Annotated in this window: 28 protein-coding genes; 10 read left to right on the top strand and 18 right to left on the bottom strand. The window is 39.8% G+C overall.

Features of this window, described 5'->3' with window-relative positions:
* Positions 1–419: 419 nt before the first annotated feature.
* The 6 genes from H5180_RS20895 to yegD all read left to right on the top strand — a co-directional run bounded on the left by H5180_RS20895 (position 420) and on the right by yegD (position 8,216).
* Positions 420–2,105: a mechanosensitive ion channel family protein gene (locus H5180_RS20895; protein ID WP_182759007.1), complete on the top strand. Its 1,686-nt coding sequence runs from the start codon at positions 420–422 to the stop codon at positions 2,103–2,105.
* Positions 2,106–2,485: 380 nt separating this feature from the next.
* Positions 2,486–4,768 carry a TonB-dependent receptor gene (locus H5180_RS20890; protein WP_182759005.1) on the top strand — a complete coding sequence of 761 codons (2,283 nt, stop codon included), beginning with the start codon at positions 2,486–2,488 and terminating at the stop codon, positions 4,766–4,768.
* Positions 4,769–4,883: 115 nt separating this feature from the next.
* Positions 4,884–5,183 carry a hypothetical protein gene (locus H5180_RS20885; protein WP_145237374.1) on the top strand — a complete coding sequence of 100 codons (300 nt, stop codon included), beginning with the start codon at positions 4,884–4,886 and terminating at the stop codon, positions 5,181–5,183.
* Between the two features lie 61 nt (positions 5,184–5,244).
* On the top strand, positions 5,245–5,901 hold the full coding sequence (locus tag H5180_RS20880; RefSeq protein ID WP_182759004.1) for an HAD family phosphatase: 657 nt from the start codon (positions 5,245–5,247) through the stop codon (positions 5,899–5,901).
* A gap of 34 nt (positions 5,902–5,935) precedes the next feature.
* Positions 5,936–6,784 carry a DNA ligase gene (locus tag H5180_RS20875; protein WP_182759002.1) on the top strand — a complete coding sequence of 283 codons (849 nt, stop codon included), beginning with the start codon at positions 5,936–5,938 and terminating at the stop codon, positions 6,782–6,784.
* A 64-nt stretch (positions 6,785–6,848) separates the two neighbouring features.
* Entirely contained in the window at positions 6,849–8,216 is a 1,368-nt protein-coding gene (gene yegD / locus H5180_RS20870; RefSeq protein WP_182759000.1) for a molecular chaperone, read from the top strand.
* Positions 8,217–8,223: 7 nt separating this feature from the next.
* On the opposite strand, the gene H5180_RS20865 is transcribed toward yegD, so the two are convergent.
* From H5180_RS20865 to H5180_RS20855, 3 genes are read right to left on the bottom strand one after another with little or no spacing between them, the layout of a single operon-like run.
* Positions 8,224–8,688: a methylglyoxal synthase gene (locus tag H5180_RS20865; protein WP_145237363.1), complete on the bottom strand. Its 465-nt coding sequence runs from the start codon at positions 8,686–8,688 to the stop codon at positions 8,224–8,226.
* A 17-nt stretch (positions 8,689–8,705) separates the two neighbouring features.
* Positions 8,706–9,341, bottom strand: a complete 636-nt coding sequence (locus H5180_RS20860) for a LysE family translocator (RefSeq protein ID WP_182758999.1) — start codon at positions 9,339–9,341, stop codon at positions 8,706–8,708.
* Between the two features lie 5 nt (positions 9,342–9,346).
* Complete coding sequence (locus tag H5180_RS20855; RefSeq protein ID WP_182717059.1) at positions 9,347–10,540, bottom strand: multidrug effflux MFS transporter; 1,194 nt, start codon at positions 10,538–10,540, stop codon at positions 9,347–9,349.
* A 153-nt stretch (positions 10,541–10,693) separates the two neighbouring features.
* On the opposite strand from H5180_RS20855, the gene H5180_RS20850 reads away from it, so the two are divergent.
* Positions 10,694–11,167 carry a hotdog fold domain-containing protein gene (locus tag H5180_RS20850; protein WP_182758998.1) on the top strand — a complete coding sequence of 158 codons (474 nt, stop codon included), beginning with the start codon at positions 10,694–10,696 and terminating at the stop codon, positions 11,165–11,167.
* Between the two features lie 10 nt (positions 11,168–11,177).
* On the opposite strand, the gene H5180_RS20845 is transcribed toward H5180_RS20850, so the two are convergent.
* The 13 genes from H5180_RS20845 to H5180_RS20785 form a co-directional block, all read right to left on the bottom strand.
* A complete protein-coding gene (locus tag H5180_RS20845) occupies positions 11,178–11,669 on the bottom strand; it encodes a polymer-forming cytoskeletal protein (protein ID WP_145237352.1) in 492 nt (163 codons plus the stop codon).
* A complete protein-coding gene (locus tag H5180_RS20840; protein ID WP_145237350.1) occupies positions 11,659–12,816 on the bottom strand; it encodes a M23 family metallopeptidase in 1,158 nt (385 codons plus the stop codon). The genes H5180_RS20845 and H5180_RS20840 overlap by 11 nt, the downstream gene beginning before the upstream one ends.
* 142 nt (positions 12,817–12,958) lie before the next feature.
* The gene (gene fahA, locus H5180_RS20835; RefSeq protein ID WP_145237348.1) at positions 12,959–14,272 is read right to left on the bottom strand and encodes a fumarylacetoacetase; all 1,314 of its coding nucleotides are present in this window, start codon (positions 14,270–14,272) and stop codon (positions 12,959–12,961) included.
* Between the two features lie 153 nt (positions 14,273–14,425).
* Complete coding sequence (gene hppD, locus H5180_RS20830; protein WP_145237345.1) at positions 14,426–15,472, bottom strand: 4-hydroxyphenylpyruvate dioxygenase; 1,047 nt, start codon at positions 15,470–15,472, stop codon at positions 14,426–14,428.
* Positions 15,473–16,096: 624 nt separating this feature from the next.
* On the bottom strand, positions 16,097–17,527 hold the full coding sequence (locus H5180_RS20825; protein ID WP_145237342.1) for a peptide MFS transporter: 1,431 nt from the start codon (positions 17,525–17,527) through the stop codon (positions 16,097–16,099).
* 417 nt (positions 17,528–17,944) lie between these two features.
* Entirely contained in the window at positions 17,945–19,159 is a 1,215-nt protein-coding gene (locus H5180_RS20820; protein WP_182731084.1) for a hemolysin-type calcium-binding protein, read from the bottom strand.
* Positions 19,160–19,472: 313 nt separating this feature from the next.
* Positions 19,473–23,585, bottom strand: a complete 4,113-nt coding sequence (locus H5180_RS20815) for a poly-gamma-glutamate synthase PgsB (protein WP_145237336.1) — start codon at positions 23,583–23,585, stop codon at positions 19,473–19,475.
* A gap of 1 nt (position 23,586) precedes the next feature.
* Positions 23,587–27,834 carry a hypothetical protein gene (locus tag H5180_RS20810; RefSeq protein ID WP_182758997.1) on the bottom strand — a complete coding sequence of 1,416 codons (4,248 nt, stop codon included), beginning with the start codon at positions 27,832–27,834 and terminating at the stop codon, positions 23,587–23,589.
* 77 nt (positions 27,835–27,911) lie between these two features.
* The gene (locus tag H5180_RS20805) at positions 27,912–28,682 is read right to left on the bottom strand and encodes a hypothetical protein (RefSeq protein WP_182758995.1); all 771 of its coding nucleotides are present in this window, start codon (positions 28,680–28,682) and stop codon (positions 27,912–27,914) included.
* A complete protein-coding gene (locus H5180_RS20800; RefSeq protein ID WP_182734420.1) occupies positions 28,666–30,939 on the bottom strand; it encodes a hypothetical protein in 2,274 nt (757 codons plus the stop codon). The genes H5180_RS20805 and H5180_RS20800 overlap by 17 nt, the downstream gene beginning before the upstream one ends.
* A complete protein-coding gene (locus H5180_RS20795) occupies positions 30,926–34,042 on the bottom strand; it encodes a poly-gamma-glutamate biosynthesis protein PgsC/CapC (RefSeq protein ID WP_182758994.1) in 3,117 nt (1,038 codons plus the stop codon). Before H5180_RS20795 ends, H5180_RS20800 begins: the two co-directional genes overlap by 14 nt.
* Positions 34,035–36,026 carry a hypothetical protein gene (locus H5180_RS20790; protein WP_182758992.1) on the bottom strand — a complete coding sequence of 664 codons (1,992 nt, stop codon included), beginning with the start codon at positions 36,024–36,026 and terminating at the stop codon, positions 34,035–34,037. The genes H5180_RS20795 and H5180_RS20790 overlap by 8 nt, the downstream gene beginning before the upstream one ends.
* A 25-nt stretch (positions 36,027–36,051) precedes the next feature.
* Positions 36,052–38,277: a CapA family protein gene (locus H5180_RS20785; protein ID WP_220493161.1), complete on the bottom strand. Its 2,226-nt coding sequence runs from the start codon at positions 38,275–38,277 to the stop codon at positions 36,052–36,054.
* A 252-nt stretch (positions 38,278–38,529) separates the two neighbouring features.
* Between H5180_RS20785 and tyrR the strand changes: the two genes are divergently transcribed.
* Positions 38,530–40,086, top strand: a complete 1,557-nt coding sequence (gene tyrR / locus H5180_RS20780) for a transcriptional regulator TyrR (protein ID WP_145237318.1) — start codon at positions 38,530–38,532, stop codon at positions 40,084–40,086.
* A 27-nt stretch (positions 40,087–40,113) separates the two neighbouring features.
* Here tyrR and H5180_RS20775 read toward each other — a convergent pair whose 3' ends face one another.
* Entirely contained in the window at positions 40,114–40,602 is a 489-nt protein-coding gene (locus tag H5180_RS20775) for a hypothetical protein (RefSeq protein ID WP_145237744.1), read from the bottom strand.
* 110 nt (positions 40,603–40,712) lie between these two features.
* Between H5180_RS20775 and H5180_RS20770 the strand changes: the two genes are divergently transcribed.
* Positions 40,713–41,249, top strand: a complete 537-nt coding sequence (locus H5180_RS20770) for a thioesterase family protein (protein WP_182731090.1) — start codon at positions 40,713–40,715, stop codon at positions 41,247–41,249.
* Positions 41,250–41,295: 46 nt separating this feature from the next.
* Here the strand turns inward: H5180_RS20770 and H5180_RS20765 are convergent, their stop codons facing one another.
* Positions 41,296–41,949, bottom strand: coding sequence for an OmpW family protein (locus H5180_RS20765; protein ID WP_145237312.1), 654 nt, complete (start codon positions 41,947–41,949; stop codon positions 41,296–41,298).
* Positions 41,950–42,186: 237 nt separating this feature from the next.
* On the opposite strand from H5180_RS20765, the gene H5180_RS20760 reads away from it, so the two are divergent.
* Positions 42,187–43,605 (top strand): MATE family efflux transporter, encoded by a 1,419-nt coding sequence (locus tag H5180_RS20760; protein ID WP_145237310.1) that lies wholly within the window; start codon positions 42,187–42,189, stop codon positions 43,603–43,605.
* Positions 43,606–43,726: the final 121 nt, after the last annotated feature.

Below are 43,726 nucleotides of genomic sequence, written 5' to 3'. Positions count from 1 at the left end.
CTTTACCCTGCTGGCGAGGGTCGGCAATTGATTCGAAATATTTAAATAGTTGAATATCAGGCATGGGGGCTCCTTAAAAAGGAGTATAAGATCATACTTTTAAGTCAAGGTAAAGTTCGTGATCTTGCCCTGCGTCTCTTGATGCTATTAGCTTTAAATTTGATATGCCACTTTCTTTTTGTTTTACGTCCTAATCACATGCAGCGTTATTGCTTACTTATGGGAAATAACCACACTATATAGCTTTGTCTTACCTAAAAACCAAATATATTGCTGTAATAGTAACCTAGAAAGATAAATACGCCCTAGAGCGAAGTTTCTAGTGAAGTATACTGTTTTTAACTTTTAAATAAGTGTTAACGCTTTTATAGTTAATAACAGGTAAGGTGCTAAATTAAAACAGCTCAAGGAATTGATTTATGGATAAGTACTTCATAACATTATTAAAACTAATTGGCTTGTCCATATTATTTTCTTTGAGTTTCAGTTTATTCGCACAGCCAGAGATAACGGTAAAATCTCTGTTTGATAATGAGAACAAAGAAGATAGTCAAAGTAACCCTAATTCAGAGGTCGAACAGTCATTACAAGCAACGGTAATTACTTCCGCGGAAACCGGCAAAGAAATTGATATTGATTCTTTGCCCTATGATGAATTCCACCGTATTACTCCTAGTACTACAATGCGGGCTTATTTACGTGCTGTAAACCAACGCGATTATGCCCTAGCAACAAATTATTTAGATTATCGAAATTTACCACCTGAAGTTAAAGCAATTGCACCAGAGTTACTGGCTGAGCAACTGTCACTGGTTTTTGATCGCACGCTATGGATTGATATCGATACATTAAGTAACAAACCTGAAGGAAATAAAAATGAACCAGTACCTAGTTATCGAGATTTAGTTGCTGAGATAACGACGTCGCGAGGGCCTGTACAAATATTATTACAACGTGTTCCTGATGAAAAAGGAAATAATAAAGTTTGGAAAATATCGAATGCAACAGTTAGTAATATCCCATTTTTAATTGATGAATTTGGTTATAACGTGCTTGGCGAGTGGCTTTATAATAATTTACCCAAAACACAGTTGTTGGGAGTAATGGTATGGCAGTGGGTTTATTTTATCGGGTCGTTTTTTGCGTTCTTTTTGCTTGCGATATTAATTACACGAATTTTTGCAGCGATCTTACATCGTTTTATAGTGCAAACACCTGACGATGTACTCGCGCTTATTAAAGGGCCTATCTGCTTATTGTTGGCTGTACTTTTATCGCGTTCACTTTATGATATTTCCAATGTTACTATTACAGTCGTTGCGCTTGCTCAAGGCGCAACAGTATTATTAGTTGCATGGACTTGGGTGTTTTTACGTTGCGTTGATATTATTAAACATCGCCTATCAGATCGCTTTATTGAGCAAAAAAAACCACAAGCTGTATTTTTGTTGCGTCCAGCAAGTAATGTGCTAAAAACTCTGGTCGTGGTTGTTGCCGTATTATTGTGGTTTGAAAATTTAGGTTTTAATGCCACCACCTTACTTGCAGGCTTAGGTATTGGTGGATTAGCCATTGCATTGGCAGCGCAAAAAACGGTAGAAAATATAATAGGGGCAATTACTTTATATATCTCTTCGCCAGTGAAAATAGGTAACTTATGTAAATTTGGTTCAAGTATAGGAACCATCGAAGAAATAGGCTTACGTGCTACCCGAATACGTACTTTAGATCGATCTGTTATATACGTCGCAAATGCAAAATTTGTTGATATGCAGTTAGAGAACATTTCAGAGCGAGAAAGAATTTCCTATCGCCCTAACTTAATGCTCAGTGCCAAAACTAAACAACATGATCTATTAGCTTTTATGGCCGCATGTAAAAACTTACTTGATAAGCACGAAAAGATTGATGACACGCCATGTCGAGTTCGTTTTAAAGGCTTTACGCCATGGGCATTACAAATTGATTTATTGAGTTATGTAGTAACAACTGATTTTTCCGAGTATATGGAAATAATCGAAGAGTTAAATTTAGCTATTCTAGGCTTACTCAATGAGCATAATTGTCAATTAGCGAATCCTGAATTTGCTCGAGTTAGCGGGTGAAATTGTTAGTTTGTGTAGTTGGTTTATAAAGACATATCTATAGATGATTACATACAGCCAATACAGTTTCACCATTGAAATTAACAGGACAAATGTCCGTATGAAATAAATATATTTGCATAATTTTTCTAAAATTATTCTATCATGTCGCCATATGTTGTAAAAAGTTTATATTTTTGTACATATTAATGCAGTAAAAGTGTCACACAGTGCTATAATCTTCAGCGTTCGTTCAGCCTCTTTACTTCGTTTTGCACTCTCGACAAAGAGGTCCGCGCAGCTTAACTTAAGGCGCGAAAAATTGGCCGAACCCGCCGAGTGAATTTGGCGCAACACATCAACCGTTGAATAAGAGTGCACTAAAAAGGTTAAACCCCGACATGAAAGCAATGAAAAGATCTACGTTAGCAACCCTAATCAATGCAACGTTGTTCTCTGCCGTAGCAGGTACTTCATTTATAACTCTTGCTGCTGATGAACAAGCTCCAGTTGCAAAAAGCAAACAATTAGAAGTTATTCAAATCACTGCACGTAAACGTGTAGAAAACGCACAGGAAGTACCTGTCGCTGCTTCTGCTTTACAAGGTGATAGCCTTGATGCTGCCAGTTCTGCCGGCATGGATATTCGTTTTTTAAATGCAAAAATTCCAAGCTTAACTGTAGAATCTTCATTTGGTCGCTCATTCCCACGCTTTTATGTTCGTGGTCTTGGTAATTCAGATTTCGATTTGAATTCATCACAACCAGTATCTCTAGTGGTTGATGAAATTGTTCAAGAAAGCCCTATTTTAAAAGGTTTTCCTATATTTGACACGGGCCGGGTAGAAGTTCTCCGTGGACCACAAGGCACCTTATTCGGTCGTAATACCCCAGCTGGTTTAGTTAAAATTGATTCAGCTCGCCCAAGTCAAGATTTTGAAGGTTATGCAGCCTTATCATATGGTTCGTTCAATTCAATTGACTTCGAAGGGGCTGTAAGTGGTGGCTTAACTGATAACTTATCAGCACGTGTTTCTCTATTACGTCAAGAGCGCGATGATTATATTGATAATCGCTTAGCAGGCAATGAGATTGATGACGTAACAGGAGGTTATCAAGAAACGGCCGCGCGTATCCAATTCTTATATGAGAAAGATGATTTCAGTGCATTATTGAATTACCACACTCGTGACTTAAATGGTAAGCCAATTGTATTTCATGCAAATGCAATTGAAACAGGCACAAATAACCCGCGCCCGGGCTTTGATCCTGAAGTGATATATCAAGATACTGTGCAATTTGCTACACAGAATGTAAATAGCCAAGGTGCTAGCTTAAAGCTAGAGTACAGTTTTGCTGATTACACGTTGACATCGATCACTGGCTGGGAAAGTGCAGAAATTTTCTCTCGTGCTGATGTAGATGGTGGTTTTGGTTGTGGTAATACTTTTGTTCCTGGTTGCCCAACACCAGAAATGGGACCTGGTTTTATTTTCTTAGCGTCTGAAACCGCTGATGCCCTTCCAGATCACAATCAATATACACAAGAACTACGTTTAGCAAGTGATTTTGCTGGTGACTTTAATTACCAAGTTGGTGCTTTTTATTATAATGAAGAGCAAGTCATTGAGACTTACGGTTACGATGGGTTAGGTGCAAACTTCTTAACTGGCTATGTTCGCCAAGATCAAGACACAACAGCATGGGCTGTATTTGCATCGAGTGAATATCAATTAACTGAGAAGTTAGAAATCACTGCTGGTTTACGTTACTCAGATGATAAACGTGACTTTACAGCGTCACGTTACGCATCTCCAGAGTCGGCAGTTGCTAATTTAACTAAGTCAGTTGCACCAGAAGATAGCCATGTATCATGGGATTTAGCTGCTGCGTATAAATATTCTGATGATATAAATTTATTCGTTCGTGCAGCCAATGGTTTCCGTGCACCGAGTGTGCAAGGTCGTATTTTATTTAGTGATGATGTAACGGTTGCTGATTCTGAAACAATTAACTCAATTGAAACAGGTATTAAATCAGACGTACTTGATGGTCGCGGACGTATCAATGCTACTGTTTTCTATTATCAAATGGATGATCAACAGTTAACAGCTGTTGGTGGTGACTCGGGAAATTCAGCGCGTTTATTGAATGCTGATAAAACTGTTGGCTACGGTTTTGAAGTTGATACTCAATGGGTATTGACTGATGAATTTGATGCAACTTTTAACTTCAGTTATAACAATACTGAGCTGCAAGATGATGATTTATATTCGCAAGGCTGTTTTGCTTGTACGATTACTGATCCGCATACAAACCAGGGTTATAGTTTAGACGGTAATAGCCTGCCACATGCGCCGGAGTGGATTGCTAACTTTACTCTACGCTATACTAAAGAGCTTGGCGATGGTGAGTTTTATGCGTTTACAGATTGGTCATACCGTAGTGAAATTGATTTCTTTTTGTATGAATCAGTGGAGTTTACTGGTGAAGCATTATTAGAAGGTGGCTTACGCGCGGGTTATAAGTGGTTTGATAATAACTACGAATACGAAGTTGCGGCATTTGCACGTAATATAACCAATGAGCAAGTATTCATCGGTGGTGTAGATTTTAGCAATAACTCTGCAATTGTTAATGAGCCTCGCTTTATTGGCGCTGAATTTAAAGTTAACTTTTTCTAAGTAGACTTTATAATTGCTAATATTAAAAGCCCGCACATGTTGCGGGCTTTTGTATTGTAAAACCTGATTTATAACTGCTAAAGTAGCGACAATTAAATTTAACAAGAGAAGAACAATGGCTGGATTTTGGAACTACCGAGTGATTTTTTGTGAAGCAACTAAAGATGAAGCGGCGCAATATCAAATACATGAGGTTGAATATAACCTAAATGGTAAAGTAACGAATTGGTCAGAAACGGGCGCAGCGCCTTTTGGCAACACCTTAGATGCGTTACGAGATGACGCAGAGCGTTTAAAAACAGCATTTGAAAAACCTGTACTAAAAGTTGTTAGAAAAGAACGTGGCTACGAGTTGGTAGATGTTGAAACGGGTGAAGAAGCATTTGCAGAGCCGCCAGCAGGTTTAACAGCATAAGTATTAAACCAAAAAGGTGCTATGAGCGCCTTTTTTGTTGCTGAAAAATAAAGGAATGAGGATGACATTAAAAGCAGTATTATTTGATATGGATGGCACTTTAGTTGATTCAGAAAGTGTCCACTTTAACTGTTGGAATGATGTTTTAGCACCGTTTGGCGTGCGCTATGAAGAAGATGATTTTTGCCAACGTTTTTCAGGTCGACCGACCTTAGATGCGGCAATTGAAGTGGTTGAGCAATATAACTTATCGGTTTCAGCGCAGTGGTTAGCGCAGGCTAAATATGATGCATTCGAGCAATTTGTTACCACTAATTTACCTCCTTTAATGCCTTTTGCCGAAGAGGTATTAGAGGCAGTGAAGCAAAGCGATCTTAAAATGGCATTAGTGACGGGTAGTTCACGCCATGAGGCGTTACCTATCTTAAAAGGCTATGGCTTTTATGAATGGTTTGACTGCGTAGTGACTAAAGACGACGTGCAAAATCCAAAACCTGCGGGAGACCCTTATTTACTTGCACTGACAACATTAGGGATTTCAGCAGAGCAAGCAATTGCTGTTGAAGATACACACACCGGCGTTACAGCAGCAACTAATGCAAACGTAGCTGTGGTTGCAATACCGAATAAACACACCCTAGGCCACGATTTAAGTTTAGCTGTTTCTCGCATGGATAATTTACAGCAGCTATGGCAATGGGTACAAACTAAGCTATAGTTTAGTCTGCTTGGTGATAAACAAGGAGACCGATATGCTTAAAGGACTAACAGTATTATGGTTGCTGATCAGTACTTTTACTTGCTTAGCAACTGATACACAGATCACCGCTGATGCCCAACTTGCCAAGGTTTACCCACAAGATAAAGCGCTTGCCATTGAAAACTATCTCGTTAGTGAGAAGTTTGATGGGGTCCGTGCGATTTGGACGGGAACACAGTTGATAACCCGTAATGGCAATGCCATTAATGCGCCAGGCTGGTTTATTGCTGATTTACCTAATTTGAGGTTAGACGGTGAGTTGTGGACCAAGCGCGGTGATTTTGCAGACCTCAGTGGTATTGTGCGCACTTTACAGCCGTTGGATAGTGACTGGCAAAAAGTCACCTATCAGATATTTGACATGCCAGATCAACATAATCCCTTTGCAGTACGCTATGAAAATTATCTACGTTTAGTAAAAACATTAAATAAGCCTCACATCCAAGCAGTACAGCAGTATCAATTTACCACAGAGCAGGCATTATCTGCGTACTTTGATAAAGTAACTCAGCAAGGTGGTGAAGGTGTAATGCTGCATTTAGCCTCGGCAATGCATAAAAATGGCCGTTCTGATGCGCTGTTAAAGTTAAAACCTTATTTTGATAGTGAAGCGGTCGTCATTGCTCATCTTCCAGGAAAAGGCAAATTTACTGGCATGCTAGGGGCGTTAAAAGTAGTTACACCACAAGGAAAAGAGTTTTCAATTGGTACTGGCTTTAGTAACGCACAGCGCCAAAATCCACCCGCAATAGGAGCGACGGTGACATACCGATACCATGGTTTTACTAAAAACGGTTTACCACGGTTTGCCAGTTTTTTACGTCAACGCGATCCTGATTAACATTTAAAAAAAGCCGTAAGTATGCTAAATTGCGCGGCCTTTTGATGTTAGTTGTGGTGAAGTAATGGTAGTTGGTTTTGATTATGGTAGTTCTAATTGCGCAATGGGTGTAATGAATGCTCAAAATACTGTTGAGCTGGTGCCCCTAGAGCAAGGTAAGTTTTACCTCCCTTCAACCTTATACACACATCACAGTGCTTTAGTTGTCGATTTTGTTGCTCAGCATCTAACAGGTACAAGTTATGAAACTGATTTTAAAACCCAGCGCCAAGCCCTGCTCAATAGTATGGTGCGGATCAAGTCTGACTTAGATCTAGCCCCTGGTGATGAAAGTCTTTTTATTGGCCGAGAAGCAATTAACGAATATGTGCAATTTCCTGAAGAAGGCTATTTTGTTAAATCCCCTAAATCGTTTTTTGGGGCTATAGGCTTAAAGCAAGGACAAATTAACTTCTTTGAAGATATTGCCACCGCAATGATTTTAAAAATCAAACAGCGTGCTGAAACATCACTACAAAAAGAGTTAACACAAACGGTTATTGGCCGCCCGGTAAATTTCCAAGCCGTGGGTGGAGAGCAATCAAACCAACAAGCAATTGGTATTTTAGAGCGTGCAGCAAAACGAGCTGGCTTTAAAGATGTGGCTTTTTTATATGAACCACTCGCAGCGGGAATTGATTATGAAAGTGACTTAAATCACGATCAAAAAGTATTGGTTATTGATATTGGTGGTGGTACCAGTGACTGCTCATTTGTGCAAATGGGACCTAGCTTTCGTGATAGTAGTGACCGTGATCATGACTTTTTAGCGCATACAGGTAAACGTGTTGGCGGTAATGATTTAGACATTGCTTTAAGCTATCACGCATTAATGCCATTGCTTGGTTTAGGCAGTCAGTTTAAATCAGGTTTACCACTGCCTAATCAAGCATTTTGGCAAGCATGTAAAATTAACGATGTGAACTTACAAAGCCAGTTTTATAGTCAAAGCCATCACCGAGAATTACTTACGCAGTTACGTGAAGTACAAGCACCTGAGTTATTTCAACGACTGATCGATTTGCAGCAAAATAAGCAAGGTCATCAGCTGGTACAGCAAGGGGAGGCGGCAAAAATTGCGCTTTCGTCAGTGACTGAGTATGACTGTGAATTAGGGTTTTTAGCGCCGCAATTACATAAAGTGCTATCACGAGCTGATTTAGCTGTAGCGGTTGATGATTCGATTATGCAAATAGTAAGTTTGGCAAAACAAGCGATTAAAGATGCAGGGACCGTTCCTGATGTGATTTACCTTACCGGTGGCAGCGCGCAATCGCCACTAATAAAAGCCGCATTAGTTGAGCACTTAGGTGATATTAAAATGGTAAACGGCGATCACTTTGGTAGTGTAACCGCCGGACTCACTAAATGGGCAAGTATGCTTTATAGTTAAAGGGTGCTTATAGTATGACTTGTCGGGTTGCGAGGTATTTCTCGTAATCTGGCAATGACCGTTCAAGCTCGTTATGCATCAAAGGCGAGCTTAAAATCATATCTGCGCTGACTTCATTACACGCCACTGGAATATTCCATACCGCAGCTAAGCGTAATAATGCTTTAACATCCGGATCATGAGGTTGAGATGCAAGGGGGTCCCAAAAGAAAATCAACACATGAATTTCATGCTCCGCAATTTTAGCGCCTAACTGCTGATCGCCCCCCATAGGGCCACTAAGTAGTTTGATAACTTCAAGTCCAGTATTTCGCTCAATTAAATGACCTGTGGTGCCTGTGCCATATAAAGTGTGCTTACTGAGGTTATCGCGATGTTTATTACACCAGGCTAGCAAGGCTGCTTTTTTACCATCGTGTGCAACTAAAGCAATATTTTTTTGCGCTGGAAGGGTTTGCTGTTTTTGTTCCATGTTGACTCTTTTTCTTTTTAGATGAGTAGATTAACCGCAAGAACTACAAATACTACACCTGTTATACGATCAATCCAAATTTGGCTTTGCGGGTGCTCTCGAAAGTAGCCTGCAATTTTATCGCCAAAGTAAATATACGTGCAGTCAATCGGAAACGCAAAAAGTGGATACAGTAAGCCAAAGAAAGCTAATTGAAATGTAGTTGATGATGACAGGGTTGGATCAACAAACTGCGGAATAAACGCAATAAAAAATAACGCTACTTTAGGGTTGAGCACTTCAGTCATCATAGCCTGAAAGATAACATTAGTTTTTTTCTTGGTGCTTACATGGGGTTTATCTTCGCTACTGCACTCTGACTGGATAAATGTGCTTTTAACCATCATTACACCTAAATAACATAAGTAGGCAGCACCAGCGTATTGTACGCTGGTATAAGCCACTTCTGAGGCTTTAAGGATGGCCGTAAGACCGACAACGGCAAATAAAGTATGCGCCACTCCGCCTAAAGCAAAACCAAATGCGCTTTGTAAGCCTGCTGCGCGGCCATTGGCAAAAGTTTGCGCCATTAAAAAAGCATTGGAAGGACCTGGTGCAACAGCGATTAAAAAACTCGCGGCTAAAAATGACAGTAAAAATTCAAAATTGATCATTGTTTTTATGTGTTTTTAGGGTGATAAGCATGTGCTTTATTACTGAGCAGTATAACCCACAGTGGCAGCAATAATAATAAGTGAAAAGCAATAAACTCGGGCGCATTGAAAGGGAGCACTTGGGTGAGCATAACCAATGCTCCAGCGCCGCTCATTTGCATTAAACCGATTAACGCAGATGCAGTACCTGCTTGTTTAGCAAAATGTGACAATGCCATTCCAGCCGCTGAGCCTAAGCTAAGTGCAAAGCCTAGCGCAGCAATCAACACTGGTAGCATAAAAGCAAAGGCACTTTTAAACTGGCCGAGAATTAAAATCAGTACACCAGAGAAAATTAATAAACTCATACCTATGCGTAACGCTTTTTGACTATGGCGTTTGATATACAATGGTGCAATAAAGCTAGCTACAATGCTAACAATGGCATTGAGAGTAAACCAAAAAGTAAAATCGCTGACCGATCCACCTAACTCGGTCATGATCCATCCCGGTGCTAATGTTACAAAAGCTAAAATAGCCGACATTGCCACCATACAAATTAGGCTATTAAAAAGAAAAATAGGCGTGCTAATGATTGGTATAAAACGACGTAAATCGAGTATGTGGCCCTCATAGTGGCTATCCGCAGGGCGTGTTTCTTTAAAATATATGGCAGTGATCATTAGTCCAACACAAGCAAACCCCGCCAAAAATAAAAAGTTTATCCGCCAGCCAAATTGCACAGTCAGCCAAGCGCCTAAAATAGGCGCTAACGCGGGAATAAAACACACAATACCATTTAGGTAAGTGATCATTTGGCCGCTTTTAGCACTGCCGTAGGTATCACGAACAATCGCAAATGCAACCACAAAAGTGGCACAAGCCCCAAAACCTTGCAGTGCACGTGCAAGCATCAGAATGCTAAAGCTAGGTGCTAAAAAAGCCAACATCCCAGCAAATCCATACAGTGTGATGCCAAATAGTGCGACTGGACGGCGGCCAAACTTGTCGGCTAAAGGACCTGCTATAAGCTGACCTAAGCCAACCGTCAGCATAAAAATAGCGACGGTAAGTTGCACTTGCTGCTCATCAATAGCCAATGCTTGCGCAATATCAGGAAATGCGGGTAAGTAAATATCAATCGCTAATGGGCAGAATATAACCAGAAGAGCGAGAATTAAAATAACACTAAGATGATTGCGGCGATCGGTTGTTGGCATGAGTGCTCCTTTTGCCGCGTATTTTAGGTCTGCAAAGATAAAAAAGAAAGGGTATATGACCCATCTATCAATAAGATTATAAGTATAAATGCACTTTTGCTAACTGGTCTGATGTGCTAATTTTGCAATAGCGACATTCAATGGAAAATAATAATGAGTAAAAAATCAGCAGTTTTAACAGCATGGCATAGTTTTAAGCGTCTACCATTTGGCAATTGGTTATTTACTAAAGTAGTGTGTTTTAAAGCTCCTTATTTTGGCTCCATGAAACCCACTGTTTTAGATTTACGTGACGGACATTGCAGCGCAATGGTTAAAAACCGACGGAGTGTGCACAATCATATTGGGACTATCCATGCTATTGCGCAGTGTAATTTAGCTGAGTTATGTGCCGGTGTGATGGTTGATGCTACCGTGCCGTATAAAACTCATCGCTGGATCCCTAAAGGAATGACGGTGCAGTACTTAGCGAAGGTTGATACTGATGTCACAGCTGTGGCAGAAATTGCAATGCCAAGACAATGGCTAGATAAAGAGGATTTAGTGGTGCCAGTGAAGCTTTACAATACTCGCAGTGAATTGGTCTTCACTGCTGATATTACGATGTACGTTACTAAGAAAAAGTAAAATAAAGCGATTATTTTTTCTCTGCGGCTTGTTTGTTGAAAAACGACAAGTCATTATCACCTTCACTGAGCGCAGATGTAAGCTCCGGCTTTGATTCTGCGTTATTGGTAATTAATTCAACCGTTTCAGCTTCATGGCGTTGTTTTAAGTTACCTTCAATAATTGCACCAGCATCAATACTTAAAGTATCTTGATAAACATCCCCGTGCACTTGCGCTGAACGTTCAATAACTACTTTGCTGGCGTTGAGCGAGCCGATTACTTTACCTTTTACAATCACGCTTTCAGCGACCACTGAGCCTTCAACACAACCGGTATTACCAATAACTAAATGGTTAACACGAACATCACCATCTATGCGACCATCAAGCTGTACTTCACCTTGACTCACTAAGCTGCCCGTTAAGCGAACATCTTCAGAAATGATCGAAGGAGTGTGGCTAGTTCTTTTTAGTTGAGAATTTGCAGAACTACTTACTGTTGATTTTTTTTTACCGAACACGAGAAAGCGCCTTTGTTATTTTGACTGGATTGACATGTTTGTCGTTAAGTAATACTTCATAGTGTAGGTGAGTGCCAGTACTTCTGCCAGTGCTGCCCATTAATCCGATAACATCATTTTTGGTTACCGTTTGGCCTTTTTTAACGTTGATTTTATTTAAGTGACCAAACCGAGTTACAAAGCCGTTTTTATGTTGCAGTTCGATAAAATTACCATAACCACCGTTGCGTCCTGCGCGTAATACAGTGCCATCAGCGGGGGCGAATATTTCGGTTTTATGCCAACCTGCTAAATCAACACCTTTATGATAAGCATGACGGTTATTCACTGGATCTTTACGCAGGCCAAAACTACTCGAAATATAGTAATTTGCTGCAGGCAGAGTTTGCGGTAACTCACTGAGTAAATTTTCAAGCTTATTCAACGCCAATAGTTTATCTGCGATGACTAAAAATTCAGCTGGGATCTTTGATTCATCAAATAAATCCAGCGGACCACCTTGCGCGGTTTCTGTCATATCACCATCTAGACGACGCGCCAAGGCGGTATCAAGTCCTGCACCTTTGAGCATCGCTAAAATATCGTGCTGGCGGCGTTCTATTTGTTGCTCTATTTGTAAAAAGCTGTGTTGGTATTGGCTATCGAGTAGTGCAAAACGTTGCTCGATATTAACAGATTCAGAGAGTGAAAGAGTGTGTGCGCTGTTAGGGTTTTCATCAACTAATGGTTCGTGGAACTCTTCTTGTTGTTCGCCGAGTTCACCTTCTGGCGGCGCTGCTGGCAGTGTGGGATTACTCATCGACTCAGGTAAAGAATCGATCATGCTCTGCAATAAAGCATGCTTTTGCTCTAGCACCGCAAGCTGGGCTAACTGTTTATCGTATTGTGCTTGTTGTTCTTTACTTTGTTGCTGCCACTGTTGTTGTTTTGATAATTGGCTTTGTTCGATATCGGAAATCTTGTTGGTTTGAGAGTATATTCGCAGGGTCGAAACAGCCAACCAAATTAAAGCAATTAAAATAATAGCTACGGCTGATATTTGTAACCAAGGTGCTAATATCACATGTTTAACCTCACCATTTTGGCGGATCAACAGCTGTCTAGCTGGGAATAATTTGTGATAAAAAGACTTAATAAATGCTGACATGGCTTATAAACACTGGCTATTAACCGAATTAAGATAGCAATCTGAGCTGAAAAAGCCAGTAAAAAATTGTAATTAATCTTAAAAAAGGAGGCGTTGGTCGCCTCCTTATAATAAATACATTTAATAAATGTTTACAACTTAGTTACTTAGCAGGAAGAACCGTTCCTTCTACGCAGCCAAAACCGATACGAGCAAAACCGGCTTTTTCACACCAACCACGCATAATAACGTTGTCGCCATCTTCTAAAAAGCTGCGTTGTTCACCGTTATTAAGGGTGATTTTTTCTTTACCACCACGAGACAGTTCAAGTAATGAACCGGCTTCTTCATGAGTCGGACCTGATTGCGTACCTGAGCCCAGCATATCACCTGGCATAAAGTTACAACCATTTACTGTGTGATGAGTCACCATTTGTGCCACTGTCCAGTATGAATGTTTGAAACTTGATTTAGATACTAATGAAGGTGCAGCACCTTGTTCACGCATTTTAGCGGTCTCAATTTGCACGTCCATTTTTATATCAAAGGCGCCAAGCTCACGGTTTTGGCTTGATTCTAAATAATCTAATGGTTGTGGGTCATTTTCATCACGAGTCCATGATGTTTTATAAGGTGCTAATGCTTCGGTGGTTACAATCCACGGTGATACAGTTGAAGCAAAGTTTTTCGCAAGGAATGGACCTAATGGTTGGTATTCCCATGCCTGTAAGTCACGTGCTGACCAGTCATTGAATACACAAAAACCAAATACATGGTTTTCAGCGTTTTCGATAGCAATGGCATCACCTAATTCATTACCTTTACCTAAATAAATGCCTAGCTCTAACTCATAATCTAAACGTTTACACGGACCAAGCGATGGTACTTCAGCGTCTGGCGCCTTAGTTTGACCATTTGGGCGATGAAAGGTTTGACCTGACACATCAATTGATGAAGAACGGCCATGGTAACCAATGGGTACCCATTTATAGTTAGGCAGTAACGGGTTGTCAGGACGGAATAAGCTACCGACTGCTGTTGCATGATAGATAGATGTGTAAAAGTCAGTGTAATCGCCAATACGACATGGCAATGCAAACTCAATGTCTGCTTGGGCAATTAATGCGTCGCTTAACTTAGCTTGTTCAGCGGCGCCTTCGCGTAATGCTTTAGATAATGCTAAACGTAGCGCTGACCAATATTGCTGACCAAGACCCATAAATTCATTTAATGTTGCTTGGCTTGCTGCTGCTATGGCTGTTTGTGCATCGCCTGAGAAAATAGCTAACTCGTTTACTTTGGCAAGGTCGATAACTTGGTCGCCAATGGCAACGGCACCACGAAAAGCTTCGTCAGAGTTCTTACGACGTACTTCTGCAAATGGTAGGTTTTGAATTGGGAAGTCACAATTTGCAACGTTCGCTGAGGCAACCCAGCTAGTTAAATTTATATCATGGGTTTCGTTAATTAAACTCATTACATTTCCTTTGGTTTAGTCAGTCGCGCTTTACAGTGGATATGGTGATGAATAGCGCGATTTAAACAGTGAAATTCAGATTGTCATTTATAATATTGATGAAACGACAAAAAGCAGCGAAGTACGCTGCTTTTTAAATTTACAATACGGTGCTTATAAAACGCCGCGGCGCTCTTGGTCGCGCTCGATTGATTCAAACAGTGCTTGGAAGTTACCTTCACCAAAACCGCCGTCATCAACACGTTGGATCATCTCGATAAAGATTGGGCCAAATAAGTTTTTCGAGAAAATTTGCAACAAGTAGCAATTTTCACTTTGGCTATCGACTAAGATCTGATGTTCACGGATCTTTTCTTTATCTTCTGCAACCCAAGGTACACGATCGAAAATTGTATCGTAGTACTCAGGAATAATATCAAGCGTGGCAATGGTTGATTTATCAAGCTTATCTAGTGAGCTTACTAGGTCATCTGTTAAGAATGCTAAATGCTGCACGCCTGGGCCATTGTATTCACCAAGGTATTCATCGATTTGGTTGTTATCGTTGCCTTTACCTTCATTGATTGGAATCGAGAAGGTGCCGCACGGTGATTTAAGTGCATAAGAGATCAAGGCTGTTTTTTGGCCTTTGATATCAAAGTAACGAACTTCAGTAAAACCAAATACGTCTTTATAAAAGTTAGCCCATGTTTCCATAGTGCCTTTATAAACGTTATTAGTTAAATGGTCGATGCGGATAAAGCCTTTATCATCAACAATGTTTTGTTCGCTTAAGTCTTCAAAGTCTTGCTCATAGATTGAACCTTTATCACCAAATTGCTCAATAAAATAAATTAAGCTGTCACCAATACCGTAAATTGCCGGGTATGGTAGGTCTTTATGAGTTGAATCAGTCGCTGGTTTTGCACCACGTGCTACTGCGGTGTCAAATGCCTGTTGAGCATTCTCTACACGCCAACCCATAGAACAAATTGCAGGACCATGACTTTTTGCAAATTCTGCAGAGAAACCATCACGTTCATTATTTAGTAAAAAGTGAATATCGTTTTGGTTGTAATAAACAATGTCTTTACCTTTAAATGTTTTGAGCTTTGAAAAACCAAAATCGGTAAATACTTTATCCATATAATCTGCATCAGGTGTAGCGTATTCAGTAAACTCGATACCTACCAAACCTAAAGGGTTAGTTACTTCACTCATTATAATTCTCCCGCAATAAACACTGCGTCTTGTTGTGTCTGATGCGCAGATAATTAACCATAATTGGCAGCAGGGGAAGAGCCGATAGCTATTTAGGCAAACGGCTCTTTGTAAATTAAATGGGACGATCATTTTAAAATGCATAAGCATTAATGCTTGGTTTTGAGATTTGTATTGAAAGGCCTTGTATTAAGTAACTTAAACTTTTATTAACTTATTGATAAATAGAATTAATTTATTCTTATTTAAGGGGGTAAATAATCAAATAAAGGAACTATTCACCCCTTATTAAATATACGTGGTGTAATAAATTGTTTACGCTAGAGCCGTATTTGTTAAAAAACTAACTCTTCTGCGCTTAGCTAAGGTTACTAGTAATGGCTGGGGCATTTTGCTAGCAGTGCTACAGCGTTTCGTTGAACGTGCGTGGTGGCCTATCAGATGTGTTTAATGAAGCTGTTGAAAAGTAATTTATAATCTTTTGTTACGCGCTTTGAAGTCAGCCTTATTAATATCGTAACTTAAATCGACGTTTGGTTGGCAGGAATTAATCATGGCGATATAAATAGAGCAACTAAAATCCCCACAAGCGGCATAGCTTGTGGGGAGATAATAAACACAACGTTACGGTTTTTCAGCAACTACTTCAAGCTCTTCAGCTAAAATGTGCTCTTGTGTTTGTGGCTCGTGTTGACCTTCAGCACCGTGCATCCATTTAACAAGCTTGTCGCTTAGTAAGTACATGATCACAGCAGAGAGAACAGCAGTAGCGCCTAAACCAATAAAAATGCCCAATGCGTTATCAAGCGCTTCTTCGCCTTCACCTAAGAATGAACCTACAAAACCAGCAATCTTATTCGCAACAGCAGTACATAGGAACCAAATTCCCATTAGCATTGATGCTAAACGCAGTGGTGCTAGTTTACTCACCATTGATAAGCCGATCGGCGATAAACATAATTCACCCAAGGTATGGAATAAGTAAAATAATACTAACCACATCATGCTGATCTGTAGTGGCTCACCTTGACCTTGGGTCATAAGTGCTAAAATCATAGTGATAAAGCCAAGCGCTAAGAATATCAACGCAATGGCAAATTTAACTGGAGAATTAGGCTCTCGTTTATCAAGTTTCAACCATACTATGGCAACCATAGGCGCAAAAATAATGATGAAGATTGAGTTTAATGATTGGAACCAAGACGCTGGAATTTCAAAGTTGAACAACATACGATCAGTGTAATCATTAGCGAATAAATTCATCAAGCCACCGGCTTGCTCAAAACCCATCCAAAATATGATACTAAATACACTCATAGTGAAAATAACTTTTATACGGTCAGTTTCCACTTTTGTGAGCGGCTCTTTGGTATTTGAAGTTGATTGTGATTGCGCTAATTTAGCGGCAGGAACAACACCAATATCACCTAAGTACTTATTACTAAGTACTACTTGCATCGCTACCGAAATTAGCATACCAATACCAGCAACAACGAAGCCATATTGCCAACCCATAGATGCAGCTGCGAAACCCGCAACAAGTGGCCCAAGCGCACCACCTAAGTTGATACCCATATAGAAGATTGTGAAGGCGCCATCACGACGTTGATCACCCTCTTTATACAAGTCGCCAACCATAGTTGAGATGTTAGGTTTAAATAAACCGTTACCCATACATAATAAAGCAAGACCGATATAAAATACGTTTTCCTGTTGGCCGGCTAACATATCGTGGGGGATACCCATAGTAAAATGGCCAGCAGCCATTAGTAGACCGCCGATGATAATAGCTTTTCGTTGACCAAGTACGTTATCAGCTAACCAACCACCAAATAATGGAGTGATATAAACCGCCATTGTGAACGTACCATAAAGGCTTAGTGCGTCTGCATTACTCCAACCAAAACCACCGTCTTGGACAATAGCAACAAGATAAAGTACTAAAATGGCACGCATGCCGTAATAACCAAATCGTTCCCACATTTCTGTGCCGAACAACAGAAATAATCCTTTAGGATGCCCTAAAAAATCACCTGCTTTAGGTAATGAACTCATATTTACTTCCTAACTCAACGTTAATTATTGCGGCCTTATATTTTTTGCTTTGGTCGTTCATGTGCTTTCAACACAAACAGAACGGGTGGCCATGAATATTATTTTTAATGCAGCTAAGGTAATGGTTTGCTCACTAAGATTGCTTAGTGGGTAAGAGTCACACCCTTATCCTAGCTACAATTGCGCCTAAGTATACATACACGGGCAGTGCAGGGGAAGTGCTTGCGATAGTTAGATTACTGATGGCTTTAAAGCGTCAGCGTAAGGCACTAAGGGGCTTTGCGGTAATAAGCGTAATGAAATGACACTTGCTCATTTTTTGTATAGCGGGTAAATAAGGTGGCATTGTGTAACAAATACTAAAGGCCGAGTAATAAATTACTCGGCCTTTAAATAAAGACTTATTAACAGTGTAAATTAGTTACAGTAGTTACTATCAACAAACGTTAAATCATTAACATGTGAAGGGCCATCCATAATGAATGTTGCCGCCGCAGTATTTTGATCTAATCGGTAAATTTTAGCGTTCTCGCCTTTTACACGTCCTGAAACATAAATTGTGCCATCTGCAGCAATTGCGATACCAGATGCTTGATCAACACCATGCTCACCAATTAAAGACAACTCCATTGAACCTTGGTCAATAGTATAAAGTGCTTTACCGGTAAGAACGTAAAGAACATTATTATCAGCTGAATAAGCAATATCACCATCAGCGAACGAATCACCAGGGAAAGTTAATTTACCAAGTACTGTTTTATCACCTGTAGCTAGGTCAAAATCGTACATGTATGTTTTGCTTGTGGTACGTAATGTTGTGCCATCAGCGTTCATTGCAGAGCGGTAAATCGGGTACGAAGTTGCAGATGTAACCAATGCCTGCTCATTCGTAGCAAGGTCAAGTGATAAAATTTGCGAGACTTTAGTCGAGCTATCTAATTGCTCCATGAAATATAAAACACCATTATGTGATGCAATATTTGATGCCGTGTTACTTAAACCCGTTACTTTAGAGTATGTGTTTGTGTCAGTATTGAAAAAGTAAACAAATCCTTCTTCATTCGTACCGAAGTTATTAATACCGTATAAGCCAGATGCACATTGGCTAGTTACTTTAACATCATCAATAAACGCACCTAATGAATCAGATTTACCTGCGCCGATAAATTTAAGTTCGGTTGCTGCTGAACTTGCTTTTACAGTGTACGTAAACTTTTGCCAGTCTTTGGTGGTTGAATTTAACGTATCGAGTAACTCACCATCCCAATATACTTCTGCTTTATTAGTATTTGCATCGCCACTTACACGTGCTGAATAATAAAAGCTTACTTCATAGTTATGATCAACATCAGTATTCAATGTTTGCGAAACGCTATAATTAGCTGTCGAATCTAACTCTAAATACTGGCTGCCATCTTGAGCTTTGATAAGGCCAAGCTTATTGGTTTGGATTTCAAACTTAGCATTGTTTGAACGTTGCCAACCTGAGACTTGATTTAATAATCCCCATGTTCCAGAAATTGTTGCAGTGTTTTCAAAAGAACCATTTGCTACTAGGTTCGTTGATGCTGCTGCAAAGCCTGAAGCGATCAATAAAGGTAATGTTGCAAGCTTAAACAATGAGTTTTTCATAGTACTTTTCCTACCAAGTAATTCATTTTGTTTTTGTTAACATTTTTATTAACAATTTATGGTACTATTTTGCTATAAATATTGGGTTCGGTCAAATGTTGAACATGAGCGTTTTCGCAATAATTCACTGCTTTATTTGTCTTTTTTAAATAATTCATTTGCAAACAGTGACTTGCTGAATGTAATTACTTTGAAAATATTTTACTTTTTTTATAACTAAAATTTTAGCTGAAAATTAAGTTAATACATTTGTTTAGGTCGGTATGCCTTAATTAGTAATTAAGGCTTTGTAGGTTTTTACGGTATGATTAACTTAGCTATTATCTTTATTTGAAAATGTTAACCAGCCGGGCTTTTGATTGCGATTTAGCTTTCCTAAGACCGTAATAGCTTTTTCAAGAGTAATACGCTGGGTTGCGATATCTTTATAAACTTGGTTGGCAATTTTTTTGCGTTTAACAGCAGCCCCAGCATCTAAAAATGATTCAGCCACTTGTATGGCAAATCTTTTTAATGGGCCTTGTTGCTGGCTGTCGGTTTTATTGTCTAGCTGTTGCTGATGTTTATTCAAACGTTCATTAATATGCACAAGCTCTGCTTGGCTGTATTCATTTTGCGCATGATGCATTTTTTTTATCTCTAATAACGCACTGCTTAAATAAGCATGCTCAAGCTGACTAAATGTACTGATCAGTGATAAGCGCGTTAAGGTTTTTTTAAACTGTTCAGCTGAGCAATTGTTATCTAAAAGCATACTTATGCTATCGTAAATCTTTTGCCATTGTTGCCAGCCATAAACATAGCCTAAGCCAGCTCCTTTAATGTTTTGCATACCAATGATGACTTGGTGACAGTGAGGCCTCGCAAGTGCAGTTAGCATGATCGTTAATTGATCGGGGGTGACCTTGGAGTTAGTAATTAATATGCATTTACTTTTGACTAATTCCAATAATATTGTTTGTAAATTATGTTGATTCTTTTTTAAATCACTCAACAAAGGCCGCATCTGTTGATAGCTTAAATAGTGATTAAAAACATCTTGCAAACTTATCCGCTGCTGTTCACTTAATGTTTGTGCCTGTCCATTGAGCCAATCAGTAAATTGCTCTGCATTATTCAAGGCGGTAAATTCTTTTGCCTGGTAGCTACCTTCAAGTGCTTTATTCATTATTTCGGCAACTGTATCTGCTTCTTTAATGCAGTGTAGCTGAGAGCACAACAATTCTAATTCCTGTAAATCATTATTACTAATTATTCGTTCAAAGCGCTCAGCAAAAGCGTGCAAGTAATAGCTATAAAAGCCATCAACATTGGTACCAATGACAACCATTTTATCAAACGGTAAATCTTCGACGAGCATCTGGGCAAACACTTTTGAACGTGCTACACGGTCATTTCGGTTGTTAATCAAGGCGATGGTTTGTTTACTTGGATCCTTGCTTAGGCCAAATAAATCTAAGCGTCGCCAGTTCTCTATGGTCGCTAAGCGTTCATTGGCTGACATACTATTAACGAATGACATGCTAAAATGTGTAAAAGGTACAGGGCTAAAGTGTTGTAAAACACCAATGTCAGGTACTATACGCTGTGCTGTTTCTTTAAATACAAAGTCTTTTTCCAGGCCAATGTAGGCTGCCATCTTACATACTAAAGCAATATTATCCGGGTGCTCTTCATATGGGTAAAGTGCTCTAATGTCGGGTGTGATTTGATAACCATCGCCCCAATGTGCCTGAATTAAGGTACTGCTTTTTTGTGTAGCGTCTTTATCTAAAATAGGGAACATGGTTTGTTCGCTAGTAAAAACCTGACTTTTGGGGGCGATAAAGTTTGCCATTTCTTTAGCCACATCAATACCTGTTGGTCCTAATATATCTTCATGATCAGGATAGGCATTGGTAATAGTTGAAAAGTTATCTTGCATCCACTGCCTGAGTATTTTGACGTAGCGAGGTGTTAAGCCCATGCACTCCCATAAAAAGACATCTGCTTTGACATTTTTAGCAAAATGTAAAACATCACTTTGCTCCCAAATACTGGCTTTATCAAATGGGCGGAATAAAGGCACTTCAAATTGTTCACCATTGGAGCGAGCATAAATAAGGGTTGCTTCGCAGCCCGTTGTTTTCGTTATTACTTTTAACGCAAGACTGCTGAACAGCGCGGCTTTTAAGCGTTCAGTGCCAGATTTACCTCGGGTGCCCCAACCACCAATACTGACTGGAATTGCTTGACGGTCGGTTTTTATACGTCGGCTTATGCGAATATGACGTCCCCAAAAATAAACCATAAAACCAACTACAAAAAAGATAAGCTGACCAATACTGTTTTGATAGATTGAGTAAAGATACTCTTTAAAATTCAGCCAAATATTTACCAGTAGTGGAGAAAAACTTAGCTTGTTATAAAGCTTACTAATATTTGGCTCTACATCAAACGTACAACCGAGTTGTTCACCATAGGCTTTAAATTCAAAACTAAAACCGTGCTTATTGAGTGCTGTCAGGTAATTGTTTTGCTCTATTTCGTTACCTTTACGTTGCGTATCTAAACTATCAATATTAATACTTAGCCAAATATAACTGCTAATTCGCTGAAATAATGACTTTGGCGGGGTAACTAATAAAATACCATCTGGCGTATAGGTTTTTGCTGGCTGTTTTAAATTGTCTTGGCTCAGTACCGAGAGTAAGAAGTCAGGTAACGGTAAATGTGGCCGCGCTGAGTATTCATCAGTATCAAATAACGGTTCGCCAGGAACATTGGTAGTGCTTATCTCCGCTACAGAGCAACTAGGAACATGCATAAAGGCAGATGGTTTTCGGGCTTTGCTATGATTAAAGCTTTGGCGTTTGTCTGTGCTTGGGTTGCGCCATTCATGTATAAAACGCCACAACCTAAACGCATAACGATAACCACTGCGGATCTGCCATGTTAATTTATTTTTACTAACATTGTAGCCTTCGCTTTGCTGAGCTTTACGACTGAGTAAGCGACCAAGTAACTCTTCATCTAATTCTTTATCGAGCTGAGATAGGGTTGCAGAGTTTGGTAATACTTGCTCTAACTCAGCCATTAAATTTTGATGCTCAAATGCAACTAATTGCTCTCTGGTACGGCTGATAAAACGGCGAATAGCCAGCACCGGCTCGCTCTGCAATCGTTCATTTAAACAATTGATATAAGTTGTGAAAACGCTATTTGGTTGGTTTGTCTCTAATTGTTGATTGAGCATCATACGAGCTGTGAGCTCTAACGTTAAACGTTTAATGGCAAAGCTTTCATTACCACTTAATAGTTGCCACCAGAGTTTGAATGTAAAGTTGTCAGTATCTATACGCGGGCTACTTAGTTGTTTAACTAACGTAAAGCGCACGGCATCAACGGTTTCTATTTTTAATCGTTCGGTTAATAAATTTTGTAAAAAACTGATAGAAAAATTACCAGCTTGCTCTATAACACTTTGCCTTACTCGTGGATAACTGTGTTCGGCTAACTGCATTAACAGGTTTTCACATAAGTGGCTCAATGTGTTCTGGCTGGTTAAAATTTTTGGTAACGCAGCTAAAATAAATAACCGTTCTTCAGCATTAAGTTGGCACTGATCAGTTTGTTGGATCAGCTGCTGCATAAATGCACGAATGTAGGTTGGCCGTTGATGGATCAAAATTTCTAATATATCCAAACGGGCTAAATGCGGTGTATTCACCTCTTCTAATGCTAATACTAAGGTTTCAATTAAATTTGCACTTAGCTCTGGATCGCCATCATGGTTATGCATCAGTTGTACTTGATTCGCCAAGGCACGGTATAGCGCATTTCTTACATGTTCATTATCGGTCTTGGTTAATAATTGTAAAAAGAAGCTCTCTAAGTCCAGAGTTTGCCACGCTTTTGCTATATCGTTTGAAGATTTTTTTAAATAGCGATTACTTAAGTCGCCAAGCTTTCCAATTAAAAATTTAAGAGTTTGTTCAATATCAGCGACTATATCTTGGTAACGGTTGATCACAGCACCTTCGTCAAACCAACGATTAAAGGCAAGTTTATCTTGGCGTAATTGTTCAGACGTGGCGCCTAGTTGCTGAGCGTAATCTAAAATATGGAATTCACGTTCGGCGCTGATTTCTGCATGACTGAGTCTTTCAATAAAAAGCAGATAACCGGCATCCAACTTTTGTAAACTTTGCTGTTTATGTTCTACGCGATGACGTAAAAAAGCAATTGCTTGGCGCAATAGCCAAATATCCTGATCTTCGCCATCGGGCATATTTTGCAGCAATTCCCACTGCGCTAGTTCATCAACAAGTTGACGGTATTTTTGGCGATAAAGGTCCAGCCAAAAATTAGCAATATCAGCAAACAATAGATGTTCTAAGCGATCTTTTAATTCGCTAGAGGGAGTAACTTTCTTGGTGTTTGCCATATTAATTCTGCTCTAAAAAGTGATTGAGTTGCAGTGACTCAAAAATAATTTCGTCGTGAGAGAAAACACCAAAACCGGTGTCAGCTATATTGCCAGTCGAAAACTCGAGACTGATGTTATGGTCATTTCTAAACCAATCTTGGTCCCAACGTACTTTGATCCACCCTTGTGAAAAGTTACCTAATGGCAGCTGTTTTCGCCAACCTACACTGGTGATGTATTGCCATGTGCTATTAGGGCGATGTTTATCAGCAAACTTATAGTAACTGGTTAATCCGGCTTGGAAGATTTGCCCTTGATAATATTGATGCCAAGATGCGCCAAAACGCAAAATATCTAGGCTTGTCCAATCGGCATTGGACGTGCTGCCGGCGAGAAAATTAAAGTAACTATCAACCCACGGTTGATAGCGATATTGATATTCGCCTCGCCAACCATGCGGGTGATCTTCGCGATAAAAATTATAAATGTCTGAATTGAGTTTAGGATCAAATAAAAAGTCTTCAATATTAGCACTGCTGTAGCTGTAGAATGGACTTATTTGCCATTGATGACGATGACTTTCATCAATGCGCCAGATCTGACCAATCTGCACATAGGTATTAAATGCATATTGGCTGTCAGTGCCTGCTTGACTTGGTTGCCATGTGGTTTGCAAGGCGCTGTCGACGTACCAAGGACTGTCATGATCTTGCCAAGAATGATAGCCATCAATCGAAAATAGTTCGCTATCTTGTTCGCTCAAAGAGTAAGTAAGATCAAGACGATACCAATTCTCATCGTCACTTAATCGAAACCTAGCGCCAACATCCATACTATGACGAATAGGGACGTTTTCGCTAGATTCAAAAATACCTCGGCGGTCATAATTAATAAATGCTTGCCAGCTTAAGTCGTCTGGATGAAACTGTGCGACCTCAGTTTGCAGGGCACGCTGAGCAACGGGCAGTTGGTAAATTACGGTGTTTGCGAAGCTGTTTTGCTCGGCTTCAAAATTAGATATTTTATGATTGCTTTCACTCAATTGCCAAGTATATAAGCGAACGTGCTTGATGCTGTCGGTGCTGACTTCTATTTTACCTGCTGGGTGGAAAAAGCTGCGTTCAAGGCGTTGTTCAAATTCACCAACAATACTGCTTGGGAGCATTTGCTCGAGCTTAACTAAGCGATCGGCTGGTAATTGTGCGATTAAATGCCGCTCTGGCAGAACAGTGTAAAATAACAAGTTATTGCTAAGCGGTAAGTCATACCAGCGACCATTACGGTACTCTTGTGCGCTGATTGTCATCATTTGTGATAAATAAGGATTAAGCCATTGCAACGAGAGCACATTATCGGTTAGCTCAGTTTTATTAAAACCAAATGCAGTTGGTTTATCAGGTTGTATTGACCAAACTTTTTCCGATGTGGCTAATTTTATTGCAACGTTCGCGACATTCCCTTGGGATAAGTCAGCCGCTGCAGATAACTCTGCGACCGAAAAATGAAAGTTTAAACGAATTTGTTCTGAGCGGGTTTGGCTCAAGTCAATATGTAAATCATGATGTGGGCGTAAGACTAATCCTTGCGTAAAACCGCCTTGGCTACTGGTACGCAGTAATTGGTCGCTATAGCTACTCTCATCTTGAGAATCCACAGCAATGAGTTGCGTGCCAGCAAAGTCAGTATAGTCTTGTAGAGGAACCCACTGGCCATAACTTTGTATACGTGAAAATAACTGCGCGAGTTGTGGAGGTAAGCTCAGGGCATTTACTTTCGCTAAAACTTGCGTGTACTCATTGGTGGTTAGCGTTTTATCCGCCAACTTAAATAAGGTATTATTCAATAACGTCTGCATGTTGATATCGGTGTCATATAGCAACGCCATAAATGGTGTTTGCCAAAAATAGCGGGTTGCCATATTTTGATAATTATACGTCGTCGTCAATGGCTGCGAGAGTATTTTATAGGAAATAAATGTTTGTTGATCACTATATAAGCGAACTGACTCACCAGCTTGTAATGTGATCAACGCGTCACTGGAGATCGACAGCGGTTGAGCATCATTGCGTAATAGGGTTTGCGAGTTAATATCAGAAAAAATTGGCAGTACAGTGTGTTGCGCTGATTTTGATGATTGCGATGTCTGTTGTGCAAACAACCAGCTCATTTTATATTGACCATTTTGAACACTGGTACTGCGCGCTCTTAGGGCAATTGTGAGTGGTTGGCTTTGCGCTTTGAATGTTACCGCTTGGCTTTTATTAACCACCAGTGCTTGTATTAACCCCGTTGGGCTGGCAAGCGTTTGCGTGCCTGGGTAATCAAGTTCGTAGCTGGGCTGTTGAATATCTGCTTCGCTGTAATCGCGCCAATTTAATTTTGCAAAGCTTGTTTGCAATGCCGCTTGATTAGGTAAGTCATGACTTAACCACAATGCGAGTAAGTTTTTTTGTTGTTTGATTGCAAGCGCAATCAAAATGTTCCTACATGGCGCTAATAAATCTAAAGCATTGGCACATAAACCTTGCAGTTTATAGTCTTGCTCTAATGCTTGATATTGTTGTATCAACTGATTGCCAGCATAGGATTTGATAGCCACTTCTTGGCTGCTTTTGTAGAGCCCTTCAAGGTAGCTTTTGGCTAAAGCGTCGCGCCCTTGCGCCATCAAAATAGTGAGACGCAATTGCCACGCTTTAATTGCAATATCTGTATTGGGCACGTTGACTAATTTTTTAATTAATTGCAGTGCCTGAAGTGGATGCTCTGCCATTAAATACTCAGCTTCACCGAGTTGATGTTGCCAATGCATAGTATCAGTGGAAGTTATTGCCGCAGTTTTTGTTTTCAGTGGTTTATAAGGGAGCAGTGCGGCAGTAAACTCATCACCGATTTGGCTAATTTGCTGGGCCAATAAGTTATGAATAAGATTACTTTTTTCTTTTAGCGTACCTGCTTGTGCATAGAGCAATTCATTATTTGGTAAATCTAGTAATTGATCACTTTGCATTACGTATTCAATTGGTTGGCGCTGTTGCTGAAGATTCTGAATGCTTAATTGAGTTGTTGTTAAAGGCACGTTTAACTCAAAAGCGGCAAAATTTTCGCTTTTTAGCAAGGTTAAATGCCATTTTAAGTTACCACTGCGAACTAACAATTGGCTATCGACACTGCTGCGCGCATGCAGTGTTATCGTCGTTCTCACGCGCTGTTTATTGTTTAGAGAAAATTGATGCTGTTGCTGGCCTAATTGATGTATTTGCGCATAGTGCTCTGATAGTACAGGGTAGCCAGTATCATCAACCATCCGCAGTCCGCTAAAGCTATCAAACTGCTTAAATTGACTATTAAAGTACGCTTTATCCTGCGACTTCGGAACAAGAAAATCGCGAGATGAAATTGTGCTAAGTAAATCTTGATAACGACGTTGCGAAAGTAATTCACCACTTTGATAAGGTGAATTGTTTAGCTGTGATAAGTCGTGTTGAGAGTAGATAGCACGCAGCGTGTTGTCTAAATTATTAACCCAATATGGTTGAAACAAACGTTCTTGTTGCTTATCCATTGCTTGATCATCAAAAATTGCTCTGTGATTTTGCTCAAGTTTAATATAAGCGTCTGTTTCACTACGTATAGTTAGGTATTCACCTTTATCTATTGCTAAGTAATCGGTATTGGCCAAACCAATGTGTTGGTCACTATACTCGCTGGCGCGACTGGCAATAACACCGAGCACACTGATCGGTTGCTCATTTACATAGGTATAGACTTTGCCGTTAATATCTTTATTTAGTAAATCTTTGCGCACAGTTAGTTTTAATTTTTTAGCGTGTTGAAAGTACAGTTTTACTTTTTCGCCCGCTTTAAAGTGATAATAATGCTCAATATTTTGACCATATTGTAAACGAGTTACCGCTCGTGGTAGCTTTACGGCGCGACGGAAGCTATCACGGTGACGGTTTGTTTCACCGACCATTGCCGTTAAGGTTACACCTTCATCAAGGTGATTGGTGATTTTTAAAATGCGGTTATATGATGCAATCGGTAACTGACACTTGGCTTGTTCACAGATAAAATCGCGACTCACATTGAGTCTCTGCTGGGCAAGGTGACTGGTCCCCGAGCTGTAAATAAACGAATTAAATGTTGTACTATCCAGCTCCAGCCATTGACCTTTTGCAAGCCAAAGATAACGACTTTGTTTAGCTTCAAAATACATCGCTTGCTGAGATTTATCTAAATGCACGTTAGGTGTCACATTTAGCCACATAGGCGAACTCAAAATATTGTCATTACTGGCTAAGCCGTGTGGGCTCAAAGTAAGCAATAGGCTGAAAATAATAGCAGTTATAGCGTAATGCATATTTTAAATTGACTCATCAAAGTAGGCTGTTGAACAAGTTGCGCGCGTAATATATCACTTAATTCAATATGGAAAAATTCGCCATTGCTTGGCAGAATTTTATTTAAAATATTTTTTGTGCCGCCAAGCTCTGTAACTTCTAACGGATATACATAACTGGCAAGTTGTAATTTGTCAGTTAAACACTGGCTTATTTGCTGTAATTTAGCTGTAGCTGGCTTGGCACCATGACTGATTATTACATCACTATTGCGTGCTTTTTTAGTGTGTCGTTTTTTTGGATCAAAGCCGTGTATCTGATAAATAACGAACTGATCGACTGTGTTGGCGTAGCTTTGAATAAACGCATTGGTAACACTGTAGTGGTATTTACCTAGATCACTTTTTTGTCCATCAGCTGCAAGTGTATTGCGATGTATGGTATTGGCTAAGAAAACCTGGCATTCAGTAAATAGAGCCATCGCAATAGGGTAGCTGTGTTTGTCAAAATAGCGGTGCGGAGCATAGGCAATACACTGACTGCTACTCGACTGGTATTTTATTTCTCCTGCTATAACGTGTTCATCTTTCGTTACTAAAGTTAACGCTGATGTTAGTTCGTTGCCTTGCGCCAAGTTTGTTTGCGTGCTCAGCCATTGCGCTAGTTGGGCTTTTGTAACCGCATAGGCACCATTTTGTGATGACGAACTAGCGTAACTTGCGCTAGTTAATAACAGTAATATTATCGCAAGTAACCGTTTAGCTTGCATCATCATTCCACCACCTTATTTTTACTTCTTCGTTAGCGTACTCTTCTAATACTGCGATCCAGACGGTTTTATTGCTTGTAATGGTTAAACTGTTGAGCGCACGAACATCAGCATTGAGCTGTTGAGTAATTGCCGGGTAAGCAAATAGTTGACTGTCTTTTGGATGGATCAAAAAGGCATCACTTAAGCGGCTCGGCTGAAGTCCATAGCGCTTGTTTGCAATACTATAATCATGGGTTAAGCCACTTTGGTATTTAGCACGTTGAGCAATATCGAGGATAATGCTCTGCTCAGCATAATGGCTGTACGCTTTTAATACCACACTGTACGGGCGTTGCGTTGGATATGCTAATTTTAGTGGCGTATTTGCCGTAAGTTTATACAACCGTTGTTTAAGCCACGGGCGTTGCCCTTGCCAGTTTTGATAAATGTGTTGGGCATTTTTTTCAATACTTGCCAGTTGTTCAAAGTCAGTGTCTACTAAATTTACTTCTCTGGCTGTTTTGTTGTTTAGTTGATAAACCACACTGCCTGGATCTGTACTTGGCGCATTAGTCGCCGCTTGCAGCAGATGCTTATTTTGCAATGGTGCAAAGTTATAAGGGCTGGGCTCAGTAACTGGGGTAAAATATTTTGTTGGGCTATTGACCAATGCGACATTAGAGATCGGTAATTGTTTAAACAGCTCTCTTGATTGATAGAAACTGTCTTTAATTAGGATCTCTGGTGGCTCTTGGAAAACTCGGATATTGACGTAACTATCTTGTTCAGTAAAGTCGTAATGGTTATCAGCTTGTTGCTCATACCAAGCGGCAATATCATGAAAGTTTGGATCTTCAATACATTTCGTATGGCATACCGTACGTTGATAGTTAAACTGGCTATTACGTGATTTGACACGTACAAGAGTCGGTTGCTCAGTTGTAATTACCAATGCCGCTGCACGTTCGTTAAGACGTAAATAAAAGCTATTTGCTTTAGGGATTTTTTCTCGTTGTGTGGAATCTAGAATAACTCGATCAAATTCAGATAATTCATCGTCATAAGAAATAGTAAAGGTATCAATTGGCTGATTATTTTGATCATAAACAATCACAGTAGCATGACCTCGACTAGATGATCTGAGATCGATGTTAATATCGCTACTTCCTTCAAGTGTGAAGCGAGCATTTAATAAGTTACTTATTTGATAGTAACCATCTTGTGCGGTCGTTAACGGTTGTAGTGAGCTAAAAGACCAATTACTTAACAGTGGCTCGGTGCTGCATATAGTTACTAAACCAATATCTAATGGCTCGGTAATAAAGCTCAGTGGCTGCGCTGTATTTGCGCGATAAAGCACAGTATGTGGTGCAATAAACTGACTTAAATCATACCAAGTTAAATTGATTTCAGCTGATTTGTCCAGACTGAAAATAAGCGAATCTGGCTGTTTTAGTTCAATGCTCGCACACAGTGTCGCATCGGTGTAATAGTCATTTAAATTAAGTTGTTGCTGCGCAAAGTCATAAGTAACAACATTGTAGGGCAGCGTTTCATATAAAATGTCGGCTTTAAAGTCGATCCCAGGAATACCTTGTGGAGCAAGTTTTAGCCATGAATAGGTAACTGCATTGTTTATTTCTGTGGTTGATAACGCATTAACCCCAATACTGTGATATGCGCTGCTTCGCTCTCTTCGCTCTAATGGTAACTTGAGCCACGCGCTGTATTTATCATCATTATCGTTATGTGTTTTAGCATGGACTCGCACTACAACTCCCATAACTTGGCTATCTTCGCTAATTAACTTTAATGATACGCTGGTAACGTTCTTTAATTGTTCTGGGCTGATATAAAAAGATTGCCCAGATGAGACCTGTAAAGCTTGCCGATTTTCAATAATTTGCTTTATTTGTTGCTCATTGTCGGGAGGTGTTAGTTTTGACGCATGGTGATAGACATGACTACTAATTACTTGTTTTTTTTCATTTAAGAATGCGTATTCAATGGCATAGTTTATCGGTTTATCTAAATCCTGTGGTTCAGAAAATATCGCATTTGATAATACTCGGATCGAGTGTGTTCTAGTGCTAGAAAACGAAAAAATCAATGGTTTTTCAGTGCTTAGCCATTGAACGTTAGAGCGTGTCTCTTCATCCGAACGGCTAGTTATAGGTTCAGCTGACTGTATCCACAGATAAAAACTAAACAGCGCAAAACTAAGCCCAGTAAGTATTAGGAGCAATATGAGTATTTTTAAGAGTCGTTTAATAAATTGCATACGATCCCTCAATCATCATAGTGTTAAAACGGTTTTGGTCAGTGAGACGGTTTGTTATCGGATTAAAAATTGCCAACAGCTTACCTTTTTGTCTGATCGCGAGGGCATACTCTTGGCGGCCTTCAAATTCAATTGTTTGTAATTCACAGTTAGCGAATGGTTTACATAGTTGTGCCAGTGCCGTCAAGCGTTGCGTGCTGGCATAATGCTCAATCGTTTTTAAAAAATGACTTTGCTGCTGTGAACTTACAGCTTGCCAATTGGCAGGCGATAATGTGGTTATATTCATTACTTTAATTGTTGGTTGCGCTGAAATCGCGAGCAAGCGTTGTAAAAGACTTTGCTGGTTAACAGAAAATTGCTGTTTAAAATCAGATGCAAGCCACAGGGTTGCTAGTTCGCTGTGGGGAGCAAATATTTGATAGCCAGATTGCGGCGACGTACCAAGCTCTAAACCTCTTGTCGCGGTTTGGCCTTGCACAGCTTGGTAATCAACAGCCAAATCTTGCAAACTGTGATTAAGTGTTTGTAAAAGATGCTGGTGGGCGTTATTTGATTGCGTATATTCAAAAGCTAGGGCGGTGGGTCTGATCCATGATGGTGCACTGTGACTACGAATTTGTAAGTTTAAAATGGCATTATTTTGTGCAAACCGTAAATAGCTTTGATGAACCACATTAAATAATGAATCAACGTTATTGGGTAATAATACATTCGCTTGTGGATGCGCATAAGGATGGGCACCGGCGATCAGTAAATGCTCTGCCCGGCTATTTACAAATAGTTCAGTGGCAAACTTTAAGGTATTACTTTCAAATAATGGTCGCGGTACTTCAATATTAAGTTGGGTACTTGATGTCAGATTGATGACATAGAAACCTTGACCATAGGCTATTGCAGCCCCATCAACGAAAGGGGCGATAAGTAAAAAGCGACCTTGCGCGTTATTGAGTAATGTTAGCTGATAGCCCATTAGTCTGGCTGTGGCATTAATTTGATTTAGTTGATTGATTATATTCTCATCTACATCTTGATCCGTCAGCTTAGTTTTTAAACGGTATAGAGGGTGTAATATTTCAAATTCCCACAAGGCGGCTTGATTTGCCGTTAATGGTTTATAAGCGCCACTGCCTTTAGCGGTAATGTTGTCAGCAAATAGCTCAATCACTTCATTCAGGCTCTGCGTTGCATAGCTAATTGCGTTGTCCTCGTTATTACTTTCATCACGAGATATGTTAGCTAATAACGTAGTGTAGTTATCACTATTTAAAAACACTTCAAACAGCTGGCCATTAAAATTTGCTGCAGGTAAAGAGCTATTGGTTGCTTGACCAAAAAAAGTCTCTTGATGTCCTAATAGCTGTTGGATCAAACGTTGGCTGAGTGAGCTTGGTAACTGATTGTAAATCCAATACTGACTTGTTGCGCCGACAGGGGTTTTGATTAACAAACGATTTGTGCGATTGTTAACTTCCCGTACTTGAAATAGTTGCTCAAGCCCCAGCGCTTCAATAAATGCTAAATAATAAGGACTTTGTTTATTATTATGAGTTAATTCCGTCGTTGGTGTAGCACTGGTACCAAATACTAAGGCACGACTGTCAAAGTGTGAAAATATAAGCCCTGCAGAGTCGCTCGCTAAACTTTCTGAAGTGGGAAATGGTACCGTGACTATGAAATCTGCGCTTGGTTTTCGAGAAATAACAAATAACCCGCGTTGCGAGGTTTTTCTAGCATCGCGAATGTAAATATAACTATCATCAAATTGCAATTGAAAATCAAGTTTAGCTAAGCGCTGTTTATTCAGCAGTAAGTTTTCTATTGAATTAGGGGCTTTATTAATTTCATAAATCGCTTGTTTAAAGTTATTTTTGTCCTGACTAGCTTGATAACTGCTGATGTCTAGTTGTCCTTTATTGCTCGTATAAAGGTAGCTTTTATATTCACTGATCTGTTGACCAAGAGCGCTGACTTTGTTTGTGCTTTGCAATTCTTTAATGTCAGTTGTAACAAATAAAGAAGGGATAAACATGATAATAAAGCCGATCACAATGGCTAACGCACCGCCTAGGATTGAAGTTTGAAAGGTGGCTCGGATCACTAAGCCTAGTGCGCTTTTTTGATATATTTTTAATGCTAAAAGCGTAGACAGCATATAACCAAAAGCAAAGGTATCGGTAACTTTTATTTCAGGGTAGTGGTGCACCACAAAATAATTTAAAAATAACTTATAGATAAAACCGATATTGAAGAAAAATAGCAATAATCTTGCACCTTCAATATTGGCATTACGTAACCGCGTGAAGTTTAATAGCGAAGCACCAATGATCAGTATAATAGCTGTTTCTGCAAAGGATGTGAGCAATTTAGTTGGCTGCATAAGCTGCAGCGCCAATAATGCGGGTAGCATAATGCCATTAAATTCCCAGCCATATTTAATATTGGCACGCGACGCAATAAACGCAGTGATCACCAAAATAATATAGGCTTTTGGTGCCGCTATAATTGATGCGGCAACCGCTTCATACATAATTGCTAAATTGGCGATGCTAAAGTTAGTCATTGGCATGAGTGCAAAACGAACTAATAAGAAAGTAATTAGTAGCTGAACAATGGTAACTTTCATGCCGTACTTAAAGCCACCATTCCACATCACGTTGGCAGTGAGGGCGATAATAACTAACCCCAGGGAATAAAGCTGTGATGAATAATCAAAGGTTATATCCCAACCGCTGAGCACGTTAGCAATCAATGGCCAAAACAAAGTATCCATGACTACACGCACTAAAATACTGATCAAGATAATGGCAAAAAAGCGGTCACGACCAAACATCTCGGCGTAGCCAAATTTTTGCATTACGTACTTAGCGCTAAAGAGCATTAGGCCATACACTACTACCGCTTCAATTAAGATAACGGCGGCTGAGGTTGGGCTAACAATAAGTAGTGGCACTAAATAACCAGGCACAACAAGCCCAGTAAGCGGAAAACCAAATCGTAAATTTAACAAACAAACAACAGTAATGCCTATCCATACAGTGGTGATCACCGATTGACCTAAGCCACCACCTGCTGGAAACAATTGTAAAATAAAATCACCCACTAGTTGATGGCTCCATCAAGTTTTGAGCGTAAAATTGCTGTTGTTTGCATAATGAATCACACAGTTGTTTGCTGTTGGGCATTTGCTCAATAAAAAACGCAATATCAATAAACTCAAATAAAATACCTGAAACCTGAAATGGCTCGCCAGATGCATTTTGTAGATGACTTGCATCCATTGCTCGAACATTGAGTATATAGGTATTTTCATCAAGCTTAGCTTGAAGATAAATATCGCCTTTTTGTAAGGTGATAAAGCGTAATTTACCTTTCGCGGTTTCAGTATCTAAATCAGTAACTAAGCAGAGCAAATCCAATGCTGTCATATCAAAAATAGAGAATTGATGCTGCGCAGCTAGTTTTTCTAACGATTTGTTTATTTGCACCACTTGACCAAATAAATTAAATAATACAGTCGCAGAGCGAACATTATTAAACACATGCTCTAAGGTCGTTAGCTTTTGTTCCATTTCCGCTATCGACGTTTTCACTTGCTGGCTGAGCGGTTCTTGTAATTTCAAAGTGAGTAGTTGAGATAGGGCGCTATCATTAGCATTATTTTGTGATTCAATAATTCGATAATGGAACAGTAATTCACCCACTTGTCCGGCAAAGGCATTTACATTGCGCTCAAATGCTTGTTTGTTAAATTGTGCATCAGGCATTACTGTCATTGCCCAAAAACCACGAACATCACCGGCATAGATCAATGGCACGATATATTGCAGCTCACCGTCACTTAGCTCATTAAAAAATGGGCGCAAAATTGGCACAACACCAAATTCTTTTAAAGCATCTGAATATGGCGCGCGCTTATAATCGCGGCGCATTTCTTTAATATCACTAAGGTGGCAATTGACGGCTCTTATTTCGGTTAGTCGGTGATCGCCTTCTTTACGCGCTAAAAATATCGATTTATTCAAAGCAAGTTGTTGAGTTACCAAGCGAATAATCGCATCCCAAGGCGAGCTTTGAGAAATAAATGACTTTGGTAAATAGCGCCCAGCCATTTTCTGTTGAATATTCCCAATTAGGCTAGTGAGCTCCCTGTCTTCGTTGAGTTTTCTAACCAATATTACCCACACCAGTGTAATAAAGGTAAAAATGGTCATCTGGCCAACGGGTAAAAATAAATGCTGAAACACTAAAATAAAATACCCTAAGACAAACCAACATATACTTGTTAGCACTGCAATTACGATACTGTAACTAATTGATAATTTTTGAAAAGCGAACAGCAGTAGTAAAGAAATACTAAGCAGCAGTAGGGTGCTTTGCCATAGTGTCAGTAGCGATATGCTGCTTTGCTTATCAAGTGTATCGGCAATATAAGCAGTAAGTAATAAATAGTTTGATGTCTGGGTTAATTTAGGCGCATTAAGTTTTACCCCTAAACCAGCATTATGTTGACCGAGAATAATGATTTTGTTTTGTAACTGGCTGGCCATAATGTCCATTGTCATCAGCCGTTCAGCTGAAAACTTTGGCAGTGCAGAAGGGGCTAAAGCGAAGTTAAGCAATACACTTTTGCTACTATCAAGGTCGTTAAACAGTGTCGGCCAAATTGCCAGACATGAGCTGTCAGCCATAGCGGCTAATTCAACATTGTAGCCAGACCAATCGTTTATATGTGGTAGACAGTAGTCATTTCTAGGGTGTGGGTAAAAAACAGTGTTTTGTGCCATGTCCGTCAAGGTTTTATTTACTGTTAGTTGTTCATTAGCAAAAACCAATACTGCTTTTGGTTGATAGCTTAATAGTTGTTGTACTAGTTCATTATGTTCGCGACTTAAATGCTCACTTTCAATGATCACAACATTGCTTTGCTGGCTTTGTGTAAGATTTGCTAAACGGCTATAGAAAAAGGCATTTGATGAATTAAACAGTGATAATGAATTTGAGATCACCACAATGATAAACAGGCAAATAGTAAGCCAAAAAGAACGCTGGCGTTTAAGTAAAAAAAACTGTTGTTTAAAAGCCACGATTAGCTCCAAAATAGAATAGAGATTAATTAAAGGTGCTATACGTTAGTTTAAACGTAACAGAAGACGTTGCATTTAAACGTAAAAAGTCAAATCCATGGATTTTATCCGTGCGCCACATCGTATCAGTGAAGTTTACTTTTTGTTGCCATGAAATCATTGCCATATCATCCAACGCCAAGCTTGCTTCGCCACTATTTGGCGCAAAGTGACGCAAGGTAACTTTAATACCGCGCGGTGGTAACTGTTCTGGGCCAAGTGTTAAGTCGTCAGAAGGCAGTGAAAAGTCATAGTTTAAGGCTTGCCAGTCATGGTTACCAGCCGGTTCAATATCGACCAATTGAGTAGAAAATTCAAGGCCATCCTCAGCGGTGGTATAAACTATTTTTGCGTCTAGTTTTCCGGCGTTTTCAGCTTTACTGTAACCAAACAAACTAAACTCCTTGAAGACATCAATTGAGCCATCATCATTAGGTAATTCCATTGCACGAATGGTTTGTCTAAATGGGAGCAGCGATGGCGTGTTATCAAACTGGGTGCGAGCAGAGCATAAGCCTTGCGCGCCTGAACGAGCACCACTTAAGCAAGGCGTTACGCTGTCGCCGGTGTGATCCCAACGAGCAACTTCTAGTTGTTCATCATCGTTATCCCAATCTTCAAAGTCACCGAAAATCATTAAATCGCGCCCTAAAGTGACATCACTTGGCGATCCGTCAATGATTTCAAGTTTAGATAAAAATGCTTTTGTTGATGGAGCAAAGTTGCGTAAATCTAGAATGCTTTGATTTGGGGTAACTGTAACTGTTTCCGTGTGCTGAGAAACAGTCGCTTGATCTGCGGTGAAAAATACATCGGCATAACCATCTCGTGGGATCAAGGTAATGTTATTATCAGAAAACTCAGCCAGACGTCGTAATAAATAATCACTCAAAAAACCATTGGTAAATTTAGGCTGATACCCTTCAACATAAACAGGGTAAGCAAAAGCGCGCTTCGTCATAGGAGATGCATCTTTGTCTACATTTACTAACACCGCAACGCCAAGCAGCGTTTCTAAGCGGTCTTGGTCAAACACAAAATTGCCTAAGCCTAAAATGGCAGGTACGCCATTAAAAACTGCAAAGCCTTGGGCAATATGCGGATGATGAGCAACTAATAAATTGGTTTGTTGTTTGGATAAAGAATTAAACCTGCCTTTAATGTAACCGCTGGGTTGATAAGTGTATTCATCACCACCATGCATTTGGGCAATTACATAATCACTATTTTGCACTGCATCATTAAGATAGTTGGAGACTAATTCTGTTTCTGTTAAATCTGCGGCACCGCCTTTTGTGGCATCGGTAACATAGGTAATTGCATGTTCTTTACCTGTAATGGAGGTCGCTGAAAAAAGTCCTAACGTGAGTGTTCCCACATCCATGAACTTTGCTTGGTAAGCACTGGCTATGTTTTTCCCTGCGCCACTGTGAGCAAGGCCAGCGCTATCTACTTCAAGCAAAGTATCATTGAGGCCATCTTCTAAAAAGTCATACACATGATTATTTCCTAGTGCGACGTAATCAATACCAATGGCTTTGATCCCATCTAGCGTCTCAGGTAATGAAAAAAAGCTAAACTCTTTTGTTGGATGTGCTGCTTCAGGACTACTTGTTATCGGTGTCTCTAAGTTTACTGATGAAAAATCAGCAGCTTGAAAAAATGGTGCGACAAAATGTGTTAATGCTTGAGCATTTTCACTGGCTGTTGCTGGACGAATAAGTGCCCCTGCGACATCAGGGATCGCAGCCGTCATAGTTGCCAAAGAGGGATCTAAAAAGCGTCGTGCAAACATAGTATCGCCAGCAAATAGCAGGCTAACCGAGTTACTACTCTTAGCTGTTAGGGTCAGCTGTTGCTGAGTGTTATCAGCAGTAATTTTGACTGTAGCGACAGCAGGGAAGTAACTTTCATCAGCGATCATTAACCGATGGTTACCTGTTGTAATACCTGAGTAATTAATTTGCCCACTGGCATTTGTTTGATACTGCTGTCCTGCAAACTCAACCATGATGCCAGCCACACTATTAGCTTGCTGATCGGTTATTGTGATTACACCATTAAACGTTTTTTTTAAATAATCATCGCGCAGTTGTGCATCGCTCTTTTGGGCTTGTGTTTCGCCTGTATCATAGGGGTCTTCAACCTTACAGCCAGCGATAATTAGGGCTAAGCAGAGAATAGAAAAGAGTTTATATTTTTTAATTTTCAAACAAGCCTCGTTATCACTGTAGTTACATTTTTTAATACGTTTTCATTATACGGATTTTTTGTGGAAATGATATTAGCCAAGTATTTGAATTTTTCTAATATCATTCATACTAAATTATAGTCAGTTGCCATAAAAAGTCTTTGCAATAATGGTTAGTATCATTTGTCCAAAAATCTTTACAATAGACTACCCAGCGATGGGTAGTTAGCGTATTATTTGCGACATAGTAGGTTTTCTCTTTTTGAGGGTGAAATGCGTTTAGATATCCATTGTGCAGACCGCATCGGTATTGCTCAAGAAATACTCAATATTTTAGTCAACTATCGCGTTGATTTAAAAGGTATTGAAGTTGATTCAATTAACTGTCGTATGTATGTGAGTTTTCCACCGATTGAATTTGAGCAGTTTCAAAAAATCATGCCCTCAATTCGATTAATTGATGGTGTACAGGATGTACGTACCACCGCTTTTTTACCTTCTGAGCGTGAGCATAATGAGCTCAACACATTGTTGCGTGCGCTACCAGATGGTGTGATCTCAATTGATGCCAAAGGTTGGGTAAGGCTTTGCAACGATGCTGCATGTAAAGACTTACAGTTAACTGAAAAAGAAGTTATTGGTTCAAATATTAATAATCTATTGAAAGGCTTTAACTTTACCCGTTGGTTAGAAGGCAAAGAAGTACTGGGACAAACAACCCGGGTTGAGGTGGCTGGTGAAGATTTTATCGCGGATATCTTGCCAATCGCAGTACCACAAGGCAATGAAGGTGATGTATTGGCCGGTGCGGTGATCAACATTAAATCACAAAGCCGTTTAGGTCAGCAGGTAAGTGCGTTTCGTCGTTATGGTCAAGAAAGCTTTGCAACTATTCACAACTTTAGCACTGCGATGCGTCGTGTGGTTCGTGAAGCGCGTAAAATGGCGCAACTTGAAGCTCCGATACTTATCACTGGTGAAACCGGTACCGGCAAAGAGTTACTGGCACGCGCTTGTCACTATGCATCTAATCGTTCTGTGAAACCTTTTATCGCTTTATCGTGCGCTTCACTGCCTGATGATGTTGCTGAGTCTGAATTATTTGGTTATGCCGGTTATGAAGAAAATGCAGCGCCAAAACGCGGCGTGTTAGAGCAAGCGGATGGTGGCACGGTATTTTTAGATGAAGTGGGTGAAATGTCTACCCAACTTCAAACTAAGTTACTGCGCTTTTTACAAGATGGCACATTTCGCAAAGTTGGCGATGAGAACGAAGTAAAAGTAAATGTACGCATTATCGCCGCCACGCAAAAAGATTTACCCGCGATGGTACAAGAGGGTACGTTTAGAGAAGATTTATACTATCGGATCAATGTACTGACTTTAGAAATTGCTCCACTACGTGATCGTAAAGCTGATGTAGGGCCACTTGCAGAACATTTTATTCAAAAATATGCGCAGCAAAATGGTCATGCAATTCCGGAACTATCTGCAGAGTGTTTGTCGTTTTTACAAGATTATCCTTGGCCGGGCAATGTCCGCCAATTAGAAAATGCGATATACCGTGCGGTCTCGTTATTAGATGATAACGAGCTGCGTGTTGAGCATTTACAATTACCTGCATTTACCCATGATTTAGGGTACTTGGAGTCTGATTTTGAGGGCTCGCTCGATCAAGCTGTAAAGCGTTTTGAGGCTACATTATTACGTAAGTTGTACCCTGCTTACCCAAGTTCGAGACAATTGGCTAAGCGTTTAGGGTTAAGTCATACCGCAGTTGCAAATAAGCTACGTGATTACGGCATTAATCGTAAAACGGTAAAAGTGTAAACTGACTCAAATCAACAGTATTGGGTACTATTGCTTAGTACCCATATCTTTGGTTACACCGTCAATAGCGACAGTATCGATACCCTCAGCGGTGAACTTAATTAAGATACTGATGTTATTACGGGCAAAAAAGTAATCTTTGTTATCTAAACTGATAACATAATCCCCTTTTACCGCGCCTTTATATTGACGTTTTTCAAGTTTGATTGTGTGTTCGCCAATTTCCCAGCTGAATCCTTCAATAAAGCCATTATTAAATTCTTGCACCCACACTTGTTGGTCGTCTTTTGCTAAAGTAATAGCAATGGAATAGGATTCAGGTAATTGCATATCATAGCTTTTTTTACCTATAGTAAACTTGCTATTTTGTTGCTGCCAAGCAAACCCAAATTGAAACGGCTTTTCAACCCCAGTTGGATAACGTACGTCTCCTTCGCCTGGATAGTTAAAGTCGGCCATCGCGCTGGTACTCATCAATGCAAATACCATACTCAAATAAGAAACTGATTTTTTCATCATTTTTCTACTATTATTTATAATCAGAGAATTCAGAGTAGAGCAGAATATTCTCCAATGCAATACGCTATGCTACACTCACAAAACTGTTAACTGGTAAGACCTTTATTGTGAACTTATATTTTCGTCTTTTATTATTATTTTTTAAAATCAAACGTAACCGTGATTATCAATCATTGTTAGACACTGTGGATATAGATTACAAAGCGCTGCCAAGTGATTGTGATATTAATTTACATCTTACTAACTCTCGTTATTTAGCAATGATGGATTTAGCTCGCACTTGGATGACTGAGCGAGTTGGCTTGCTTGAAACGATTATGAAAAAACGTTGGTTTCCTATCGTTAACGCCACGGCCATCACTTATATTCGTGATATTAAGCCAATGCAACGATATACCATTAGCACGCGCTTAGTTGGTTGGGATCATAAGTATTTTTATATTGAGCAAAAATTTCATTCCGAGCGTGGCTTGCATGCGATCGCCTATGTAAGAGGTGTGTTTAAGCGCAAGCGAGGTGTCGTCAGCGTAGAAGAAATGCTAGAGGCGGTAAACTTTGATGGTATTGTGCCTATATTACCTACGGAAATTATGCACTGGAAAGAAATGTTAGAGCAGAAAAAAATAACAAATCTTCCCAGTTGAATTTACATACACTGATAAAAGGTCGTTAGGCCTTTTTAGAGTATGTTTAAAAAGCGTATTTAACCCCTAACATGGCAACTACAGGATCAATTTTTACTGTTGAAGTAAGAGCTTGTTTACCATCGGCATAAACAGTTGCATCGGTTTCAATATCCATGATTGATACCATCGCATGTACGCCCCAGTTTTGATCTAGCATATAGTTAAAGCCTGCTTGAGCTACAAAACCAAATGAGTTATCAAGCTTTACTTCAACGTCGTTGGTGCCCAGTACTGTTTTTAGCGCTGTAGAAGGTTGCTCATCAAAAAACACTGTGTAGTTAATACCTACACCAACGAATGGGCGAAATGCTGAAGTACTTTCTAAAAAGTGGTACTGAGCGATTAGTGACGGCGGTAATTGCTTAATATCAGCTATTTTATTGCCAGCTAAACCACCGGTGCCATTAACTTCATGAGAAAAGGGTGTTGCAGCAACCAATTCTAGAACCCACTGATCGTTAAATGCATAGTCAACTGTAATACCCAGTTGTGTATCCGAGCTACCTTTTAAGCCTAAACTTGGATCTTCATTGATCGCTGAGCTGCTATTGTCAGGGTTAACATTAATAGCACCGACATTAACGCTTAAGTTTGCACTGGCGAAAGGAGATGCGATTAAAAGTGAGGTGAGTAACGCTGCGCTAAGTTGTTTTTTCATGCTGTTCTCCGAGAACTACTTTTTGAATTGGCGTTATTATCAGCCAAAAAAAAAATAAAAAACTGTTCTAGATCAAGCTTTATAACAGCGTATAAAACGGCGCAGCGTTTGTTTGATTTAGATTAAGGTTTACTTAATTGACGTTTAAAATCGATTGACAGTGCACTCTTTTTTATTGCTATTCATCAATAGGTCAGGAAAATAAGTTATAATTGCTGCTTAAAGCAAGGGTATACAATGAACGAAACCAACCATCTTTTTCTGTCTGGCTCTATTAGCAAAGCACTGTTAAAACTTGCAGTTCCTATTATTCTTATCAATATTTTACAATCTGCCTATCAATTAACCGATGCGTTCTGGGTTGGTCGTCTAGGGGCGGCACAAGTTGCAGCGGTGTCAGTAAGTATGCCAGTGACTTTTTTAGTGATTGCGATTGGCTCTGGACTTGCGATGGCGGGGGCTATTTTGTCAGCGCAATATATGGGGGCTGGCCAGCAAGATAAAGTAAACCATGTGGCCGCACAAACAGTGTTAATGGTGACTGTGACGGCCATTTGTTTAGGAATTATCGGTTATTTGCTATCTCCTTACTTTTTACATTTACTGGGTGTTGAAGATGCCGTTTATAACGATGCTTTAAAATTTATGCATGTGTCATTTGTGGGTGTGGTATTTGTATTTATTTATGCCATGTTTCAAGCCTTAATGCGGGGTATTGGCCAAACCAAGGTGCCACTGATCATTGTTTCCGTAACCGTGTTGCTAAACTTTGTACTCGATCCATTATTTATTTTTGGTTATGGCAGCTTTACAGGTCTTGGGGTGATGGGGGCAGCGCTGGCTACATTGGTGACACAAAGTTTGGCAGCCATTGCTGGCATTGTTATTTTTATGCGTGGTCGCCATGGTATTAAGCTAAAATTATCAAGTTTCATTCCTGATTACAGTTATATCAAACAAGCGTTTTATTTAGGTGCACCAGGCTCTGTGGAGTTGTCAGCGCGTGCATTTGGTTTGATTATCATGTCTTTTTTAGTGGCTAGTTTTGGCACTCAAACCATTGCTTCTTATGGTGTTGGTTCAAATATATTACAGATGGTGATGATCCCGGCTATGGGACTCTCGATGGCTGTGTCGACCTTAGTTGGACAGAATATGGGCGCAGGTAACCCGCAACGAGCAGAGCAAATTACTAAGTTGGCGGTACTTTGGGGATTATGTGGTTTGTCTTTTATTGGGGCGATTGCATTTATATTTGCACCTTACTTAGTGGCATTTTTTATCCCCGATGATCAAGGTGTGATAGCCAAAGGCGCACAGTTTATTCGTGTTATGTGCTTAACTTGGGGCGGAATAGGCGTGCAATTATGTGTGGTGGCTGCATTTAGAGCATCAGGGAACATGCTTAATGCGATGTTGTTGGCGCTGTTTTCTCAATGCGTAGTACAGTTTCCGGTGGCGTATATTTTGTCAAAACACACACATCTGGGCGATCACGGCATTTGGTACTCGTTTGCTGTCACCAATGTGATCGTCGCATCGCTATCGTATTTGTGGTTTTGTCGTGGTCGTTGGCAACAAACAAAATTGACCAAAGATGATAAAGATATCGCTAAAGTCAGCCAAGAAGCATTCATCGAAGAAGGTGCACACTAATACCAATCGACTTAAATATTTAACCATTCTAGCGCGCTAAATAAAGCGCTAACTGCGTTAGTAATTTTTCATGTACGACTGCATGGATGCAAGAGGTAGAGCAATGCAGGAGCAATTGCCG

It is taken from the genome of Pseudoalteromonas sp. SR41-4, assembly GCF_014163985.1.
Classification (GTDB): domain Bacteria; phylum Pseudomonadota; class Gammaproteobacteria; order Enterobacterales; family Alteromonadaceae; genus Pseudoalteromonas; species Pseudoalteromonas rhizosphaerae.
Note: the sequence above shows the minus strand (reverse complement) of the source record. Positions and strands in the feature narration are given on the sequence as shown.

What these genes read in the sequence shown, in the direction of transcription:
- H5180_RS20895 (WP_182759007.1), top strand. Translation starts at nt 420, where the DNA reads ATGGATAAGTACTTCATAACATTATTAAAACTAATTGGCTTGTCCATA.
- H5180_RS20890 (WP_182759005.1), top strand. Translation starts at nt 2,486, where the DNA reads ATGAAAGCAATGAAAAGATCTACGTTAGCAACCCTAATCAATGCAACG.
- H5180_RS20885 (WP_145237374.1), top strand. Translation starts at nt 4,884, where the DNA reads ATGGCTGGATTTTGGAACTACCGAGTGATTTTTTGTGAAGCAACTAAA.
- H5180_RS20880 (WP_182759004.1), top strand. Translation starts at nt 5,245, where the DNA reads ATGACATTAAAAGCAGTATTATTTGATATGGATGGCACTTTAGTTGAT.
- H5180_RS20875 (WP_182759002.1), top strand. Translation starts at nt 5,936, where the DNA reads ATGCTTAAAGGACTAACAGTATTATGGTTGCTGATCAGTACTTTTACT.
- yegD (WP_182759000.1), top strand. Translation starts at nt 6,849, where the DNA reads ATGGTAGTTGGTTTTGATTATGGTAGTTCTAATTGCGCAATGGGTGTA.
- H5180_RS20865 (WP_145237363.1), bottom strand. Translation starts at nt 8,688, where the DNA reads ATGGAACAAAAACAGCAAACCCTTCCAGCGCAAAAAAATATTGCTTTA.
- H5180_RS20860 (WP_182758999.1), bottom strand. Translation starts at nt 9,341, where the DNA reads ATGATCAATTTTGAATTTTTACTGTCATTTTTAGCCGCGAGTTTTTTA.
- H5180_RS20855 (WP_182717059.1), bottom strand. Translation starts at nt 10,540, where the DNA reads ATGCCAACAACCGATCGCCGCAATCATCTTAGTGTTATTTTAATTCTC.
- H5180_RS20850 (WP_182758998.1), top strand. Translation starts at nt 10,694, where the DNA reads ATGAGTAAAAAATCAGCAGTTTTAACAGCATGGCATAGTTTTAAGCGT.
- H5180_RS20840 (WP_145237350.1), bottom strand. Translation starts at nt 12,816, where the DNA reads ATGTCAGCATTTATTAAGTCTTTTTATCACAAATTATTCCCAGCTAGA.
- fahA (WP_145237348.1), bottom strand. Translation starts at nt 14,272, where the DNA reads ATGAGTTTAATTAACGAAACCCATGATATAAATTTAACTAGCTGGGTT.
- hppD (WP_145237345.1), bottom strand. Translation starts at nt 15,472, where the DNA reads ATGAGTGAAGTAACTAACCCTTTAGGTTTGGTAGGTATCGAGTTTACT.
- H5180_RS20825 (WP_145237342.1), bottom strand. Translation starts at nt 17,527, where the DNA reads ATGAGTTCATTACCTAAAGCAGGTGATTTTTTAGGGCATCCTAAAGGA.
- H5180_RS20820 (WP_182731084.1), bottom strand. Translation starts at nt 19,159, where the DNA reads ATGAAAAACTCATTGTTTAAGCTTGCAACATTACCTTTATTGATCGCT.
- H5180_RS20815 (WP_145237336.1), bottom strand. Translation starts at nt 23,585, where the DNA reads ATGGCAAACACCAAGAAAGTTACTCCCTCTAGCGAATTAAAAGATCGC.
- H5180_RS20810 (WP_182758997.1), bottom strand. Translation starts at nt 27,834, where the DNA reads ATGTGGCTAAATGTGACACCTAACGTGCATTTAGATAAATCTCAGCAA.
- H5180_RS20805 (WP_182758995.1), bottom strand. Translation starts at nt 28,682, where the DNA reads ATGATGATGCAAGCTAAACGGTTACTTGCGATAATATTACTGTTATTA.
- H5180_RS20800 (WP_182734420.1), bottom strand. Translation starts at nt 30,939, where the DNA reads ATGCAATTTATTAAACGACTCTTAAAAATACTCATATTGCTCCTAATA.
- tyrR (WP_145237318.1), top strand. Translation starts at nt 38,530, where the DNA reads ATGCGTTTAGATATCCATTGTGCAGACCGCATCGGTATTGCTCAAGAA.
- H5180_RS20775 (WP_145237744.1), bottom strand. Translation starts at nt 40,602, where the DNA reads ATGAAAAAATCAGTTTCTTATTTGAGTATGGTATTTGCATTGATGAGT.
- H5180_RS20765 (WP_145237312.1), bottom strand. Translation starts at nt 41,949, where the DNA reads ATGAAAAAACAACTTAGCGCAGCGTTACTCACCTCACTTTTAATCGCA.
- H5180_RS20760 (WP_145237310.1), top strand. Translation starts at nt 42,187, where the DNA reads ATGAACGAAACCAACCATCTTTTTCTGTCTGGCTCTATTAGCAAAGCA.